The organism is Nitratireductor luteus (assembly GCF_026162365.1).
Classification (GTDB): domain Bacteria; phylum Pseudomonadota; class Alphaproteobacteria; order Rhizobiales; family Rhizobiaceae; genus Chelativorans; species Chelativorans luteus.
In genome coordinates this window covers 1-46146 of sequence record NZ_JAOANW010000020.1, presented here as the reverse complement: position 1 = coordinate 46146, position 46146 = coordinate 1, and the positions used below count along the sequence as shown (strand labels likewise).

Here is a 46146-nt window from a genome sequence, read left to right as displayed (position 1 = left end):
CATGCTGCGCTTCCTTTCCTGATGCTTGTGGCTGTCGCGACAGACCACGTTCTATCATCAGCTCGAAGCGCAGCACCTTCCCGCATCACCGTCCGAGGATGGGGCGCAAGCCGAATATCCTATCTTTTGAGAAAGGCCGGTGTCGAGGTCATCACCGTCCCCGGCGCCGAGCTCGGACGCGGCCGCGGTGGCGGACATTGCATGACCTGCCCGCTCATCCGCGATCCCACCTGATCCCAACCCCAAAGGCCAAGACCATGCCCGTCAATCTCCACGGACGCAGCTTCCTGACGCTGCTCGACTTCACGCCGGATGATCTCCGGTTTCTCCTGAGGCTCTCCGCCTCTCTGAAGCAGGCCAAATATGGCGGCTACGAACAGCAGCGCCTGAAGGGCAAGAACATCGCCCTTATCTTCGAGAAGGATTCAACCCGCACCCGGACGGGTTTCGAGGTCGCTGCGTACGATCAGGGCGCAAATGTCACCTATCTCGGGCCCACGGGAACCCAGATCGGCCATAAGGAGTCCATGAAGGATACGGCGCGTGTGCTCGGCCGTCTTTACGACGCGATAGAGTATCGCGGCTTCGGGCAGGATCTCGCCGAAGAGCTTGCCCGCCATGCCGGCGTGCCGGTCTACAACGGCCTGACCGACGCGTTCCATCCGACGCAGATCCTGGCCGATTTCCTGACCATGCGTGAATACACGCGCAAGCACCTGTCGGCCGTGTCCTTCGCCTTCCTGGGCGATGCCGGCAACAATATGGGCAACTCGCTCATGGTCGGCGCGGCGCTCATCGGCATGGATATGCGGCTTTGCGGACCGGAACAATATTGGCCCGATCAGCGGCTGGTCGACCAATGCCGTGAGATCGCGGCCCGCACTGGCGCCAGGATCACGCTCACCGAGGACATCGAGCAAGCCGCGAAGGGGTGCGATTATGTATACACGGATGTCTGGGTCTCCATGGGCGAGCCGCAATCGGTCTGGGCCGAGCGCATCGAACGGCTGACGAAATACCGCGTCACCTCCGAAGTCATGGAGGCGACGGGCAACCCGCACGCGAAGTTCATGCACTGCCTGCCCGCCTTCCATAACCGCGAGACCAAGATGGGCGAGAAGATCTTCGAGGAATTCGGCATCGACTGCATGGAGGTGACGGAGGAGGTATTCGAATCCCCCGCCTCGGTCGTCTTCGAGCAGGCGGAAAACCGCATGCACACGATCAAGGCCGTCCTCGTGGCGACGATCGGGGGGTGAAAGATGCTGGTCGTCATCGCCCTTGGCGGCAACGCGCTGCTTAAGCGCGGAGAGCCGCCGACGGCCGGGAACCAGCGCGCCAATGTGAAGCGCGCGGCGGCGGCCATAGCGGAGGTCGTGCGGGCCGGCCATCGCGTCGTGGTCTGCCACGGCAACGGGCCGCAGGTGGGTCTCCTCGCGTTGCAATCGGCCGCCTACAAGCCCGACGAAGCCTATCCGCTCGACGTGCTGGGCGCCGAGACGGAAGGCATGATCGGTTATCTCGTCGAACAGGAGCTTGAAAACGCGCTTCCCCAGGGCCCCCGAGTCGCGACCCTTCTGACGCAGGTCGAGGTCGATCCGGCTGATCCCGCCTTTCGGCACCCGACCAAACCGGTCGGCCCCGTCTATGAAAGGGAGGAAGCAGAGCGCTTGTCGAAATCACGCGGCTGGGCGGTTGCGCCGGACGGGGACAAGTATCGCCGTGTCGTGGCCTCGCCTCTGCCGAAGCACATACCCGACGTGTCGGTGATTAAATTGCTGCTTGAGCAGAATGTGATTGTCATTTGCGCCGGCGGCGGAGGCATTCCGATCGTCCGCCGTTCCGACGGCGGCCTGATGGGCGTGGAAGCGGTGATCGACAAGGACCGGTCGGCGGAACTCCTGGCGCAAGACCTGGGTGCCGACGCGCTGCTGATGCTGACCGATGTGGATGCTGTCTATCGGAACTGGGGCCAACCAGACCAAACAGCAATCCGCAAAGCCGTGTCAGGCGAGCTCGATCCGGGAGACTTCCCGGCCGGCTCGATGCGGCCGAAGGTCGAGGCAGCGAGCGCCTTTGTCAGGGCGACCGGTGGCATCGCCGGCATTGGTGCGCTTGAGGATGCGCTCGCCATTCTGGAACGCCGCGCAGGAACCGTATTCAGTGATCCCGATGATGAATGAGTGGTTTCGAGGATGCGGCGATTTTCGACGGTGCGGATAGGGCTGCCGGGCGCAATGGTGAAAAGGAAAAAGCGGCGGGCGGGTTCGGGTAGCCCCTGGACCATGGACGGGTGGAATTCCGGAGGCGATGCATCGGCCTGCGCCGCCAGACTGCGCCAGACCCGCGCGGCATGCCGGTTTGTCCAGCCAGCGCCGAATCTGCAGGCCGGCAATGGTGAACAGCTCCAGGGCAAGGCTGATCGCGAGGATTTCCATCCCTTGTTCTCCGGGTCGGTAATCGCTGAACCGCTAGGTGTTCAGTCCCGGCATTTGATGGATTGGATCGAGAATGAATCGATCCGGCTCTGAAGTCCATCGTTTGCAGATGAACTCGTAAGGTGTGAGGCCTTTGAGCGTCTTCAGCCTTCGCCCGAAGTTGTATGCATCGATGAAGTCCTGAAGATGCCGGCGCAGTTGGTCATGATTGTCGTAATGGAAGCGCTTGACGGTCGCCTCCTTGATGGTCCGGTTCATCCGTTCCACCTGTCCGTTCGTCCACGGATGGTTGATTTTGGTGAGCCTGTGTTCGATGCCGTTCTCGTCGCAGACCCGGTCGAAGATGTGGTGGAACGCATATTTGTGACGGGCGTAGCTGGTGAACTGGATGCCGTTGTCGGTCAGTACGGTGTGGATGGTGCAGGGCACCGCCGCGACGAGATCGCGCAGGAACTGCGCCGCAATCATCTTGCCGGCTTTGAGATGGAGTTGGGCGAAAGCGAACTTTGATGTCCGGTCGATGGCCACGAACAGATAGAGCTTGCCCTCAGCCGTCTGCACCTCTGCGATGTCGATGTGGAAGTAGCCGATCGGATAGCTCTTGAACTTCTTCCGGACTGGCTTGTCGCCCCCGACATCGGGCAGTCGCGAGATGCCATGGCGCTCCAGGCAGCGATGCAATGATGATCGGGACAGATGCGGGATCGTCGCCTGAAGGGCATAGAGGCAGTCATCGAGCGGCAGCAGCGTATGCTTGCGGAAGGCGACGATGACGGCCTCATCCTCCAGCGATAGCACCGTGGAATGCGGTTCCTTCGGCCCGGTCGGCAAATCGGCAACCGATGTGCGCTTTTTCCATTTCGCCACGGTCTTCTGGTTGATCCCGTAGCGCCTGGCCAGTGTCCTCAGGCTCTCTTGACTATGTTGTATCGCTCGACGGACTGCCGCTGTCGTCGTGGCGCTCCCGTGGTGAACTTGTCCCATAGTGCCTCCTTCCATTCATGGGAAAAGATTGCACCATCAAAATGCGGGATTAAACACCTAGCGCCCCGCTAACGTTCGCGAACTGCCGGGCCGTGTTGATGCCGCACTCCCCTAATGCGCCATGAAAAGTGGCACGGGAACGTCGTCCAGCAGCGAACGCGTAACGCCGCCGAGGATCGCCTGTCGGAAGCGTGAATGGACGAATGCGCCCATGACGAGCATATCGATGGACTCGTCCTTTACGAATTTGCGCAACCTTGCCGACGCATCGTCGTCGATCGCCGAAAGCGTCTCCAAGTGCGGCTCGTAAACGCCGTGCTGAAGGAGGTGAGTGGCAAGATCGGCACCCGGCGCCATACGCGAGAGATCCTTTTCGCCCGTGACGGTGACGACGAAAACGGCGCCTGCCTGCTTGAGGAAAGGCAGGGCGTCGGCCACCGCACGTGCCGAACGGGCGCTGCCGTCCCAGGCAACGGCGATGCGCCGGGGTGCTGCGTTTCCTCCTGTCTGCGGTATGACCAGCACGGGTCGGCCGCTGTCGAAGAGGACATCTTCGATCGCGGCGCGTTGGGCGTTATCCTCGGGCTCGGCGGCATCGAGGATGGTGACGTCGTTCACGCGCGCCAGGCGCACCAGACGACCGGTTCTGGGTTCAAGCGGCGAGAGCGTGTGCTCGGCGATGCACGAGACCCCGGCCTTGCTGACGAGCTCCGACGCACTGCGTGCGGATCGATGGGTGATCTCCTCGAGACGTCCGATCTCGCTCTTGAGGATGGCGGACGCGGATCCGCCGGTGCGTGTGACAGGCACATAGAAGGCGGGGGGCAGGGCGCAGACGGTGAGACAGGCGCCGTGCTTTTTTGCGAGAGCAATGGCGAATTCGAGCGCCGGCGTCGCCGAGAAATCGTCCTTCGCGGCTACGCCCACGAGAATGCATTTTACTTGTTCAGTCATGGTTCTGGTTCCTTGGTTGCCGCCGTCAGTCCTGAATCGACTCGATGTAGGCGATGATGGCGGCGATCTGGTCAGGGTCGGCCACGAACTCCGGCATGTCCGGATGGCCGACATAAATCCCTTCGGCGAAGGCTTCTTCGAGAGCATCGATCGGGTAGCGCTTCCAGAGCGTGTGGAATGCCGGCGCTTCTGGGTGCTTGCTGGCATCGGTCCGAGTTACCGCATGGCAACGCGAACAGTTCGCCTCAACGAGGGCCCTGCCGCGTGCAACTTGGGCGTCCTCGGCCATTGCAGGCCTTGCAACGCTCGCCAGGAGCAGAGCCGTGGTGGTCATGATTCGATACTTCTGTTGCATCGCCGAGCGTGTCTCTTTGTTCCCGCGTAAATTGGCAGATGAGCGCGACCGCGCCTTGACCCGTGTCAAACGGAAACAAATTCGCGACCGCCGCGTGTTCCGTTTCCGTGGCGGCGGTCCCAGCGGCTCGCTCTCCTCGCGCGTCTCGAATCTGAAGTGCAAGTTGACACCGATCAATGTCTCCTCCGGGCGGAGGTGGCATGTCTTTTCGCGAAAGCCTTTTCGTTCCGTGCTGCTGCCCCAGATTTCTGCCGTAAGGAGACTTCAAATGGATGTTGCCAAGACCGACGGCGAAACAGGTCCGGGTTTATCGGAGTTTGAAGCGATCGACCGCTATTGGAGAGCGGCAAACTATATCTCGGTTGGCCAGATCTATCTCATGGACAACCCGCTGCTGCGCGAGCCGCTCAAGCCCGAGCACGTCAAGCCTCGGCTTCTGGGCCATTGGGGAACGACGCCGGGTCTGAACTTCGTCTACGTCCACCTGAACCGGGTCATCCGTGCGCGCGACCTGAACGTGATCTATGTCTGCGGTCCGGGGCACGGCGGCCCTGCGATGGTGGCCAACACCTATCTCGAAGGGACATACAACGAAATCTATCCGGATGTGCCACAGGATGCCGAAGGCCTGAGAAAATTGTTCCGCCAGTTCTCCTTTCCTGGCGGGGTGCCCAGCCACGCGGCCCCGGAAACGCCGGGCTCGATTCATGAAGGCGGGGAACTCGGCTACGCGCTCGCGCACGCCTACGGGGCCGCTTTCGACAACCCCGACCTGCTGGTTGCGTGCGTGGTCGGCGACGGCGAGGCGGAAACCGGTCCCACCGCCGCCGCGTGGCATTCCAACAAGTTCCTCAACCCGGCGCGAGATGGTGCCGTTCTGCCTGTTCTTCACCTGAATGGCTACAAGATCGCCAATCCCACGATCTTCGGCCGGATGGACGATGAGGAGCTGCGCGCTCTCTTCACCGGCTATGGATATGAGCCCTTCTTCGTGGAAGGCAGCGAGCCCGCCGAAATGCACCCGCTGATGGCGCGGACGCTCGACACGGCGCTCGACCGCATCTCCGCCATTCAGCGGCAGGCACGCGATCCGGCGTGGTCGGGAGAGCGCCCTCGCTGGCCCATGATCGTGCTGCGCAGCCCGAAGGGCTGGACCGGGCCGAAAGAGGTGGACGGCAAGAAGGTCGAGGACTTCTGGCGTTCGCACCAGGTGCCGGTTGCCAACGCACGGGGCAATGACGAGCACCGGCGCGTGCTGCAGGTCTGGATGCAGAGCTACAAGGCGCAGGAACTGTTCGACGAGAACGGGCGCCTTCGGCCGGAACTTGCGGCGCTCGCACCTTCGGGGAACAAGCGCATGGGCGCCAATCCCCATGCCAATGGCGGGCTTCTGAAGCGCGACCTCGTCCTGCCGGATTGGAAGGCATACGCCCTCGACGTGCGGCAGCCGGGAGGATTGACGGGCGAGGCCACGCGCGTGATGGGCACCTATCTGCGCGACGTGATGAAGCTCAACGTGGATAATTTCAGGCTGATGGGGCCGGACGAGACATCGTCCAACCGGCTCGATGCCGTCTTCGAGGTGACCGATCGTGTCTGGATGGAGAGGATCGAGCCCTACGACGTGCACCTGACGCGCGACGGCCGCGTCATGGAGGTGTTGAGCGAACATCTCTGCCAGGGCTGGCTGGAGGGATACCTGCTCACAGGCCGCCACGGGCTCTTCTCCTGCTATGAAGCCTTCATCCACATCGTGGATTCCATGGTCAACCAGCATGCCAAATGGGTGAAGGTCTCGCGCGAACTCCCCTGGCGCAAGCCGATCGCATCGCTCAACTACCTGCTCACCTCCCATGTCTGGAGGCAGGACCACAACGGCTTCAGCCATCAGGATCCCGGGTTCGCCGATTTCGTCGCCAACAAGAAGGCGGATACGATCCGCCTCTACTTCCCGCCCGACGCGAACACCCTGCTGTGGGTGACCGATCATTGCCTCAAGACCTACAACCGCATCAACGTCATCACGGCTGGCAAGCAGCCGGCGCCGCAATGGTTGAGCGCCGAGGCGGCCGAGCGTCATTGCAGGGCAGGGGCCGGCATCTGGGAATGGGCGGGCACGGCGGCCGGAGACGAGGAACCGGATGTGGTCATGGCCTGCGCCGGCGACGTGCCGACGCTGGAGACGCTGGCTGCCGTGGACATCCTGCGCTCCGCCTTCTCCGACCTGAAGATCCGCGTCGTCAATGTGGTCGACCTGATGACGATGCAATCGGCGACAGAGCATCCGCATGGCCTTGACGATCAGGTCTTCGATACCCTGTTCACGACGGACAAACCGGTGATCTTCGCCTATCACGGCTATCCCTATCTCATCCACCGCTTGACCTACAAACGCGCCAACCACGACAACATGCATGTGCACGGCTTCCGCGAGGAAGGCACGACCACCACGCCCTTCGATATGGTCGTCATGAATTCGCTCGACCGGTTCCATCTCGCCATTGCCGCCGCCACCCGCGTGACGCGGTTGGGCGGCGAGTCGGACGAACTGGTCGCACGGCTCAACGACAAGCTCGCCGAGCACGCCGCCTATATCCGCGAGCACGGCGAGGACATGCCCGAGATCCGCGATTGGGGGTGGCCCTACAAGACGGCCGCCGAAGCTGGTGACTGATGCCGAATGCCATCCTCGCCCTCAATGGCGGCTCCTCGAGCCTCAAATTCGGTCTCTACGAGGCTGACCTCTCGGGAGAGCCGCGCTCCATTGCCCGTGGAGCAATCGGCCTTGGCGACGTGCGAAGCCTTACGGCCAAGGGACCGGATGGGAGATCGCTTCTGGAGAAGGAGTTTCCGGGTAGTGGCCTTGAAGATCTCATCGGCGAATTGCTCCGCTGGGCTGACAGCTGGACCGGTCAGGGACTTGTTGCGGCCGGCCACCGCATCGTCCATGGCGGCAGCCGGTTCAGCGAGCCGGTACTGCTGACGCCGCAGGTGATCGATGAAGTGGAGAAGCTGAGGCCCCTTGCGCCGCTCCATCAGCCGCGCAGCATCGCCCCTATCCGTGCCCTTACTGCCTTGCGACCGAATTTGCCGCAGGTCGGCTGCTTTGACACGGCTTTTCACGGAACGATCGAGGCCACGGTCAGGCGCTATGCCCTGCCACGGCGCTATGAGGCCATGGCGATCCAGCGCTACGGATTTCACGGGCTTTCCTACGAATACATAGCGTCTCGCCTGCGACAGGTGTCTCCGAAACTCGCGGCAGGGCGGATCGTCGTCGCGCATCTCGGAAATGGGGCGAGCCTGTGTGCCCTGCGCGACGGCAAAAGCATCGACACCACCATGGGCTTTTCCGCGCTCGACGGACTGGTGATGGGCACGCGCTGCGGCGCGATCGATCCGGGCGTGCTCCTTTACCTGCTTCAGGAGGAAGGATTTTCTCCCGCGGAGCTTCAGGACCTGCTTTATGAGGAGTCCGGTCTTCTCGGCGTTTCCGGCATCTCAAGCGACGTGCGGGCGCTTTCCGAAAGCCGCGATCCGCACGCCCGCGAAGCGCTCGAGCTCTTCGCCTTCCGCGCGGCGCGGGAGACGGCGGCACTGGCCAGTACGATGGGCGGTCTCGACGGCCTGGTATTCACCGCAGGAATAGGCGAGCACTCGGCCTCGATCCGCTCGGCCATCTGCTCACGTCTGAAATGGCTCGGCGCAAGGATCGACCACCACGCCAACGAACCCCATGCGGAGCGGATCAGCGCTGTGGACAGCCCGATAGACATACACGTGATCCCGACCGACGAGGAAGTGGTGATCGCACGCCATGTCCTGTCAGCTGTCGAAAGGGCTTAGGCTCGCGGCGGCGCATGCCGGCGACGACCGGTCCCATGAAGGAACAGAAGGCCATGGACACTCTCCAACAGTTTCTGAGGCACACCAGCATTGCCTACTTTTCCATGGAGATTGCCTTCCGGCCGGAAATGCGGACCTATAGCGGGGGCCTCGGCATACTTGCCGGCGACTGCGCCCGGTCATCCGCCGATCTCGACTTGCCGCTCGTGTTCGTCACGCTTGTGTCGCACGAGGGCTATCTGCGGCAGGAGATAGGAAGCGCAGGGGAGCAGGTCGACCATCCGGATCCATGGCGCGTGGAAGACTGGGCCGCGCAGCTGGATTTTATGGTGGCGGTCGATATCGAGGGACGTTCCGTCTGGGTCAGACCATGGCTCTACGTCGTCTCCTGCCCGCTCGGCGGGCGGATCCCTGTCCTTCTCCTCGATACGAGACTCGAGCAGAACTGTCCGGAAGACCGAAGCATAACCGACCGTCTCTATGGCGGTGATGCCGCCTACCGTCTCAAGCAGGAAATCGTGCTGGGGGTCGGCGGCGCGCGGATTCTCGAAGGACTCGGCTTCGAGATCAGGAAGTTTCACCTCAATGAAGGCCATGCCTCGCTGCTTACGCTCCACCTTCTCGCCAAGCAGACTGGAACGGATGTGCCGTTGCAGGGGCGACTGGACAAGGTCCGCGAGGCCTGCGTGTTCACAACCCACACGCCGGTCGAAGCCGGCCATGACAGGTTCTCCTATGGCGAGGTAGCGCGGATCCTGGGGCATGGCCGGCTGGTAGACCCCGACTTGCTCAAGCAGCTGGGTGGCAAGGACGAGCTCAACATGACGCTCCTCGCGCTCAACCTCAGCCGGCATGTCAATGGTGTGGCGGAAGTCCATGCCGAGACGACGCGCCTTATGTTCCCAGGCTACCAGGTGGGCGCGGTCACCAACGGGGTTCATGTCCCGACATGGGCGCATCCATCGTTCGCGGAACTGTTCCAGGGCATTCTTTCAAGCTGGGCCCACCAGCCGGAGCGGCTGACACGCTGCGAGCAGCTGCCCGACGAGGCGATCTGGAACGCGCATCAAAGGGCGAAGCGGGATCTCGTCGCCACGGTGGCGAAGGCGACCGGCCAAATGCTCGATGAGGAGCGGCCGATCATCGCGTTCGCTCGCCGAATGACCGGCTATAAGCGGCCCCATCTCATCTTCACTGACCTCGATCGGCTTCGCGAAATCAATCGGCGCTATCCCTTCCAGATCGTCATGGGCGGCAAGGCGCACCCGCGGGATCAGGAAGGCAAGGCGCTGATCGCCGAGATCCATCGCCATATCCGTGAACTGGCGCCGGAGCTCCCGGTTGCCTTCGTTCCGAATTACGACATGGAGCTGGCCCGGCTCTTTGTGTCGGGTGCGGATGTGTGGCTGAACACTCCCGTGCCGCCACTGGAAGCGTCCGGCACCAGCGGAATGAAGGCAGCGCTCAACGGCATCCTCAATTTCAGTGTTCTCGACGGTTGGTGGAGTGAAGGATGGGTCGAAGGCGTTACTGGTTGGGCCATCGGCGAAGGGGACCGGCTCGCCACGGAACATGCATCCGACTGCCTGGACAAGCTCGAAGGAACCGTTCTGCCGCTCTTCTACGAAAACCGCCCGCGCTGGATCTGGATGATGAAGCAATCCATCTCGAAGATCGGGTCCTATTTCAATAGCCAGCGAATGATGCGACGTTATGGAAGCGAAGTCTATCTGAGCTGATGATCCTGCCCGTCGCGATTCAATGATCTCCGCGTCTCAGTGCTCGCGGAGGTCATTACCGCGTAGGGTTGGCGCGATCACGACATCAAGTACGAGCCCGGCCACACCGCGCACGCCGTCGGCTAACGCCACCACGGCTTGGCGCTCGGCTTCAGACCTGACCGAGCCCCGGAGGTTTACGGCTCCGGCTTTGACTTCGACTTTGACCTGCTCATCGCCAAGCCCGAGATCCTGATGCAGTCGCGCACGGATACTGCGCGCCATCGCCGCGTCGCCAGGCGCAGTGGCATCTGCAGGCGCCGAACAGATCAATTGGAGGAGGTCACGGCGGGAGACGATTCCTACGACTCGATCTCCACGGAGCACCGGAACCCGTTTGATCCTGTGCCTGAGCATGAGCTCCGCTATTCGATTGACGGGTGCATCTTCCTGTACAGCCACAACGCTTCGCGACATGACGTGCCCGACCTTCCACCCATGGCTGTGGAGATAGGCCTGTGCTCTGATCTCCGGCGGTGACTTTTCACCATTCCTTTCGAAGCTGCCGAGCTCGCAGCGGCGAAGCAGGTCCCCTTCCGTGATGATTCCGACCAGCTGGCCATCGTCTGCAAGTACCGGCAGGCCGCTGAGATCTTGATCCACCATGATCTGCGCAGCGCGCTTGATGCTATTTTCGGTAGATACGGCTACGCATGGGGTGGACATCAGGTCCTTGGCTCTCATTTTCTTCTCCACGTATTGCTATTGCCACGAGCAGGTCGCCAGCCGGTGCGAGGAGGCGGGTTGGCTCCGCAGCGCGCGAAGGCGCTCAGCCGCTTGGGCTTCGCTCATTCCGGTTGGCCGCCGCGCCGGCGTGACGACGATCATTTCGATGCCCGTACCTTGCTAGCGTGCCATGAAGACGGGCAGATCCGCTTCCTCGATCATGGAGCGCGTGACACCGCCGAAAATCCTCTGGCGCAGGCGCGAGTGACCGTAGGCGCCCATCACGACCATGTCTGCCGCCATATCTACCGCATGTCTGCGCAGAGTCTCCGCGATGGGCTGACCGCCGCTCGGGAGCCGATCGATGGTGATTTTTGCGCCGTGGTGGGCGAGATAGGCGGCAAGGTCCGTCCCGGGCTCAATATTCAGCCCGTCTTCGGTTGCCTGAGGGTCAATCATCGTGAGATGGACATCCTCCGCACCAATCAACAGTGGAAGGGCTTCACGTGCGGCACGGGTGGCCTCGGGTCCGCTATCCCACGCGAGCAAAACCTTCTTCGGCAGCAAGGTCGCGCCGGCGGCATCGGGGATGAGCAGAACGGGGATCTGGGACTCGTACAGGGAACCCTTCAGAACCATGGTCTTGAGATCTTCGTCGGCGCCGAGTTCCGGGCCGATCAGGGTGACATCGGCATATCGGCTCCGACGGCCGACCATGTCGTCGGTCCGCGACCGTTCGACATATTCGCCGTCCACATCGGCTGAAAGTTCACTCTCGGCGAGAATCGCCGTTATCTCCTCCACGCGCGCATGGAGATGATCGATCTCAGCCTGACGGTCTTGCAGCCAAGCTTCTGACATCACCGCGGCGTATTCGCTGGTTGGCGGCGGGACGGCAATCGAAAGCACCAGGACTGCAAGATGGGCGTCGATCTGTCGGCACAGATCAATCGCCAATCGCAAATCGCCATCGGAATGCTCGACACTGATCACGCTCAATACAGTCTTGAAGATCATCACACGCTCCTTGGATGCGGAATTTCCGCCTTGTCGCTTTCCTTACCGCGAATGAGCGGAGCGCCCTTTGCGCTGGATCAAGCAGCGCACTCACCGGTGCTGCGGAGGCGATTGACCCTGATCAAGGAGGAAGGTCTCGGAACGCGGAAGGATGCGCCAACACATTACCGTTTGGAGAGACGCTATGACTGTCACAACCGCTCACCTGGGTGAAAAATTCCGCCATGTGAGGCTCGAGCTTGGGCGCGAAAAAGGCCACCCGCAGGGTGATCGTGCTTATGGATACGATCTTGTCGTTCCGCTCGAAGACGCCGGCAACCTCGATGCGAAGGAGTGCGTGAAGCACCAGGCGAACTGCCGTGTGCGCCGTTTCCGCCCCGGCGAGGAGGATCTCGTGGGGCGCCTGCGCCGCAAGCCGGGCGGCCAGTGGTATCTCGATTACGGCGAGGGCGAGGACGACGATGAACTCGGTTTTCGCTTCAGCGACGAACGGTTCGTGGCCGGCGAATATGTCTCGATCCTCAGCGACGGCGTGATGCACACCTACCAGGTGAAGCTGGTGGAAAAACTCTAAGTCTCGAATCTGATCTGCGGCAATGCACGACAGGCGATCGTCCTCCCCGGAGACGGCCGGCACTGGCAATTCCGTCGGGTCCTCGGGTGAGAGCGATATGCGCCAGCAAAATACCAAAGCGGAAAAGAACGGAACGCCAAAGTCTGTGACCGTAATCGAGCGGATGGATTCGAGCGCGGCCAGGATGCTGGTCCTCGTGGCCGCCGCCGCCCTGGGCGTCTACCTCTCCTATCGGCTGGCACTGCCATTCCTCCCGGCACTTGTCTGGGCGGTCGTGCTCGGCGTCCTCATCGCGCCGGTCCAGCCGAAACTCGAAATGCACCTAGGCGCAAACATCGCCGCATTCGTCTCGGCGTCGGTTGCGGCCTTGGTCGTGATGCTGCTTCTGTTCTTCATCCTGCAGCAGCTTGTCAGGGAGGCTGCCGATGGCGCCATGAACATCGAAAACGCGCTGCGGTCGTCCGACTGGCAGAGCATTATCAATGGCGTACCGATACTCTCCACGATTGCTGTATGGCTCGGGGAGCGTCTCGATCTCGCCGGGATGATGAGTCGAATCGCCCAGTGGCTCACCGCACAAAGTGCAACGCTGTTGCGCGGATCCATCAATCAGGCAATCGTGCTTCTGCTCGTCTTCTACATGCTCTTCTATTTCCTGCGCGATCGGCAGCTTGCGGTACGCGCCCTAGGGGATTTCTCGCCGCTGAACAGCGACGAGACGGCACATATCATCGCCCGTTTGGTGGATACCGTGCATGCCACGATTTTCGGGACCCTTATGGTAGCCGCGGTTCAGGGCGCTCTGGGCGGACTGATGTTCTGGTTGCTTGGTCTGCCGGCTCCCGCGTTCTGGGGGCTGGTCATGGGTCTCCTCGCGATCGTGCCCGTGCTGGGTGCATTCGTGGTCTGGGTCCCCGCGGCCATATTTCTTGCCGCAGAAGGCGAGTGGGTGCGTGCTCTTGTTCTGGCCGTTTGGGGCGGCGTGATCATCGCCACGATCGACAATCTCCTTTACCCGATGTTCGTCGGTAATCGGCTGAAGCTGCACACCGTTCTGGCTTTCATCGGCGCTGTGGGCGGCATCATCCTGTTCGGCGCCTCCGGGCTTATTCTCGGGCCAGCGACGATTTCTATTACGTTGGCTCTGATCGCAGTCCTGAAGGGCCGCTTCCAGGGCGAGCCCTTGTCGATGATAGACCAGTCGACCGACACTCAAGACGTAGGTCAACGTCCTGAGTCATAGGAGTAGGCACAGATGCCAGGCCGCACACTGAAGGCGGCTACCGTAAATTGAGGGTGGCGATCGTGACGCCGGGCTCTGAAGGGTGGGGTGCCTGCTTGAAGCCGAACTCCCTACCCATCGCGAGCATTTTCGTGTTCTCACTGAGGATGAAGCCTTCGATGACACCCAGTCCGTCTGCCCGTGCATAGTCGATGAGATGCCTGAGGAGAGCCCAGCCCAGGCCTCGGCCCTGCAGGTCGGTGCGGACGAGAAGGCCGTACTCGGCTGTTTCCTTGTCCGGATCCGACGACAAGCGCACGATGCCGGCAAGTTCGCCGGTCTCCTTTCGCAGAGCGACGAAGGCGATTTCCCGCTCGTAGTCGAGTTGCGTGAGCCGCAGAAGCATCTCATCGGGAAAATGCCGGCGCGGGGCGAGGAAGCGGAACCTGATGTCCTCCGGCGATACCTTGGCGAGGAAGGCGGGATAAAGCGACACATCCGCCGGCTTGATGGGGCGCAGGCAATATTCCTCCCCCTTCAAGACGACGTCCTTTTCCCAAGCGGCAGGGTAGGGCCGGATGGCGAGGGCCGGGTTGGGGCCGGCGTGTTCCACATCGTTCGGTTCGATCTCGATGCGCGCATCGAGCGCGATGATGCCTTCGCTGTCGGCAAGCAGCGGGTTGATGTCCATCGAGACGATGCAGGGGAAATCGACGATCAGTTGCGACAGAGCGTTCAGCGCCCGGACGATGGCTTTGCGATCGGCGGGAGGCCGGTCGCGATAGCCGGCGAGCAGCCGGCCGATGCGCGTGCGGTCGATCAGGTCGCCGGAAAGCACATTGTCGAGAGGGGGGAGGGCGATCGCGGTATCGTCGAGGATCTCCACGGCCGTGCCGCCCGCGCCGAACAGCACCGTCGGGCCGAAAATGGGGTCGCGGCCGACGCCCAGGATGAGCTCCTGCCCTCCCTTCCTTTTGACCATTGGCTGCACGACGAAGCCATCGATCTTTCCGGCGTCTCCGGTCTGCCGCAAGCGCTCTTCGATTTCACGGACCGCCGCGACTGCGGCTTCGGGCGTGGCGATGTCGAGCACCACCCCGCCAACGTCCGATTTGTGGCTGATCTCCTTGGAGAGGAGCTTGACGACGACCTTCGCCGAGTTCCTGAGCAGGCGTTCGGTCGCCTTTCCCGCTTCCTCGCCCGTGCGAACGATAACCGTCTCAGGAACCGGGATCCCGTATGCCCCGATCACTGCCTTGGCTTCAGGCTCGGTGAGCATGCGCCGATCTTCCGAGGCGGCATGCCGGAGAATATCGAGGACAGCTTCGCTATCGCCACGCAGGTCTTCGCCGCGGCTCGAGGGCACGCGCATCAGGACCTTCTGCGCTCGCGACCAGTCGCTGAGGTATGAGACTGCGGCCGCCGCCGCCGCGGGAGTCTCAAAGCTTGCGATGCCCGCCTCCTGCAGGACGTGGCGGCCTTCCCGCGCGGTTTTCTCGCCCAACCAGCAGGTAAGCACCGGCTTGCCGTTGATCATTCCCTCTCGTGCAAGCCGCGCAACGGCCTGCGCCGCCTCGGCCGGGGAGGCAAGTCCCGTGGGACAGTTCATCACCAGCAGCGCGTCGGTTCCTGAATCCTCGGCGACCACCGATACGGCGGCGCCGTAGCGTTGCGCGGGCGCATCGCCGATGATGTCGACGGGGTTGGCGCGCGACCAGTTCGCGGGTAGGGCCTTGTCCAGCTTGTCGACGGTCTCCTGCGAAAGCACGGCAAGCTCCGCACCCAGATCCGCCAACCTGTCGACGGCGAGCACGCCGGCGCCGCCGCCATTGGTGATGATGCCCACTCGCGACCGCTCGAGCTTGGGGAAGCGGGCGACCGTTTCCGCTGCATCGAAGAGTTCGCGGAGGCCGTGCACGCGAAGGATGCCGGCGCGGCTGAGCGCTGCTTCAACAACCTTGTCAGAGCCGGAAAGGGCGCCGGTGTGGGTGGTTGCTGCCTTTGCCCCGGCGGCATGCCTACCTGATTTGACTGCAATGACGGGCTTGAGGCGCGCCGCCGCGCGGGCCGCCGACATGAACTTGCGCGGGTTGGGAATGCTCTCGAGGTAGAGCAGGATGGCGCGTGTCCTGGCGTCGCCTGCAAGCAGGTCGAGATAGTCGGCGACATCCACATCGGCCATATCACCCAGCGAGACGACGTGCGAGAAACCGATCCCTTCATCCGCCGCCCAGTCGATGAGCGTTGTCGCGATCGCTCCCGATTGCGACAGGAGCGCCAGGCCGCCCGGCTTCGGGTTCATATGGGCGAAGCTTGCGTTGAGCTTCGCGGGCGGAACGATCAGGCCCACCGTATTGGGTCCGATAACGCGGAAGAGGTATGGCATCGCCGCGTCCAGCATGGCCTGGCGCAGCCCGTTCTCGCGCGTCAGGCCGGCGCTGATCACCACAGCCGTGCGCGTCCCCTTCTTTCCCAGCGCGCGGATGATGCCCGGGACCGCCTTGGGCGGGGTGGCGATAACCGCCACGTCGGGTGCTGCCGGCAACTCATCTGCATTTGCATGGCAGCGGCGGCCGTTGATCTCCCGGTATTTCGGATTGACCGGCCAGATATCGCCCTCGAATCCACCCGCGATGATATTCTCAAAAACGATCCGGCCAACGGAGCCTTGCCGGATGGAGGCGCCGAAGACAGCCACTGACTTCGGATCGACCGCATGTTCGAGATTGCGAATGGTCATGGAAAGCCCGCCTCTTGTTAACCAGCCTAGTTCTAGCGGCACCGCAGCACGGTAGTCTCGCGCATGATCAAGGGAAAAGTAACTCCGTCCGATTGTTCCCGACTGCTGGCGTTTGACGCCGGTCAAGGCGATGCCTGGGTCGGGGCGTATTGTTTCGGTAGATTCCAAACCAGGAAGCATCATGACCAGACGCATCGTCATCGTCCAGGGCCACCCCGACTCGGACCCCCGCCGCTACTGCCGCGCCTTGGCTGATGCCTATGCGGAGGGCGCGGAGGCGGCAGGCCATGAAGTGACCAGGATCGACCTTGCAAGGCTCGATTTCCCGCTGCTGCGCACGCAGGAGGATTTCCTGCACGGCTCGGTGCCGCAGGAACTTGAGCCTGCCAAGGAAGCGATCCTGCGGGCCGAGCACCTGGTCTTTGTCTTTCCCCTGTGGCTTGGAACGATGCCCGCCCTGCTCAAGGGCTTCCTCGAACAGATAATGCGGCCGGGAGTGGCCTTCGCTTATGGCAAGCGCGGTTTTCCCGAAACCCTCCTCAAGGGCCGCTCGGCGCGGATCGTCGTCACCATGGGCATGCCGGCCTTCTTCTATCGCTGGTGGTTCTTCGGTCACGGGCTGCGCGGCATGCGGCGCAACATCCTCAAATTCGTGGGGCTCGGCCCGGTGAAGGAAACCCTGTTCGGTATGATCGAGACCGCCGGCGACCGGAAGCGGCGCAAATGGCTCGATCAGATGCGGCGGCTCGGGGAACGGGCAGCCTGAACCTCATACCTGTGGCGTTCTTCGTGGCTCGAAGCGCCAGTGCACCGTATAAGCCATCTGAAGATGGGAGGGGCGTTCGTGCAGCCTGACGTCGGAGCGATTCCGCTGATTGCGCTCGACGCGGTGGCTTTCGACACGGAGACCACCGGCCTCGACACGCGCACGGCGCGCGTCGTTCAGATCGGGGGTGTGGCGATCGCGCGTGGCGCGGTATGTCCGGACCAGTTCTTCGAAAGCTTGGTCGATCCGGGGATGCCTGTCCCACCTGAATCAACGCGCATCCACGGCATTACCGACGCAATGGTGCGCGAGGCGCCTGCTTTTGCTTCCACCTGGCGCAGTTTCGAGAGGTTTCGCGGCGGGCGCCCGCTGATCGGCTATGCCATCGGCTTCGATCTCGCCATCATAGAGAGGGAAGTGGCGCGTGCCGGAATCCAGTGGAAGCGGCCGCGGACGTTGTGCGTGCGAACGCTGAGCCGCATCGTCAATCGCGATCTGCGCGACTACTCGCTCGAGGCGCTCGCTACCTGGCTCGGGTTCGAAATCCCAGGCCGCCATCAGGCGCTGGGCGACGCCGTGGCCGCGGCGAAAGTGTTCACCGGCCTCCTGCCGAGGCTGCAGGCCATGGGCATTCGTACATTTGCCGAGGCGGAGCGAGCCTCCCTCCAGCTTGCAAGGGAGCAGGACGAGCAGGCACGGGCCGGATGGGCGGATTCTGTCGCACGGCCGGGCCGGCAACCCTTTGCCGCGATCGACCCCTTCGCCTACCAGCATCGCGTCGGCGATCTCATGGCCACGCCTCCTATCGTAGTCTGCCATGAAACACCGCTCCGCTCGGCGATCGGGCTGATGGCGGAAAGGCGGGTGGGCTCCGTCCTGGTCTCCGACGCGGGGGAGGTGGGACGCCCCGCGGGTGAATACGGCATCCTCACTGAGCGTGACGTGCTTCGCTTGCTGGCGGCCGACGGCGGGAAGACTTTCGAGCGCCGCGCGGGCGAGTTTGCCAGCCGACCGCTCATCAGCATCCGCGCGCAGGCCTTCGCCTACCGCGCGATCGGTCGCATGGACAGGCTTGGGATTCGCCATCTCGGCGTGCATGACGAGAAGGACGCGCTCATAGGGGTCATATCTGCGCGTGATCTCCTGCGCCTGCGCGCAAGTGCGGCAATCCAGCTCGACGATACGATCGACGCCGCAAGCTCTGATGCCGAAATGGCCGCCGCCTGGGCGTCCCTTCCCTCTGTTGCGTCGGCGCTGCTGGCAGAGAAGATCGAAGCGCGGACCGTCGCGGAGATCGTCAGCGAGGAACTGCGTGCCATGACGCGCCGAGCAGCGATTCTTGCGGAGGAGGAAATGAGGATTGCCGGCCTGGGTGATCCGCCATCGCCCTATGCCGTACTGGTACTCGGTTCGGCCGGGCGCGGCGAGAGCCTGCTTGCCGCCGACCAGGACAATGCCATCGTTTTCGAGCGGGGCACGCCGGGCGGGCCGGAGGATCGGTGGTTCGGCGCGCTTGGCGGGCGGATCGCCGCCATTCTCGATACGGCCGGGATCGCCTATTGCAAGGGCGGGGTGATGGCAAAAAACGAGGAATGGCGTGGCTCGCTGGATCTCTGGAGGGAACGCATCAGCCAGTGGATGCGCCGTTCGCGCCCGCAGGACCTGCTCAACATCGATATCTTCTTCGATCTCGCCCCCGTGCATGGCGAAAGAAGGCTCGGCGAGATCCTCCTCGAGGACGCCTACTCATCTGGGTATAGGGACGCTGCGTTTCCGCTGGTGCTCGGAGAACGGCTTGCCAATCCGCCCACGCCCTTCACGCTGTTCGGCGGATTGCGGACGGAGGAAGGCCGGATCGATCTCAAGCGCTACGCTCTTTTCCCTCTTGTGTCTGCCGCGCGGGCGCTGTCGATCCGCCACGATATCCGCGCGCGCTCCACGAAGGCGCGCCTGGAAGGTCTCCTGGAGCGGCAGATCGGCAGCGAGGCGGCAATGCGTCGTGTGCTCGCCGCACACGAGCTCGTACTCTCGCTGATGCTTGCGCAGCAGGGCCGCGACCGGCACCAAGGGGTGCCGCCGTCCAACGCGGTCGAGATCGCCACCCTTCCGCGCGATCGCAGGGGGGCACTGCGGACAGCGCTGCGGGATCTTCAGATCGTTCCTGAGCTCATGCGCGACCTGATGTGAGCCGGCCTACCGCGTGGTATAGCCGCCATCGACGAGATGATAGCTGCCGGTGATGAAGCTCGCGCGATCGGAAAGCAAGAAACAGGTGAGCGCCGAGACCTCCTCCGGCGTGCCGAGCCGGCCGATGGGATGAAGGCCCGCGAGCTGGCCGAGGACTTCGTCGTCAAGGTTTTTCGACAGAAGCGGCGTGTCGATGAACGCTGGCCCGACCGCATTGATGCGCACGCCTTGTGCCGCATACTCCATCGCCGCCGTTTTTGTCAGGCCCAGCAGCGCGTGTTTCGCCGAGACATAGGCGCAGGCATTCGCAAATCCCACCGAACCGAGGATGGATGCCATGTTCACGATGGCGCCGCCGCCGGATTTCAGCATCGCTGCGATCTCGTATTTCATGCCATAGAAGACGCCATTCAGATTGACATCGATCACCTTGCGCCAGCCGTCGAGTGGATAGTCGGCGGTCGGTTCGCTTGGGCCGCCGATCCCGGCATTATTGACCGCCAGATGAAGGTCACCGCACGTGCGAACGGCAAAATCCACCATGCGCTCGACCGCCTCGGGATCGGCCACATCCACTGCAAAGGCGTGCGCGTGCCCCCCGTTCGCTCGGATTTCTTCCACGATCCTGCTTGCAGAATCCTGCTCCAGGTCGGCAACGACTACCTCGGCGCCTCCTGTGGCCAGCTCGCGAGCGATTGCGGCCCCTATCCCCGAGCCGGCTCCTGTGACGAGCGCGACCTTGTGCTTGAATTCACCATTCATCCCGAGCTCCTGTGTTAGAGAGCCAACTTGGGTGAAAAGGCGGGGTGGGGTCTTTGACCTTCATCAAAGTGGGCAGGCTATTTGCGATCGTCGAGTTTGCAGGGCACATCTTGCCGCATTGCGGAATGGTGGCGAATTCCCCGAAGCCGTCCTATTGTAACGTCCGATAATCAGAACGCTTTCATCGGGGCGGCAAGTGATCTTCCAGGGAATGGATCAGACGTGGTTCTTGCTGCTCGTGCCGGTGGCGGTTCTGGGCGCCGCTATCTGGGGAGGAAGGCGCGCGGGCCTCCTGGTCTTGGTCGTCGGTGCCGCCTTTCTCGCGGCAGGCGCGGCTCGGGCGATGGCGGGCTTCAACGCCATGCCGGCGCTTTTGTCGTTTTTGTTCTCCGCCGCGTTGGTCTTCGTCGGCTCCGGCTACCGTGACGCCAGGAAATTCGCCCGTGGCGCCCAGGAACAGCTCGATGCGCGTGAAGCCCATCTTCGCTCCATTTTGGATACGGTACCGGACGCGACGGTGGTCATTGATGTGCGGGGCACGATGATCTCTTTCAACCGGGCCGCCATTCGCCAGTTTGGATATACGGAAGCCGAAGCGGTAGGGCAGAACGTCAAGGTCCTGATGCCGGAGCCATATCAGGGCGAACATGACGGCTACATCCACCGCTACCTTACGACCGGCGAGCGACGGATCATCGGGATTGACCGCGTCGTCGTCGGACGGCGGAAGGATGGCTCGACCTTCCCTATGAAGCTTGCGGTGGGGGAGATGAAGAGCGGCGGCCAGGTGTTCTTCACCGGCTTCATCCGCGACCTGACGGAAAGGGCAGAGTCGGAGGCCAGGCTGGAGGAAATCCAGGCGGAGCTTGCGCGCCTGGCGCGTCTGAACGAACTGGGAGAAATGGCCTCGACCCTTGCGCACGAGCTGAACCAGCCGCTTTCGGCCATTGCAAACTATGTGCAAGGGTGCAGCCGGCTTCTGAAGGATATGGACGATGCGCTGTCCTCACGCATGCGCGAGGCGCTGGACGAGACCGCGCGCCAGACGTTGCGCGCCGGCCAGATCATCCGCCACCTGCGCGAGTTCGTCACCAGGGGTGAGACCGAAAAACAGCCGGAAGACCTCCACAAGCTCGTCGAGGAGGCCGGCGCGCTCGCTCTGGTCGGCTCGCGCGAATTGGGCGTGCGAACGGTGTTTGATTTCAAATCGGGCCCGAAGGTGGTTCTGGTCGACCGCGTGCAGATACAGCAGGTATTGATCAACCTTATGCGCAACGCCATGGAAGCCATGAAGGAAAGCGAAGCCCGCGAGTTGGTGGTACGAACCATGCAGGGCGAAGGCGACGAAGCGATGGTGGAGGTTTCCGACACGGGCTCAGGCGTGCCGGACGACGTGGTGGCACAGCTTTTCCAGCCATTCGTCACCACCAAGCCCGGCGGAATGGGAATAGGGCTCTCCATATCGAAGCGGATCATTGAGGCCCACGGGGGCGAACTGATCATGCAGCGGAACGAGAAGGGTGGGGCGACCTTCCACTTTACCCTGCCGGCCGGAAAAGAGCAGGAGCCGGAAAATGAGTGGTGATGTCGTAATCCATATCGTTGACGACGAGGAGCCTGTCAGGAAATCGCTGGCATTCCTCTTGACTATATCGGGACACGCGGTGCGCGTGCACGACTCGGCAACCTCCTTCCTCTCCGTTGCCGGGGAACTGAAGAACGCCTGCCTCGTCACCGATCTGCGCATGCCGGACATGAGCGGCGTCGACCTGCTCAGACGGTTGCACGAGGAGCACGCAATGCTGCCCGCCATCGTGATTACGGGACATGGGGACGTTCCGATGGCTGTTGAGGCAATGAAGGCCGGCGCGCTCGATTTTATCGAGAAGCCGTTTGAGGACGAGGTTCTGCTCGACGCAGTGGCGCGCGCCATCGCCGAGCTCAAAAGGAAGCCGCGGGAGCAGGATGACATTTCGGCCATACGCCAACGGCTCGGCCAGCTCAGCGAACGGGAGAGACAGGTCATGGCCGGGATCGTCGCCGGGCTCCCCAACAAAACCATCGCCTACGACCTAACCATCAGCCCGCGAACGGTCGAGGTCCACCGCTCGAACGTCATGGCGAAGATGAACGCCAAGAACCTGCCAGAACTTGTGCGCATGGTTTTGGCTGCGGGCAACGAAAGCCCCTGAGGCGCCCTTGGTAGGCTTGATCCAGCGCAAGGCGGTTTAGGCTCCTGTCGGTGCATTATTGCCGACAGCCTGAGAAGGCCCGTTGTCCCAAGAAGCAGATCGAATTGCCCACAAATGCCAAAATCCTCGTTGTCGCGCCGGATCCGGATTTCCGGCGTTCACTGGCTTTCGTGCTGGAGGCCGAGGGCTGCCGCGTGAACATCGTGGAGCGGTTGCCCGACCTCGACACATTGTCGGACCGTTATGATTGTCTGGTGATCGACCACCGATCGATACCGGCGGCGGCGCAGAGCGGAACATTCTTGGCTAGCATGCGCACACCTATGGTGGTTCTGGTCAGCCACGCGCAGGACATGGTCGCCAGAGGCTTCGAACGGGTGGTGGTGAAACCCTTCCTTGGTCACAAGCTGGTCGAAGCCGTGCGCGATGCCCTGAAGCAGGAGCCGCAGCGCGCCATGCCTACGTAGTTTCCCTTAGGATATAACCGAATTTCTTCGATCGGCGTTCCAAGGCACTGATGATCCGACAAGATCGGAGATCATCGAGATGCTCGCTTCCAACGCCGTGCAAGTCCCTTCAAGAACAACCAACCGGGGCGCTCCCGCCGCTCAACCGAGAATAGCTGCGTGCATTGCGCCGCCGGCCTTTGCCGCCTCGCAGCCGCATCAGGTGGTCCTCTATTCGCCCAATGCGGAAATCTATGGCCAGGGCGAGCGGGCCGCCGCGCTCTACCAGGTGGTGTTCGGCGCGGTCCGCGTCTATCGCCTTCTTTCCGATGGCCGGCGGCAGATCAGCGCTTTCCATGTGGCAGGCGATGTCTTCGGCTTCGAGGCGGATGGCCACCACCATTTCTTCGCAGAGGCGATCTGCAATTCCGCGATCCGCATCTATCGCCAGCCGATCGGTGCGGATGTCGCGCGCGAAATCCTTCCCGTCGCGCTCACGGCGCTGATCCGAGCGCAGGAGCATCTGCTGGTGATCGGGCGCCAGAACGCCGCCGAGCGCGTCGCCGCCTTCCTGCTCGATCTGTTCGAGCGTCAAGACGGCTTGCCGCAGGTCGAGCTCGTCATGTCACGGACCGATATCGGCGACTATCTCGGCCTGACGATCGAGACTGTCTCGCGCGTTTTCTCGAAGTTCCGCGAGAAGGGCTACATTCGCCTCCAGGGCGTGCGCACCGTGAATCTCGTCAAGCTGGAAGCGCTGCGCGCTCTCTGCGTCTGAATAGCTGGAGTCCTTTCAGGACGCTGCCGGCGGACTGTCTAGGTAGCTGTATGGCGGCCGGGAAGAGGACGGCGAGGGGACATTCCCAAAACGACACTGAAGTCCGCCAGACGACCTGAACCGCGCCCGTAACACCTCATCTCTGCACCATCAAAGCAAGGAGAACCGTTGTGAATCGTTTGCAAGGAAAACCCGCCATCGTGACCGGTGGAGCCGTCGGAATCGGTCGCGCCTGCGTGGAGCGCATGGCCGGGGAAGGCGCGAAGGTGGCGATCTTCGACCTACTTGAGGCGGAAGGCACGGCGCTCGCCGCCACGCTGACGGCGCAAGGCCATGAGGTTGCCTTCTGGAAAGTCGATGTGGCCGACGAGGCGGCGATGAAGGACACGATCGATGCAGCCGCCGCACGCTTTGGGGGCTTGCAAGTCATGGTCAACAATGCGGGCATCTCAGGCACACCCAAACAAACCGATCAGGTAACCGAGGCCGAATGGGACCGGGTGCAGGCGGTGAACGTGAAAGGCGTGTTCTTCGGCACCAAGCACGCGATCCCGCATATGCGTAAGGCAGGAGGCGGGGCGATCATCAATCTGTCGTCCATCGCCGGGCTGATCGGCGTGGGCGGCATTGCGCCCTATCATGCCTCCAAGGGCGCGGTGCGGCTGATGACCAAGAACGATGCGATCACCTATGCGCCCGAGGGGATCCGTGTGAATTCGATCCACCCCGGCTACATCTGGACGCCCATGGTGGGGAACCACCTGCGCGCCACCTCGGACGACCTCGAGACCGCCAAGGCGGCCGCCGGGTCGGCTCATCCGCTGGGTCATATGGGGGAACCCGACGACATCGCCTGGGCGGTGGTCTATCTCGCCTCGGACGAGGCGAAGTTCGTCACCGGCGCCGAGCTGGTGGTGGACGGCGGCTATACCGCACGGTGAGTCGCCCGTGATGCGCCTGACCGGCCCGCACAGCCAGCCCGTCGAGGTATGCCTCGCAGCCCTTGACTCCCGAACCGACGGGCTGACCAGGGCCGAGGCCGCGCGGCGGCTGGCGCAGCACGGCCCGAACCGGCTGCCCGAGGCGCGGGGCCGCGGCCCCTTGCGTCGGCTTCTGGCTCAGTTCCATAACGTTCTGATCTACGTGCTTCTGGCTGCCGCTGTGGTGACGGGGGTACTTCAGCAGTGGGTCGATACCGGGGTGATTTTGGCCGTGGTGCTGGCCAATGCGGTCATCGGATTCTTGCAGGAGGGCAAGGCCGAGGCGGCGATGGCGGCAATCCGCGGCATGCTCGCGCCCCGTGCCGCCGTCCTGCGCGACGATGCGCGGGTGACGGTGGACGGCGCCGATCTGGTTCCGGGCGACATCGTGCTCCTGGAGGCGGGCGACAGGGTGCCCGCCGACCTGCGCATCCTCGAGGCGCGCGGGCTAGCGGCGCAGGAGGCGATCCTGACCGGCGAATCGGTGCCGGTCGAAAAGGCGTCGGCACCGGTTGCCCCCGAGGCACTTCTGGGCGACCGGCGGTCCATGCTGTGGTCGGGCACGCTCGTCACACAGGGTACGGCGCGCGGGCTGGTGGTGGCCACCGGCCCCGCCACCGAGATAGGCCGCATCGGCGGCTTGTTGGCGGGAGTGGAGCAGGTGACGACACCGCTGGTCGCGCAGATGGACCACTTTGCGCGGTGGTTGTCATTCCTGATCCTCTTGGCCGCGGCTCTCCTGCTCGCCTATGGCTATTATGTCGGGCACCACAACTTTTCCGAGATGTTCATGGTCGTGGTCGGAGTCGCGGTAGCCGCTATTCCCGAAGGCCTGCCTGCGGTAATGACCATTACACTCGCCATCGGCGTGCAGGCCATGGCGCGGCGCAATGCCATTGTTCGCCGTCTGCCTGCGATCGAGGCCATCGGCTCGGTCTCGGTCATCTGCACCGACAAGACCGGTACGCTGACCCGCAACGAGATGGTCGTCGCTGCCGCCGAGACGCCTGAGGGCACCTTCGAGATCACGGGCGAAGGCTATGGGCCGGAAGGCCAAGTCGCGCCCGAGGGCGACCTATCGCGCCTTGCGCGGGCGGCGGAGCTCTGCAACGACGCGGCAATCGTCTATCGTGACGGGCAGTGGAAGGTCGAAGGCGACCCGATGGAGGGAGCTCTCCTGGCTTTCGCGCGCAAGGCAACGAGCGATTCCCGGGCCGGTGCGGGCAGGCTGGACGCGATTCCATTCGATTCCCGCCACCGTTTCATGGCCGTGCTGACCGAGAGCGGGGATGGCCGCGTGATCCATGTAAAGGGCGCGCCGGAGCGGGTGCTGCACATGTGCGGCGACATTGATCCTGCAAAGTGGCTCGGTCGCGCAGATGCCATGGCCAGCCACGGGCTTCGGGTGCTGGCGTTGGCCGAACAGCGGCAGACGGGTGACCGGATAGACCCTGTCGCTCTGGAAGCCGGGCTCAACTTTCTTGGCCTTGTCGGCCTGATCGATCCGCCGCGGCTCGAGGCGATTGCCGCCGTGGCGGAATGCCGTGCGGCGGGAATCCGCGTCAAGATGATCACCGGCGACCACGCCGGCACCGCCGCCGCCATCGCTACTCAGATCGGCCTGGAGAACCCCGGTCGCGTGCTCACCGGCGCCGATCTTGACAAGCTCGACGACGCACAACTGGCGCTGAATGTCACCGGGGTGGATGTTTTTGCCCGCACAAGCCCCGAACACAAGCTGCGCCTTGTCACGGCGCTTCAATTGAACGGGCTGTTGGTCGCCATGACCGGCGACGGGGTGAACGATGCGCCGGCGCTCAAGCGCGCTGATGCGGGCATCGCCATGGGGCTCAAGGGGTCCGAGGCTGCCAAGGAAGCCGCCGATCTGGTGCTGGCCGACGACAACTTCGCCACCATCGCCGCAGCGGTGCGCGAAGGGCGCACCGTCTACGACAACCTCAAGAAGGTGATCAGCTGGACGCTGCCCACCAATGCGGGCGAGTCCCTGACCGTGGTTCTGGCGCTGCTGGCGGGGCTCGCTTTGCCGGTGACGGCGGTGCAGATCCTCTGGATCAATCTGATCACCAGCACCACGCTGGGTATCGCGCTCGCCTTTGAGCCGACCGAGGCCGGCACCATGGCCCGCCCGCCGCGGCCCCGGAACGCGCCGATCCTGTCGGGGGGACTCGTCTGGCACGTGGTGTTGGTCGCGCTTCTGTTCCTGGCAGCGACTTTCGGCATCTTCACCTATGCCATAGACCGGGGCCATTCTCTTGAATTGGCGCAGACCATGGCGATGAACATGCTTGTGGTGCTGGAAATTTTCCACCTCTTCTTCATCCGGAATATCCACAGCACCTCGCTGACCTGGGCGGCGGCGCGTGGGACGAAGGTCGTTTGGATCGTGGTCATCGCCATCACCGCCGCGCAGTTTTCCGTCACCTACCTGCCGCCATTGCAGGCGATCCTTGGCACGCGGCCTGTGCCGGTGTTGGACGGACTGTTGATTGTCGGCGTCGGCGCGGCCTTCTTTGCGTTAGTTGAGATCGAAAAGCAGATACGACTGGCCCTCACTCGATAGAGGGGCGCGAGTTCTGTCAGCCTGCGCGTTCAACCGTATTCATTCTTTGCGCCAAGCCACAACGAGTTCAGTATCAAACCTGCCGCCGGTCTGAACAGACAGCGGGACAGCTACGTCTCACGCATACATCGCAAACGATAGTGCACTCTCGGTGAGAGAGGAACGGCCGTAGCGCCACTGTGACTTTAATCCTTGCACGGATAACGCGAGGCAGGGAGGTGAAACTAAAGCTCGCTCCGCTCGTGGCCATCAGCGTGCCCCCGGTTTTGCAAGCTGATTTTTCGACGTTTCGGCAGGGCTTCAATCGGTCGTGTGTCAGGCCTCGCTAGTGGCATGTCTGACGCCACGGGCCGGTATGCTGTTCGGAAGGCAAGGCCCACATCGGTTCAGAGAGCTATAACGCTCGAGCCCCGGGACTGGGTGTCCTCGCCTTGAACTTTGAAGTCCGTGTCGCTTACTCCGTCGGTCGATCACCTTGCCCTGGCCTTGCGGCCATGCCGTTTCCCCTGTCGTCGCAGACCGGGGTCACGCCATTCTGTAATTCTCTCCTTTTGTGGTCATGGCCCAAATCATGCGCGCCATTTTGTTGGCCAATGCGACTGCCGCCACCATCCTCGGCTTGCGCGCAACGAGATTTGCCAGCCAGCGATTTGTGCTGCCGCCTTTGCGCACGACCCATCGGATCACGCTCATGGCTCCAACGATCAACAGTTTGCGAATGTCGCACTGACCCATCTTGCTTACGGCCCCAAGTCGGGCTTTGCCTCCAGTCGATCTCTGTCGAGGGACCAGGCCCAGCCAGGCGGCAAAGTTTCGCCCGCTCTCGAATGTCTCAAGCTCCGGAGCGAAGGCAGCAATCGCGCCGGCGGTCACCGGACCGATCCCGGGCACGGTGCACAGGCGCCGCAGTTCCTCATCTGTCTTGGATGCGCTTTCGAGATCATCGGCCAGTTGTTCAACGACTTCGGTCAGCTCACGGATCTGTCTCAGGTAGAGAGCGCCCATCTCGCGCACAGGGCCAGGCAGATCGTTTTTGAGGTCGGCCAGAGCCTGTTCCAAAAGCTTCAGGCTTGCCGGACCTTTGGGAGCTATCACGCCAAATTCAGCCAAGTGACCCCTGAGCGCATTGATCAACTGCGTTCGCTGCCGAACAAAGCACTGATGCGTCCTGAAGGCCACTGCGCGCGCCTGTTTCTCAGCGCTCTTCACCGCAACAAAACGCATGCTGGGACGGGATGCGGCTTCGGCGATCGCCTCGGCGTCTGCCCGGTCATTCTTCTGTCGCTTTACGAACGGCTTCACATAGGCTGCCGGGATCAAACGCACCTCATGTCCATGTGACTGGGCAACGCGCCCCCAGTGATGGGACGTCGCACACGCTTCCATCACCACGATGCAGCGGTTCTGTTCCGAGAGCAGCTGGTAAAGCCGTCGCCGCGACACTGACTTGTTGAAAACAACAGCGCCGTCAGCCCTGACACCGCAGACCTGAAAACTGCCTTTGGCAAGATCAATCGCCAATATGGTAATCTCTGACATGGATGCCTCCATCGCTTTGGTTCCTACGAAACCACTTTGGCACATTCGATGCCGTCGGGTGGGGGCATCCACCGCATCAGTTCATTCGCATCGGCATCGAGGTTGCGGAATGCCGCCGACAGGCTGTCGCTACGATGGAAAAGCGGCGCGCCCCCAAGAAACCAGAGTGCGTTCTGTAGTCCTTCAGCCAAAGCCACGAAGCTTTCGCCGCCAAGGACGACGTGGGCATGTTCGAAGCCGAAATAGGCAAGCCGGAAGTGGTAAAGCAGATGATCGAGCGGCTGACCGGCGATGGTGATTCCAAGTTCGTTCATGTTGGTGAAGTCGGACAAGCCCAGGCGACCTGGCTCATGGGTCTGACGGAAGATCACTTCCTGTTCTTCTCCGTTGACAGCCCGCCATGAACGGATACGCCGCTCCATCGTGCGGCGAACGCCTTCGCTCAGTTCTGGGTGGCGGCGCAGCATCTCCTCAAAAATGGCGACGGCACGGATCCCCGGCGCGGCCTTCAAAAGCGGAACAACCTCGGCATCGAAGATGTGTTCGAGTGGATCGGGGCGCCGGCGACCACGCGGCGTCTTCATCACCTGTGTTGGACGCTGCCGGTTCTTCTCGATGCGATATCCGGTAGCTCTGCTGAGCGACGCCTTTGCAGCGGCAACCTCAGTCGTGTGCTCCTGTCGTAACTTCATGAAAAGCCTCATCTGATGATCGGTTACGTGACGACCTGGCACAAAGGGGGTTCTCCGTTCCTCGAAGATCCCAAAGTACCAGCCAACCGTGATCACCAGACCAAAACTCGGCGCGGCGGCGGTGGTGGAACTCCGTTCGGGCTACGCCCTCATTTCGTTCCACAACCGCCGCCGCCGAGTCTCATCTTGATTGACGCTCCGTCTCACCTTGATTGCCGCGCCGCAAGGGAGGTGCGCCATGCGTCATGACCCCGCCAGCGGCGCCATCGTCATCATGCTCAGAAGCCTGAAGATGCATGGCATGGCGCAGGCCGTCGCCGAACTCACCGAACAGGCTGCCCCTGCCTTTGAGGCCGCCATCCCGATCCTGTCGCAACTGCTGAAGGCCGAGACGGCAGAACGGGAGGTCAGATCCACCGCTTATCGGCTCAAGGCAGCCCGCTTCCCCGTCTACCGTGACCTGGCCGGCTTCGACTTCGCCAGCAGCGAGGTCAACGAAGCCCTCGTGCGCCAGCTCCATCGCTGCGAGTTCATGGAGGATGCCAACAACGTCGTGCTTGTCGGAGGTCCAGGCACCGGAAAGACCCACATCGCTACAGCTCTCGGCGTGCAGGCGGTCGAGCATCATCGCAAACGAGTCCGCTTCTTCTCCACCGTCGAGCTCGTCAACGTGCTCGAGCAGGAGAAGGCCCAGGGCAAAGCCGGCCAGATCGCCAATCGGCTTGCCCATTCCGATCTCGTCATCCTCGACGAGCTTGGATACCTGCCCTTCAGCGCATCAGGCGGGGCGCTGCTGTTCCATCTGCTAAGCACGCTCTATGAGCGCACCAGCGTCGTCATCACCACCAATCTCAGCTTCAGCGAGTGGGCTACCGTCTTTGGCGACGCCAAGATGACAACCGCGCTGCTCGATCGGCTGACCCATCACTGCCACATCCTGGAGACTGGAAACGACAGCTTCCGCTTCAAAAACAGTTCCGCCCAGGCCACAACCAAAAGGAAGGAGAAAGCCGCCCCCTTGACCAAAACCTGAGACCCAAACCATACATCAAAGCGGGTCACTTCTCGGCGAAAATCCCGGGTCAGCTCTCAGCGAAAATCAACACTGTGTCGGCAGTCAGATTGCGCACCCGAGGCTCGAAGTCGCGCGCCGTCACCTTGCCGAGGTGATAGCCGAAGTTGCGGATGAGGCCGCGGATTTCGTTCTCGACGTCCTGGAGCTTGTTCCGCAGAAGTTGGCGTGCGGTGAGGATCGTGCGCAGGCGCTGACTGTTCGGCGTCTTGACGTGAACTGGCTTGAACAGACCGACGCCCATCATCTGGGCAATTCCGCGCGCATCGTGCCGGTCGATCTTGTTGAGCTGCGCAGCGAGCGCCGCCTTCATATGCCGGGTCTCGACACAGACAACAGGAATATTGGCTTCCGCCAACCGCCCATAGATATGCTGCGACAACATTCCGGCCTCGAGACCGACACGAACAATCGGGAACCGAAGTGATAAGATATGCTGCGCGATCTCCTCCGGATCGGAAGAGAGCTTTCGTTCGTGCACCACGTGGCCATCGTGATCGACGACGCAAAGATTGACGGTGCGGGCCGAGACATCCAGCCCGATATAGTGGCTTTGAGACATGCCGATTCCCCTTTCGAATCAAGAACCGGCACTTCTCATAACCAATCGTCGGACGGTTTTGTAAACTACGACTATTTCAGTCGCTCAGTGCCGCTCCGGCCGGTCACTCCCGCCATCGATCAGCTCCCGCAATAGAGGATTCGGGAATCGCCGCGACAGCGTGACCGCGTAGAAGGTTTCGCTGAGCTGAGGAAACCGGTCGACCTCGACGAGCCGTCCGCTCGCGAGTTCGTCCTTCACCACGATCGGGGGCACGACGGCGAGTCCAACGCCCTCGCGGGCGAGAAGGCGGATCATTGCCATGTCGTCTATCTCCGCGGCGATGCGAGGGCGGATGTTGAGGCGGTCGAACAACGCGTCGATACCGGACCGGATGCTGCTTTCGACAGTCGGCAGGATGAGCGGTTCACGGGCAAGGAGGTCCCTGAACGTCGCACCCTCGCCGATCCGTTCGGGGATCCCGATGAGGCTCACCGGCTGCTCGGCGATTGCGTGGGATATCCACGGGGTCGCAGCGTCGCGCGGCGGCGATATGTTGGCGAGGACCACGTCGAGCCTCTGCGTCTCGAGATTCTGGAGCAGATCGCCGAGCGCACCCGAGCGGATGACGATCTCGACATCGTCGCGACCGAGCAGCGGACGCAGGAAGCCGATCTGGAAGTTTCTGGAGAGTGTCGCGAGTGACCCGACCCGAAGGACCTGCCGTCGGCCCGATGGTCGTTCGCCTAGCGTGTTCAGGAGCTCGTCGCCGGCGGCGAAGATGGCGTCCGCGTGATCGAGCGCTATGCGGCCCGCTTCAGTGAGGACCAGGGTTCGACCGCGTCGCTCAAACAACGATTGACCCAGTCGTTCCTCAAGCTGCCGGATTTGGGACGAGACCGCGGACTGCGACACGTTCAACCGCTGCGCCGCGCGGGTCAGGTTCCCCTCATGCGCCACCGTGTGGAAATAGCGCAGATGGTGGAAGTTCAACTCGGCCATGTCGTTCACTTAAACAGAATGATAAGCCCAGAACAATGTATTTTTCTTGAGTTTGGGCGCTGCTTACAAGTGGTGTCGTTCTCAACCGCATCGGAAACGACCCGCTCATGCCGTATGTTTTCATCCCCTTGATCGCGCCCGCGGTCTTGCTTTTGGCCGCGGTCGCCGCATTCCTGAACGCCGGCCGGCGTCCGCCGCTCGTCCCGAAGCTCACCGAAGGCGCGGCGCTCGCCGCGCTGACCGCCGCGATCGGATCGGCGGCGCTTGTGATGTGGGAGGGGGCTCACACCGGGCCGCTTCTCGGGTTGGCAGGCATCGGTCTCTCGACCCGGATCGACGTGGTCAGCGCGACCATGCTGGTCCTCGTCGCGTTCGTCGGCTGGATCGTCCTGCGGTATTCGGCGTCCTATCTCGACGGCGAGGCGCGTCAGGGCGCGTTTCTCGGCTGGATGGCGACGACGCTGGCGGCGGTGCTGCTGCTCGTGCAGGCGGGCAACCTGACCCATTTCGTTGCCGCCTGGATCGCGACCGGCCTGTGTCTGCATCGGCTTCTGCTGTTCTATGGCCACCGCGTCCAGGCCATCCGGGCGGCCCGCAAGCAGTTCATAATCGCGCGAATCGGCGACGCGGCGCTCATTGGCGCGGCTGCGCTGCTTTTCGTCGGCTACGGCACGAGCGACATCGCGACCATTCTGGCCGCGGCGCATGACGGGGTCATGCCCGGCGGCGTGATCTGGGCGGCCGGACTGCTCGCGCTCGCCGCGATGCTCAAATCGGCCCAGTTTCCGATCCATGGCTGGCTGACCGAGGTGATGGAGACCCCGACGCCGGTCTCGGCGCTCCTGCATGCTGGCGTCATCAATGGCGGTGGCTTCCTGCTGATCCGCTTCGCCGACGTGATGCTGCTCGCACCAGGCGTGCTTGCGGTACTGGTCATGATCGGCGGCTTCACGGCGCTCCTGGGCGGCCTCGCGATGCTCTCCCAGTCCGCGGTGAAGAACTCGCTCGCCTGGTCGACCATCGCCCAAATGGGCTTCATGATTATGCAGTGTGGGCTGGCCCTGTTCCCGCTGGCGCTTCTGCATATCGTCGCGCATTCGCTCTACAAGGCGCACGCCTTCCTCTCTTCCGGCACGGCGGTCGATCTGGTCGCGGCCATCCGCCGGCCGGGTCCGATCGCGATTCCGAGCGGCCGGGCGGTGATGCGCGCCTTCGCTTTGGCGCTGACGATCTATGCGCTCATCGGTTTCGCCTTCGGGTTCGACGCCAAATCGCCCCAAGCCATCGCGCTCGGCGCCATCCTGATTTTCGGCGTCGCCTACCTGCTTGCGCAGGGCCTCGCGGATGCTGCGCCGCGCATGTTGACCCGGTACACCGCGCTCTACGCGGTCGCCGCCTCGGTCAGTTACTTCGCCTTGCAGACCGGCGCCGAATGGCTGACCGCCGGAACGCTGCCGGCGACGCCCTCGCCCGGACCGCTCGAATGGGCGCTCCTGACGCTCGCCGTGTTCAGCTTCGGCGTCGTCGCCGTGGCGCAGGCCATGTTCCCGCTCTGGGCGGGTCACCCGGCGGCGGCGGGCCTGCGCGTCCATCTGTCCAACGGCCTCTACGCCAACGCCGTTTTCGACCGACTGGTCGGCAACTGGTCCGTCCGCCGGCCGTCCTGACGCCAGAGAAAAGATGTACCCATGACAATCGACACCAAGAGCAAATCCATCGACCTCCCTACGCTCCAGGCCGCGGCAGACGCGGGCGCGCGGCAGATCCCGCCGCTCTGGCCGCTCGCGTCCTCAGTCGCGGTCAATCCCTATCTCGGCCAGACGACGGAGACACTGGCCGAAACCGGCGCTCGACTGGGGCGCGTCGGGGCTGGTCCCGTCACGATGCCGAGGCGTTGGTATCGTGAGCGCATCGCTGACGGCGAGATCATCTATGACGACCTCGCCGCGGCGCTCGAGGCCTCCCCCCATGCCGGCAGACCGGCCGATGTCGCGAAGCTGAAAGCGGCGGCGTCGAAGGATCGGCCGGCGCCGAAACCGCTGCCGACGGTCGCCGATCTTGTCGCCAGGATCGGGGGCACGGATTGGCCCGGGGCGATTGGCGACCGTATCGGCGCCTGGGCGGGCGGCTATTTCGATCGCGGGCAGGCGCTGTGGGCCGCGCCGCGCGGAAAGTCGGCCTGGGCCGCCTGGCGAGCCTATGCGACCCACGACCTGACGCCGGAGATCATGGGCCACGAAGGCTTCGCCGCCTTCGTCGCCGACGCGCCCGAGAACCCGACCGAGGCGATCGCACGCACTGTCGAACGGCTTGGCCTGGGCAGTGCCGCGCTCGACAGTTATTTCCATCAACTCCTGCTCTCGCTCGGCGGCTGGTCGCAATTCGCCCGCTACGAGCTGTGGCGCGCCGAACTGACCGGACGCGACGACAGCACGATCACCGATTTGCTGGCGATCAGGCTGCTTTGGGAAGAGGCGCTGTTCGCGCGGCACGAAGCGGCAATCGGCGACGATTGGGCCAATGTACGGCAGGCTCACGAAGTGCCTGTCGCGCCGGCTGCGGACGACATCGTCGACGAGATCCTGCAGGAAGCGGCCGAACGCGCCGCCCAGCGCCAGCTTGCCGAGACGTTGGCGGAAGAAGGCACGCCGGGCGCCTCTACCGACCGCCCGGCGCTTCAGGCGGCCTTCTGCATCGATGTCCGTTCGGAAGTATTTCGTCGCGCGCTCGAAGCCGTCAATCCGTCGATCCGCACGCTGGGGTTCGCGGGCTTCTTCGGCGTCTTCGCAAAGCACAGGCGCTTCGCGTCGGACATCGAGGAGTTGCGACTTCCCGTTCTGTTCAATCCGACCGTCACCTCGTCTGCCGGCGACGAGCAGGGCAAGGTCGACGATCTTGCCGCGCGCTACAAGGCGCGCGCCAAGCGGGCCTGGCGTCGCTTCAAGCTCGCCGCAGTGTCGTCCTTCGCCTTCGTCGAGGCGATGGGGCCGATCTATATCGGCAAGCTGGTGCGCGACGCGCTCGGTCTGAACTCGATGCCCGTGCCGAACGATCCCGCACCACGCTTCGATCCCGAACTCGATCTCAAAACGCGAACCGGTGCGGCGGAAACTGTCTTACGCGCCATGTCGCTCACCGGCGGTTTCGCACGCATCGTGCTGCTGGCCGGCCATGGCGCGAACGTGGTCAACAATCCGCATGCGAGCGGCCTGCATTGCGGGGCCTGCGGCGGCTATTCAGGTGAGGTCAACGCGCGACTACTGGCACGGCTTCTGAACGATGCGGATGTGCGCAAAGGCCTCGGCGCGCGCGGCATCGTTGTTCCGGGGGACACGCTCTTTGTCGGCGCGCTGCACGACACGACCACGGACACCGTGAGCCTCTATGATCTGGACATGCCCTCAGAAGACCACGCGGCCGATCTCAGGAAGGTCCGGCAGTGGCTGACAGCAGCCGGCAAGGTGGCTCGCGGGGAGCGGGCGCTGCGCCTGCCGCGCATGGCGGATGGGGGCGACATCGCTGGCCGGGCCCGCAACTGGGCCGAGGTGCGCCCCGAATGGGGGCTGGCCGGCTGCAAGGCCTTTATCGCGGCACCGCGCATCCGTACGGCCGGCCGCAGCCTGGAAGGCCGCGCGTTTCTGCACGACTATGATTGGAAGCGGGACAGCGCGAACGGCTTCGGCGTGTTGGAGTTGATCATGACCGCGCCGGTCGTCGTCGCGAGTTGGATCAGCCTGCAATATTACGGCTCGACCGTTGCGCCGAAGACGTTCGGATCGGGCAACAAGCTCTTGCACAATGTCGTCGGCGGCATCGGCGTCGTCGAGGGCAATGGAGGGCCGCTGCGCGCCGGCCTGCCCTGGCAATCAGCGCACGACGGCGAGCGCTATGTGCACGATCCGCTGCGCCTGTCGGTCTGCATAGAGGCGCCGTGCGAGGCGATGAACGACATTCTCGAGCGGCATGAAGGCGTGCGCGCCCTCTTCGACAATCGCTGGCTTCATCTTTTCGCCATGGATGAGGAAGGCCGGCTCGCCTACCGCTATGCGGGCGATCTGGAGTGGGACGCGATCGGCGCCTCGTCCGGGGTTCGCAAGCTGGAGGCGGTCGCGTGACGGCGCCGCAGGCATTGGCGCGGCTCTCGCATCTCGACATGCTCGAGGCCGAGGCCATCCATATCCTGCGCGAGGGGGTCGCCGAGGGACGCAATCCGGTCATGCTGTTCTTGGCCGGCAAGGATTCGACGGTTCTCGCCCACTTGGCGCTCCGCGCCTTCTACCCCGCGCCGCCACCGTTTCCGCTCCTCCATGTCGACTCGACATGGGAGTTCCGTTCGCTCCTTGCCTTCCGCGACGCCTTCGCTGAGCGGCACGGCTTCGAGCTCGTGGTCTACGCCAACGAGGAGGGCCGAGCGGCTGGCCTGAACCCCTTCGACCACGGCGATGCATACACCACCGTCATGCGCATCGACGCCCTGAAGCAGTCGCTCGATCGCGGGAGGCATGACATCGTCTTCGGCGGCGCCCGCCGCGACGAGGAGAAGTCGCGGGCCAAGGAGCGCATCTTCTCGGTGCGCACCGACCAGCAGGGCTGGGACCCGCGCCAGCAACGTCCCGAACTCTGGCGGATATTCAACACGCGTCTGAGCAATGGACAGTCGCTGCGCGTCTTCCCACTATCGAACTGGACCGAGATGGACATCTGGGCCTACGCGCTCTCCCGCGGGATCGAGCTCGCGCCGCTCTATTTCGCGGAGCCGCGGCCGGTGATCGAACGCGACGGCGCTCTGATCGTGGTGGACGAGCTATCGCGCATGCCGCTGCGGCCCGGCGAGCGTATGATGACACGGACGGTCCGCTTCCGCACGCTCGGCTGCTGGCCTGTCACCGCCGCGATCGCGTCCGACGCCGCCAACCTCGCTGCTGTCGTCCACGAGACCCTCAGCGCCGGGACCTCGGAACGCCAGGGCCGGCTGTCCGACCGGGACGGCGCGGGATCGCTCGAACGCCAGAAACGGGAGGGCTACTTCTGATGCCGGTCCCATCAGCGTTCTCCGTCGCAAACAAGCGCGCGGTCCTGGCGACCATGCATGGCAAGGAGCAGGTCATTCGCCCGCTGCTCGAAGGCGGGCTCGGGCTCCGGGTCGTCTTGCCGGACGGGTTCGACACCGACCGGTTCGGCACGTTCAGCCGCGAGATCGAACGGACCGGCACCCAGCTCGATGCGGCGCACGCCAAGATCGAGGCCGCCTTCGAGCACGATCCGGAGGCGCATGTCGCCACCGCCAGCGAGGGCAGCTTTGGACCTCACCCTTTCATTCCTTTCGTGCCGCTCGGCCGCGAGATCGTCGTTCTTCTCGACCGAGATTCCGGTCTTGAGCTGATCGGTCACCACGCTGACCTGTCGACGACCTTTGCTCACCAGACGGTCGAAACCGTTGATGCGGCGGCGGCTTTCGCCCAGCGGATCGGCTTTCCCGGGCAAGGCCTGATCGTCGTCGGTGTCGCCGACGGCAATCCGGTTCCGGGCCGGTACCTCCACAAGGAGGCTCGGACGCTCGGGCAGCTCTCGGCGGCGGTTGGCGAGGCGATCGCGCTGTGTGGCGCGGCGCACGTCGAAACCGACATGCGCGCGCACCGCAACCCCACGCGCATGCGTGCCATCAGGCGCGCGACGATCGATCTCGTGCGCCGCTATCGCAGCCCCTGTCCGCAATGCGCGCAGCCGGGATTCGCTGTTACGGAAAGGCTCGCCGGGTTGCCATGCGCCTGGTGCGGCGAGCCCACGATCGCGCTGCGGACGGAAGTATCTGTATGTGCGGGGTGCGGCCATCGCATCGAAAGGCCCGTCGAAGCGGCGACGGCCGATCCGGGTCAGTGCAACGGCTGCAATCCCTGATGTGAGTTCTTGTTGAGGAGGCCAGCATGGCGACCGATCGGACGCTTGAAGGATATTTGAAAGAGGCGGAGCAGCGCATCGACTGGGTGCTTTCGCATCCGGGCATGAGCGAGTGGCTGAAGCACGCTCTGCAGGGTGCGCGCGACCGCGAGCCTGTGGATGTGCTCAACGACCTCGAAATGCTCGACCATCTGTTGAGGCGGCGGGCCGAGGCACAGATTAATGAAGGTTTGTCCCGGTACTCGGCGCAGACGCCGATCCAAGACTGAAGAGTCCGTCGCAGATTTGCCGCAGGAGCACGCCTTACAATTCAGGCGGTGCGCAAGATAGCGGCCCGTAACTGGATCGCCTAACCTGCGAAATTACGAATACCCCATCTAAAATAGCCGTTCTTAATGAGCGATGCAGCGATTTATGGCTTTTGCGCTTGCGGAATCGGGAAACGGGCGCAACTGATTCGGTCGCCCGACGAAATCGGCCCCGCCCGGACTTTCCGGGCGGGGCGTCGCGGGTTACTCGCCATTGCGGCGGCTGGGGCGGGACCAGATGAGGGAGTAGCCGTCGCCGTCTTCGTCGTCGAAGAGGTTGGCGTAGATCGGGGCGGTGAAGCTCGGATCGTCGAGCTTGAGGCCCAGATAATCGCGGCCCTCGTTCGAGCGCTTGGACCAGGCGGCGCCGATCTCGGCCTTATGCGGAGCACTGCATAACGCCGCATTATGCTGAGAGCGGGATTATGCGGAGTGTTGGCTTGTAAGGGCTGGTTTTCCCCCGGTTTCGGCGGGGTCTGCTCCGCACAATGCCGAGGGTGGAAGCCGGGCGCCCCGTTGTGAGCGGAGCGCCGTTGGTGGGTTCATCGCGACCAGATGAGCTTGTGCTCGCCCTTTTCGCCCTGGACGAGGAAGGCGTAGACGGGGGCTGTGAAGGACGGATCGTCGAGCTTGAGGGAGAGATACTCGGCGCCTGTCTCGCGGGCGGTCTTGCTCCAGCCGGCCCCGAACTCGACGCCATTGGCGGTGACGCGGTGGTCGGGCGCCTTGTCGTTGTCGCGGTCGCAGGGCTTGATGGTGGCCTTGACGTTGAGGGTGAGGGTCTTGATCGTCCCGGCGTAGGCGCCGTTCTCGTCGCGGGTGAAGATGCCGATCTGAGCCATTGTCGTATCTCCTGAAGGTTGCCCGAAGCCGCCCGATGCGGCCTCGATGGCGGTCGAGAGGCGACGGGGCGGACGGCTGCATCCGAAGGGCCGCAGCGTGAGCGGAGGACGGCGGAGCCGTTGCAGGCCAAGGCCGGGCCGACGCCAGACCAGCCCAGAAGAGAGGCCGTAGGGGGGCAGCAGTATCGGTAGAGAACGCTCGGGCGCAACCGCCTCGTGCGGCATCATCCCCATTGGGCGGCGCTGTGCGCGATTTGCAATCGCGACGGGCCCAGTGACCCGACACGGCTTTCTCGATCGAAAGCGGAAACGGTCGTGGCAGGAAGCGGGGTGGGCTGACGATGCACGTGTGCTCCAGCGCCTGCTGCAATCACAGCACACGGCTGTCATATGCCCAGTGCAGCAGCGCCTGGCGCTGGCGCGGGCGACACCATCGGTCACCAGGATCGCAGGCCCGGTGCAGCTGCGCGATATGGCGGCGAATGGCCTTCCAGCGGCCGATCTGCCGCTCATCCTCGCCGGGCATCCTGCGCCCGTGATAATAGCGGCAGTACCATTGGAACCAGCCACGCGGATCGTCTGGATGGATCCAGCCCTTGGCACGCCAGACGCTGAGCGGTTGGCTCGCGTCCACGCCGAACCAGTTGAGCGAGGGGTCGCGCCACTTCGGCGACAGCTTGGCCTCGGCGAACCACCCTTCGGGGAATTCGCCGCGGCAGTCGGTCATGTACTTGCCGCCGAACACGCCGAGCGCCAGCATTTCCGCCGGGGAGAGGTCGGGTCGGAATTCGGGATGGAAGTCGCGGCCCATCGGCGCCACCAGGGCATAGCGGTACCGCTGCTGCATCCGGTCGTCCACCACAATCCAGCGCGGCGTCATAGGGTGCCTTTCGCCACATGTGGCGCGGGGTTGCGCCGCCAGATGGAGAAGTTGAGGGCGGAGGCGAAGCTCACCCACGCCAGGTACGGGACGAGCAGCCACGCCGCGACCGGGCTGATGGGGTGGAACAGCACGATCATAGCGAAGATCGAGGCCCAGACCATCGCGATCTCGATCATCGCCAGGTCAGGTCGGCGCAACCCGAAGAAGATCGGGGTCCACGCTGCGTTGAGGATGAGCTGGATCGCATAGACGCTGAGCGGCAGCACGGCCGCCGCGAACCCCGCCTCGCGCCAGACGAGCCAGCCCGACAGCGCGATCATCGCATAGAGTGTCGTCCACACGGGCGCAAACAGCCAATCCGGCGGCCGCCAGCGAGGCTTGTCGAGCTGCCTGTACCACTTACCGGGGCGGAAGATGATGCCGGTCGCCGCGGCGCCGAAGCTCACACCCGCGAAGGCGATCAGCATGAGGAGGGAAAATGCGTCCATGGAACACCAAAGTGGAGGGCGCCGCCTGCAGATCAAGCGGCCCCCTCCGATAGGCTACCGGTTTCGCTGCGTGGCGAGTTCGCCGGACCCCAGTGCGGAGAACAGCGGAATGAACTGCCAGGCCGCGGACAACCCCACCAGGATGTAGACGATCTTGGAGAGCGCCGAGCCCGCGCCGAAGATCGCGGCGACAAGGTCGAAGCTTAACAGGCCGACCAGCCCCCAATTTAACCCACCCACAATAACGAGGATGAGCGTCAGAATATTGATAAACTTCATGATTCTTCTCCGAGGTTCGCGCTGGGCGTCAGTCTTCCTGCAGCAGGATCACCTTGTCGATGACATGGATGACGCCGTTCGAGGCCGCGATATCGGCGTTGATGACTTCGGCATCGTTCACCTTGACCGACTGGCCATTGACCTCGACGTCGATCATCTTGCCGTTCACGGTTTTGGCCTCATCGATTCCCGCCACGTCCGCCGCCCTCACCATGCCGGGGACGACATGGTAGGTCAGGATGGCGGTGAGCTGCTCCTTGTTCTCCGGCTTCAGCAGGTCCTCCACCGTGCTGGCCGGCAGCTTGGCGAACGCCTCGTCCGTGGGAGCAAAGACCGTAAATGGCCCAGCGCCCTTCAGGGTGGACACGAGGCCGGCTGCTTCGAGAGCGACGGCGAGCGTCTTGAACTGACCCGCTTCTAGGGCAGTGTCGATGATGTCTTTCTCCGCGGCGAAAGCGCCGAGGCCGCCGGCAAGGCCGATCGCGGCTGCGAGAATGGTTGTCTTCAGTTTCATGGGATGGCTCCACTTGTTGACCCGTAAGCCCGATGCAACAGGTACGGATTATCATGTGGTGAAAATAGGCTTTCCTACCAGTCATATTTTCGTGAAAGTTATTTTGTTTTTCATTAAGAGAAAATATGGCTAGAGTGGCTTTCACAGGACGAAAAGGAAGTTTGCCGACATGCTTTCCGATACGCTCACCAACGAACTCCAGCGCTATGCGATCGGTCCCCGCATCAAGACGCTGCGCCTCAAGAAAAAGCTCGGCCTGGTGCAGCTCGGCGCCCATACCGGGCTTTCGTCGGCCATGCTGTCCAAGATCGAGCGGGGCCAGCTCTTCCCCACTCTACCGACCCTGCTCAGGATCGCGATGGTTTTCGGCGTCGGACTCGACCATTTCTTCATGCCGGACAAGGACAAGCCGCTCGTCGCGGTGGTGCGGAAGGACGAGCGGATCAGGCTTCCCGCGCCACCGGGCGGGGAGCCGCCCGCTTGGCTGTTTGAAAGCCTGGACTATCCGGTAACCGACCGCCAGATGGAGGCGTTCTATGCCGAATTCCCGACCGACGCGCCGCCATCGGAGCCGCACCGGCATGGCTGCGCGGAGTTCATCTACGTGCTGAGCGGACGCCTCGTCGTCGACGTGGACGGGGAGGTAAGGGTGCTCGATGCCGGTGACGCGATGTATTTCGATTCAAGCGTGCCCCACAGCTACCGCCGCGAGGGTACCGTCGTGTGCACGTCGCTGGTGGTGACCATGCCCTAGTGGTCCGACTCTAACGCTTGCATCCCAAAACCGTATCTTGCACCGCTACACATTGGTCAGCGAAGCTCGTCCGGAACCGGCTTGTCGTCCGCAGCCTGATCCCATGCGTGTGCGGCGATCGACCAGCGTCCGTCCGATTTGACCAGCAGGTAACCGCTGATGTCGTGGTTCACGTCCTCGCCGTTCTCTAGCAATTCTGACATGGCAAGCACCACTGCCACGTTGCCGAACCGAAGGATCTTCATGCCGCGGGTATGTTCCTCAAACGAGTGGAGGTTCTTTCGTGCTACAGTCTCCATACGCTCAATGAACGCCTCCAGCGACCTCGCTGTGACGGGCCGCGCGGCGCCCAACAGGATGGCGTCGTCCAGGAAGTCCGCCCGAAAGCGGTCCCAGTCGGGCGCCGATTCGCTTCCCCATCTCATGGCCTCGAAATGCGCCCCGATGAGCGCACGAATCTCCGCTTCATCATCCATGTCATTTTCCCCCTGTTAAGATTTGCGCCGGAGCTCTCGGACTCGCTTCGCCGTTATTTGGCAGTTTCCAGTGCCTGAAAACCTCGGTTTCTTGCCGCAATGATTTCATCCGGATCGGCCCTCCATACGATAGGCCTTGCCGCGGTTGCGTTGTGCTCCTCGATGAAGCGGTTGATGGCGGCCTGGAGATCGACCAGCGAGTGAAAGATCCCGCGCTTCAAGCGCCGTCGGGTCAGCTTGGCGAAGAACCCCTCTACAGCGTTCAGCCAGGAACTCGATGTGGGTGTGAAATGGAAGGTCCAGCGCGGGTGGCGGGCGAGCCAGCGCCGAACCGCCGGGGTCTTGTGCGAGGCGACGTTGTCGAGAACGACATGCACCGCTTTGTCCGCTGGCATCTCGCGGTTGAGCGCATTCAGGAACCGGAGAAATTCCTGCTGCCGGTGACGGGCCATGTTTCGGCCGAACACTTCGCCGGTCAACACGTTCAGCGCCGCGAACAGCGTCGTCGTCCCGTTACGCTTATAGTCGTGAGTCATGGTGCCGAGGCGCCCCTGCTTCATAGGCAGGCCGGGTTGGGTGCGATCGAGCGCCTGTATCTGGGACTTTTCATCGACCGAAAGAACCACCGCGTGCGCCGGCGGGTTCACATAAAGTCCGACGACATCGTACAGTTTCTTCGCGAACTCGGGGTCTTTGGATAGTTTGAACGTCCGCCAGCGATGCGGCGCCAGCCCATGGACCTTCCAGATATTCTGCACCGTCGAGACCGCCAGCCCGACCGCCACTAGGCCGTTCCCGTCGCGACAAATTTCTCTTTGAACTCGTTTGCCGGCAGAGGTTTGCCGAAAAGGTATCCCTGCGCCTCCGCGCAATTGTGCTGCTTCAGGAAATCCAGTTGCGCCTCGGTTTCGACGCCCTCCGCGATCACATCCATACCAAAGCTTCTGGCGAGATAGAGAACCGCGTTGACGACGGCCGCATCCTTGAGGTTCGTATTCACATCCCCCACGAACGATCGATCGATCTTCAAGCGGGTGACGGGATAGCGCTTGAGCAGACTAAGTGAGGCAAAGCCGGTCCCATAATCGTCGAAGGCAAGACCAACGCCCAGGGCGCGCAAGTCCTGCAGAAGCTGCGAGGTCGTGGAATCGTTTTGCAGCAGTATGTTTTCCACGATCTCCAGCTCGAGAGCCGCCGGTGGAAGTCCGGATTCCTCCAGCACCTCTCGAACGCTGGTCAACAAGCGCCCGGAGCGGAACTGCGCCTCGAACAGGTTCACGCTCATCCGAAAATCCGGAACGACGGCCCGCCATTCCGCCGCTTGCCGGCACGACGTGCGCAACACCCACTCTCCGACGGCGGCAGCGGATGGCTTCTGGCTGAGCACGCCCATGAAAGAGACAGGAGACAGCAGTCCGCGTTGCGGATGGTTCCAGCGCATCAGAGCTTCAGCGCCCATCAACCGCCGGTCCACGGTGGAAACCTGGGGCTGGTAGAACAGCTCGAACTCCCCGTTCTCGAAGGCCAGCCGCAGTTCGCGCTCAAACTCGCGACGCGCAACGGCCACCTGGCGAAGCTCAGGTTCAAAGAGTTCGTGGCGCCCCCTGCCTGCGGCCTTTGCCCGGTAAAGCGCCAGATCGGCGGCGCCGAGCAGCTCTTCAGGCCGCGCGCCATGCTGCGGGCCGAGCGCCAAGCCGATGCTCGCGCCGACCTCGCACCGTTGGCCGGCGAAATCGTAGGGTTCGGAGATTGCCGACACCAACAGGCCGGCGACAGCCTTGGCTTGACGCTCGTCATTGCCGGGCAACAGCGCCGCGAACTCGTCACCGCCCAGGCGGGCGATCGTGATCGCCATGCCGCAGACCGCGGTGAGCCGGGCGGCCACATCCCTGAGTATCGAGTCGCCCGCCGAATGGCCGAGTGTGTCGTTCACGGTCTTGAAGCCATCAAGGTTCAAGAGAAGAACGGTGACCGGCTTCTCGGCAGCCATCGTCTTGTCCAGGCATTCCCGCCACGCCGGTCGGTTGGGTAAATCGGTCAGAGCGTCAATTGAAGCCAGGCGGAACAGGCGCTCCTCGCTTTGCCGCCGTTCGGTAATGTCGCGGACGATGGCGCCGAAGCTGGTGGTGTTGCCCTCCTGCCAGGTCGACAACGAGAATTCGGCTGGGAACTCGCTGCCATCCTTGCGCCGGCCCGAGAGCTCTATCGTGCGATCGGCAAGTTCCATCTGCTCGCCCTTGCGCAGGTGGTCGAGTTTGGAGTTATAAATCGCGCGGCAGCTGTCCGGCACGATAATCTCCGAACTCTGATCGATCGCTTCGTCCGCCGTATACCCGAAAAGCCTCTCGGCGGACCGGTTCCAGAAGGTGATTTTCGCCCCCGCGTTGGAGCAGACGATCGCATCAGGAGACGTGGCGGCGATGTTCTCGAAACGAGCCTGGCTTATCGTTCGAACATACTCAAGCCGCCGGACCTCCATACGGTCCATGACAAGTACCGAAAGGTCGGTCAGGTTCTTGCGATCCTCGGCGGTAAAGACTTTCCTCGGCTTGGTGCCGATCAGGCAAATCGTGCCGATCTTCTCGCCAGTGCGTGTCGCCAGAGGTCTGCCGGCGTAGAAGCGGATGAAGGGCGGCCCCAGCACCAGGGGATTCGATGAAAACCGTGAATCCTTGATAGCGTCGGGAATGAAAAGGATATCGTCGCAGACGATGGCATGGGCGCAGAACGAGACCTCCCTGCTGGTCCCGCAAACGTCGAAACCGACATTGGCCTTGAAGAACTGCCGATCGCGATCCAGCAATGAGACCAGGACGATCGGCACATTGAACAATCGTGATGTCAAGCCCACCAGCCGATCAAAATCCTCCTCTGGCGGGGTATCCATGAGATGGTACTCCGCCAGCGCTTTGAGGCGGTCCTCCTCGTCGGTTGGTATCGGGTAAGGAGCAGCCAAGACTTGTCGTTCCATTCTCAGTGCGCAGCGAACGGGTCCATTTTCCCAGACTGGTGTTAATTTCTTGCTACAAAGAAGGCCTCGCCTGTGAGCAACTCGGCAAGGATTGGCTGCAGAGTATCCGCGCAAATCAGCCCACGCTGATTGTCTGATCGCGATCATTTCGAACCCGTAGTCAAACTGGCCTGCAAAACAGGAACACTCGTTGCGCAGGATCTCGTTGGCTTTCTCAGTTCGCAGTTCTCCAACGCCAGCCCTTCAGCTTTTGGTGGCCCGCAGGCGCACCTCCGACTCAAACCCGCGCGCATGGCGAGAGAAGCTAGCTCGTGATCTCGCGAGGTGATCGAGCACCGTCAGATGGCTACTTCGAGCGAATGTCGGTATCGGTGGTTGCGAGCCCCCGCAACCAGCGATAACAGGCTGAACAAGATCGGACTGACGTGCTCCCCGTTTTGTCCCCGCCTATAAGTTAGCCCTGTTCGGTAAGCATCCGTAAGCGGCAAGGAGACCTTTCACTTACCCATAAGTTGGGTTGGGCTTAGCTTTGGGGTTTGGAAACCTATGACAAGGTCGGCAAGGCGAGAGAAGCCGCGCCATATGACGGTTGTTCCTGGTGGATCATCCCCAGCACGGTTG

General features: G+C 63.0%; 39 protein-coding genes and 4 pseudogenes. 23 read left to right on the top strand and 20 right to left on the bottom strand.

The window, feature by feature from the left end; translation table 11 throughout:
• The 3 genes from N1058_RS22355 to arcC form a co-directional block, all read left to right on the top strand.
• A partial coding sequence (locus N1058_RS22355) for an arginine deiminase family protein (RefSeq protein ID WP_265519799.1) occupies positions 1–234 on the top strand: 234 nt, incomplete at its 5' end.
• A gap of 23 nt (positions 235–257) precedes the next feature.
• A complete protein-coding gene (argF, locus tag N1058_RS22350; protein WP_265519798.1) occupies positions 258–1259 on the top strand; it encodes an ornithine carbamoyltransferase in 1002 nt (333 codons plus the stop codon).
• 3 nt (positions 1260–1262) lie between these two features.
• A complete protein-coding gene (gene arcC, locus N1058_RS22345; protein WP_265519797.1) occupies positions 1263–2183 on the top strand; it encodes a carbamate kinase in 921 nt (306 codons plus the stop codon).
• A 288-nt stretch (positions 2184–2471) separates the two neighbouring features.
• On the opposite strand, the gene N1058_RS22340 is transcribed toward arcC, so the two are convergent.
• The 3 genes from N1058_RS22340 to N1058_RS22330 form a co-directional block, all read right to left on the bottom strand.
• A complete protein-coding gene (locus tag N1058_RS22340; RefSeq protein ID WP_265519796.1) occupies positions 2472–3422 on the bottom strand; it encodes an IS481 family transposase in 951 nt (316 codons plus the stop codon).
• Between the two features lie 111 nt (positions 3423–3533).
• Entirely contained in the window at positions 3534–4376 is an 843-nt protein-coding gene (locus tag N1058_RS22335; RefSeq protein WP_157016718.1) for a universal stress protein, read from the bottom strand.
• Positions 4377–4401: 25 nt separating this feature from the next.
• Positions 4402–4710 carry a c-type cytochrome gene (locus N1058_RS22330; RefSeq protein WP_265519795.1) on the bottom strand — a complete coding sequence of 103 codons (309 nt, stop codon included), beginning with the start codon at positions 4708–4710 and terminating at the stop codon, positions 4402–4404.
• A 289-nt stretch (positions 4711–4999) separates the two neighbouring features.
• Between N1058_RS22330 and N1058_RS22325 the strand changes: the two genes are divergently transcribed.
• Genes N1058_RS22325 through glgP form a run of 3 tightly spaced genes read left to right on the top strand, consistent with a single transcriptional unit; the run spans position 5000 to position 10316 of the window.
• On the top strand, positions 5000–7405 hold the full coding sequence (locus N1058_RS22325) for a phosphoketolase family protein (protein ID WP_265519794.1): 2406 nt from the start codon (positions 5000–5002) through the stop codon (positions 7403–7405).
• Positions 7405–8577 carry an acetate/propionate family kinase gene (locus tag N1058_RS22320; protein ID WP_265519793.1) on the top strand — a complete coding sequence of 391 codons (1173 nt, stop codon included), beginning with the start codon at positions 7405–7407 and terminating at the stop codon, positions 8575–8577. Before N1058_RS22325 ends, N1058_RS22320 begins: the two co-directional genes overlap by 1 nt.
• 53 nt (positions 8578–8630) lie before the next feature.
• The gene (gene glgP / locus N1058_RS22315; RefSeq protein ID WP_265519792.1) at positions 8631–10316 is read left to right on the top strand and encodes an alpha-glucan family phosphorylase; all 1686 of its coding nucleotides are present in this window, start codon (positions 8631–8633) and stop codon (positions 10314–10316) included.
• A gap of 36 nt (positions 10317–10352) precedes the next feature.
• Here the strand turns inward: glgP and N1058_RS22310 are convergent, their stop codons facing one another.
• Both N1058_RS22310 and N1058_RS22305 read right to left on the bottom strand, forming a co-directional pair.
• Complete coding sequence (locus N1058_RS22310; protein ID WP_265519791.1) at positions 10353–11039, bottom strand: CBS domain-containing protein; 687 nt, start codon at positions 11037–11039, stop codon at positions 10353–10355.
• A 162-nt stretch (positions 11040–11201) separates the two neighbouring features.
• Entirely contained in the window at positions 11202–12038 is an 837-nt protein-coding gene (locus tag N1058_RS22305; RefSeq protein WP_265519790.1) for a universal stress protein, read from the bottom strand.
• A gap of 184 nt (positions 12039–12222) precedes the next feature.
• On the opposite strand from N1058_RS22305, the gene N1058_RS22300 reads away from it, so the two are divergent.
• Positions 12223–12612, top strand: coding sequence for a hypothetical protein (locus N1058_RS22300; protein ID WP_265519789.1), 390 nt, complete (start codon positions 12223–12225; stop codon positions 12610–12612).
• Between the two features lie 97 nt (positions 12613–12709).
• Positions 12710–13855, top strand: a complete 1146-nt coding sequence (locus N1058_RS22295) for an AI-2E family transporter (protein ID WP_265519788.1) — start codon at positions 12710–12712, stop codon at positions 13853–13855.
• Positions 13856–13892: 37 nt separating this feature from the next.
• Here the strand turns inward: N1058_RS22295 and N1058_RS22290 are convergent, their stop codons facing one another.
• Complete coding sequence (locus tag N1058_RS22290) at positions 13893–16574, bottom strand: bifunctional acetate--CoA ligase family protein/GNAT family N-acetyltransferase (protein ID WP_265519787.1); 2682 nt, start codon at positions 16572–16574, stop codon at positions 13893–13895.
• A gap of 181 nt (positions 16575–16755) precedes the next feature.
• Between N1058_RS22290 and N1058_RS22285 the strand changes: the two genes are divergently transcribed.
• Both N1058_RS22285 and N1058_RS22280 read left to right on the top strand, forming a co-directional pair.
• A complete protein-coding gene (locus N1058_RS22285; RefSeq protein ID WP_265519786.1) occupies positions 16756–17340 on the top strand; it encodes an NAD(P)H-dependent oxidoreductase in 585 nt (194 codons plus the stop codon).
• A gap of 78 nt (positions 17341–17418) precedes the next feature.
• Positions 17419–19527 carry a DUF294 nucleotidyltransferase-like domain-containing protein gene (locus N1058_RS22280; protein ID WP_265519785.1) on the top strand — a complete coding sequence of 703 codons (2109 nt, stop codon included), beginning with the start codon at positions 17419–17421 and terminating at the stop codon, positions 19525–19527.
• 6 nt (positions 19528–19533) lie between these two features.
• Here N1058_RS22280 and N1058_RS22275 read toward each other — a convergent pair whose 3' ends face one another.
• On the bottom strand, positions 19534–20289 hold the full coding sequence (locus tag N1058_RS22275) for an SDR family NAD(P)-dependent oxidoreductase (protein WP_265519784.1): 756 nt from the start codon (positions 20287–20289) through the stop codon (positions 19534–19536).
• Between the two features lie 466 nt (positions 20290–20755).
• Here N1058_RS22275 and N1058_RS22270 point away from each other — a divergent pair.
• From N1058_RS22270 to N1058_RS22245, 6 genes and pseudogenes are all read left to right on the top strand, one after another.
• Positions 20756–21874, top strand: a pseudogene (locus N1058_RS22270) (PAS domain-containing sensor histidine kinase); the annotation flags it as partial.
• Entirely contained in the window at positions 21864–22481 is a 618-nt protein-coding gene (gene fixJ / locus N1058_RS22265) for a response regulator FixJ (RefSeq protein WP_265519783.1), read from the top strand. The pseudogene N1058_RS22270 and the gene fixJ, both read left to right, overlap by 11 nt.
• Before the next feature lie 104 nt (positions 22482–22585).
• Positions 22586–22948: a DNA-binding transcriptional response regulator gene (locus tag N1058_RS22260; protein WP_265519782.1), complete on the top strand. Its 363-nt coding sequence runs from the start codon at positions 22586–22588 to the stop codon at positions 22946–22948.
• 79 nt (positions 22949–23027) lie between these two features.
• Entirely contained in the window at positions 23028–23705 is a 678-nt protein-coding gene (locus N1058_RS22255) for a helix-turn-helix domain-containing protein (RefSeq protein ID WP_265519781.1), read from the top strand.
• Positions 23706–23875: 170 nt separating this feature from the next.
• Complete coding sequence (locus N1058_RS22250) at positions 23876–24646, top strand: SDR family NAD(P)-dependent oxidoreductase (protein ID WP_265519780.1); 771 nt, start codon at positions 23876–23878, stop codon at positions 24644–24646.
• Between the two features lie 10 nt (positions 24647–24656).
• Entirely contained in the window at positions 24657–27266 is a 2610-nt protein-coding gene (locus N1058_RS22245) for a cation-transporting P-type ATPase (protein ID WP_265519801.1), read from the top strand.
• A 525-nt stretch (positions 27267–27791) separates the two neighbouring features.
• Here the strand turns inward: N1058_RS22245 and N1058_RS22240 are convergent.
• Positions 27792–28805: an IS110 family RNA-guided transposase gene (locus tag N1058_RS22240; protein WP_265519779.1), complete on the bottom strand. Its 1014-nt coding sequence runs from the start codon at positions 28803–28805 to the stop codon at positions 27792–27794.
• Positions 28806–28879: 74 nt separating this feature from the next.
• A pseudogene (locus N1058_RS22235) lies at positions 28880–29539 on the bottom strand (IS21 family transposase); the annotation flags it as partial.
• Positions 29540–29735: 196 nt separating this feature from the next.
• Here N1058_RS22235 and istB point away from each other — a divergent pair.
• On the top strand, positions 29736–30530 hold the full coding sequence (gene istB, locus N1058_RS22230; RefSeq protein WP_265519778.1) for an IS21-like element helper ATPase IstB: 795 nt from the start codon (positions 29736–29738) through the stop codon (positions 30528–30530).
• A gap of 49 nt (positions 30531–30579) precedes the next feature.
• On the opposite strand, the gene N1058_RS22225 is transcribed toward istB, so the two are convergent.
• Both N1058_RS22225 and N1058_RS22220 read right to left on the bottom strand, forming a co-directional pair.
• The gene (locus N1058_RS22225; RefSeq protein WP_265519777.1) at positions 30580–31131 is read right to left on the bottom strand and encodes an IS110 family transposase; all 552 of its coding nucleotides are present in this window, start codon (positions 31129–31131) and stop codon (positions 30580–30582) included.
• A gap of 84 nt (positions 31132–31215) precedes the next feature.
• Positions 31216–32112, bottom strand: coding sequence for a LysR family transcriptional regulator (locus N1058_RS22220; RefSeq protein ID WP_265519776.1), 897 nt, complete (start codon positions 32110–32112; stop codon positions 31216–31218).
• Between the two features lie 107 nt (positions 32113–32219).
• Between N1058_RS22220 and N1058_RS22215 the strand changes: the two genes are divergently transcribed.
• From N1058_RS22215 to N1058_RS22195, 5 genes are read left to right on the top strand one after another with little or no spacing between them, the layout of a single operon-like run.
• A complete protein-coding gene (locus tag N1058_RS22215) occupies positions 32220–33779 on the top strand; it encodes a proton-conducting transporter transmembrane domain-containing protein (protein ID WP_265519775.1) in 1560 nt (519 codons plus the stop codon).
• A gap of 21 nt (positions 33780–33800) precedes the next feature.
• On the top strand, positions 33801–36227 hold the full coding sequence (locus tag N1058_RS22210; protein ID WP_265519774.1) for a YbcC family protein: 2427 nt from the start codon (positions 33801–33803) through the stop codon (positions 36225–36227).
• Complete coding sequence (cysD, locus tag N1058_RS22205; RefSeq protein ID WP_420848030.1) at positions 36224–37144, top strand: sulfate adenylyltransferase subunit CysD; 921 nt, start codon at positions 36224–36226, stop codon at positions 37142–37144. The genes N1058_RS22210 and cysD overlap by 4 nt, the downstream gene beginning before the upstream one ends.
• Complete coding sequence (locus N1058_RS22200; RefSeq protein ID WP_265519773.1) at positions 37144–38010, top strand: DUF6671 family protein; 867 nt, start codon at positions 37144–37146, stop codon at positions 38008–38010. Before cysD ends, N1058_RS22200 begins: the two co-directional genes overlap by 1 nt.
• A 26-nt stretch (positions 38011–38036) precedes the next feature.
• Positions 38037–38279 (top strand): hypothetical protein, encoded by a 243-nt coding sequence (locus N1058_RS22195; RefSeq protein WP_265519772.1) that lies wholly within the window; start codon positions 38037–38039, stop codon positions 38277–38279.
• Between the two features lie 243 nt (positions 38280–38522).
• Here the strand turns inward: N1058_RS22195 and N1058_RS22190 are convergent.
• The 6 genes and pseudogenes from N1058_RS22190 to N1058_RS22165 form a co-directional block, all read right to left on the bottom strand.
• Positions 38523–38699: pseudogene (locus tag N1058_RS22190) on the bottom strand (DUF736 domain-containing protein); the annotation flags it as partial.
• 161 nt (positions 38700–38860) lie between these two features.
• Positions 38861–39160 (bottom strand): DUF736 domain-containing protein, encoded by a 300-nt coding sequence (locus N1058_RS22185; protein WP_265519771.1) that lies wholly within the window; start codon positions 39158–39160, stop codon positions 38861–38863.
• A gap of 370 nt (positions 39161–39530) precedes the next feature.
• A complete protein-coding gene (locus N1058_RS22180; RefSeq protein ID WP_265519770.1) occupies positions 39531–40040 on the bottom strand; it encodes a hypothetical protein in 510 nt (169 codons plus the stop codon).
• The gene (locus N1058_RS22175; protein ID WP_265519769.1) at positions 40037–40531 is read right to left on the bottom strand and encodes a TspO/MBR family protein; all 495 of its coding nucleotides are present in this window, start codon (positions 40529–40531) and stop codon (positions 40037–40039) included. The genes N1058_RS22180 and N1058_RS22175 overlap by 4 nt, the downstream gene beginning before the upstream one ends.
• 54 nt (positions 40532–40585) lie before the next feature.
• A complete protein-coding gene (locus N1058_RS22170) occupies positions 40586–40810 on the bottom strand; it encodes a DUF378 domain-containing protein (RefSeq protein WP_265519768.1) in 225 nt (74 codons plus the stop codon).
• 28 nt (positions 40811–40838) lie between these two features.
• Positions 40839–41324, bottom strand: a complete 486-nt coding sequence (locus N1058_RS22165) for a fasciclin domain-containing protein (RefSeq protein ID WP_265519767.1) — start codon at positions 41322–41324, stop codon at positions 40839–40841.
• A gap of 169 nt (positions 41325–41493) precedes the next feature.
• Between N1058_RS22165 and N1058_RS22160 the strand changes: the two genes are divergently transcribed.
• Complete coding sequence (locus N1058_RS22160) at positions 41494–42078, top strand: helix-turn-helix domain-containing protein (RefSeq protein ID WP_265519766.1); 585 nt, start codon at positions 41494–41496, stop codon at positions 42076–42078.
• A gap of 56 nt (positions 42079–42134) precedes the next feature.
• Here the strand turns inward: N1058_RS22160 and N1058_RS22155 are convergent, their stop codons facing one another.
• From N1058_RS22155 to N1058_RS22145, 3 genes and pseudogenes are all read right to left on the bottom strand, one after another.
• On the bottom strand, positions 42135–42554 hold the full coding sequence (locus tag N1058_RS22155; RefSeq protein WP_265519765.1) for a nuclear transport factor 2 family protein: 420 nt from the start codon (positions 42552–42554) through the stop codon (positions 42135–42137).
• Positions 42555–42607: 53 nt separating this feature from the next.
• Positions 42608–43336: pseudogene (locus N1058_RS22150) on the bottom strand (IS630 family transposase); the annotation flags it as partial.
• Between the two features lie 2 nt (positions 43337–43338).
• Positions 43339–45441, bottom strand: a complete 2103-nt coding sequence (locus N1058_RS22145; RefSeq protein WP_265519764.1) for a putative bifunctional diguanylate cyclase/phosphodiesterase — start codon at positions 45439–45441, stop codon at positions 43339–43341.
• Positions 45442–46146 lie beyond the last annotated feature (705 nt).

What these genes read in the sequence shown, in the direction of transcription:
- N1058_RS22175 (WP_265519769.1), bottom strand. Translation starts at nt 40,531, where the DNA reads ATGGACGCATTTTCCCTCCTCATGCTGATCGCCTTCGCGGGTGTGAGC.
- N1058_RS22305 (WP_265519790.1), bottom strand. Translation starts at nt 12,038, where the DNA reads ATGATCTTCAAGACTGTATTGAGCGTGATCAGTGTCGAGCATTCCGAT.
- N1058_RS22285 (WP_265519786.1), top strand. Translation starts at nt 16,756, where the DNA reads ATGACCAGACGCATCGTCATCGTCCAGGGCCACCCCGACTCGGACCCC.
- arcC (WP_265519797.1), top strand. Translation starts at nt 1,263, where the DNA reads ATGCTGGTCGTCATCGCCCTTGGCGGCAACGCGCTGCTTAAGCGCGGA.
- N1058_RS22335 (WP_157016718.1), bottom strand. Translation starts at nt 4,376, where the DNA reads ATGACTGAACAAGTAAAATGCATTCTCGTGGGCGTAGCCGCGAAGGAC.
- fixJ (WP_265519783.1), top strand. Translation starts at nt 21,864, where the DNA reads ATGAGTGGTGATGTCGTAATCCATATCGTTGACGACGAGGAGCCTGTC.
- argF (WP_265519798.1), top strand. Translation starts at nt 258, where the DNA reads ATGCCCGTCAATCTCCACGGACGCAGCTTCCTGACGCTGCTCGACTTC.
- N1058_RS22240 (WP_265519779.1), bottom strand. Translation starts at nt 28,805, where the DNA reads ATGTCAGAGATTACCATATTGGCGATTGATCTTGCCAAAGGCAGTTTT.
- N1058_RS22325 (WP_265519794.1), top strand. Translation starts at nt 5,000, where the DNA reads ATGGATGTTGCCAAGACCGACGGCGAAACAGGTCCGGGTTTATCGGAG.
- N1058_RS22220 (WP_265519776.1), bottom strand. Translation starts at nt 32,112, where the DNA reads ATGGCCGAGTTGAACTTCCACCATCTGCGCTATTTCCACACGGTGGCG.
- N1058_RS22160 (WP_265519766.1), top strand. Translation starts at nt 41,494, where the DNA reads ATGCTTTCCGATACGCTCACCAACGAACTCCAGCGCTATGCGATCGGT.
- N1058_RS22310 (WP_265519791.1), bottom strand. Translation starts at nt 11,039, where the DNA reads ATGAGAGCCAAGGACCTGATGTCCACCCCATGCGTAGCCGTATCTACC.
- N1058_RS22275 (WP_265519784.1), bottom strand. Translation starts at nt 20,289, where the DNA reads ATGAATGGTGAATTCAAGCACAAGGTCGCGCTCGTCACAGGAGCCGGC.
- N1058_RS22330 (WP_265519795.1), bottom strand. Translation starts at nt 4,710, where the DNA reads ATGACCACCACGGCTCTGCTCCTGGCGAGCGTTGCAAGGCCTGCAATG.
- N1058_RS22320 (WP_265519793.1), top strand. Translation starts at nt 7,405, where the DNA reads ATGCCGAATGCCATCCTCGCCCTCAATGGCGGCTCCTCGAGCCTCAAA.
- N1058_RS22155 (WP_265519765.1), bottom strand. Translation starts at nt 42,554, where the DNA reads ATGGATGATGAAGCGGAGATTCGTGCGCTCATCGGGGCGCATTTCGAG.
- N1058_RS22300 (WP_265519789.1), top strand. Translation starts at nt 12,223, where the DNA reads ATGACTGTCACAACCGCTCACCTGGGTGAAAAATTCCGCCATGTGAGG.
- N1058_RS22195 (WP_265519772.1), top strand. Translation starts at nt 38,037, where the DNA reads ATGGCGACCGATCGGACGCTTGAAGGATATTTGAAAGAGGCGGAGCAG.
- N1058_RS22245 (WP_265519801.1), top strand. Translation starts at nt 24,657, where the DNA reads ATGCGCCTGACCGGCCCGCACAGCCAGCCCGTCGAGGTATGCCTCGCA.
- N1058_RS22165 (WP_265519767.1), bottom strand. Translation starts at nt 41,324, where the DNA reads ATGAAACTGAAGACAACCATTCTCGCAGCCGCGATCGGCCTTGCCGGC.
- istB (WP_265519778.1), top strand. Translation starts at nt 29,736, where the DNA reads ATGCGTCATGACCCCGCCAGCGGCGCCATCGTCATCATGCTCAGAAGC.
- N1058_RS22255 (WP_265519781.1), top strand. Translation starts at nt 23,028, where the DNA reads ATGCTCGCTTCCAACGCCGTGCAAGTCCCTTCAAGAACAACCAACCGG.
- N1058_RS22210 (WP_265519774.1), top strand. Translation starts at nt 33,801, where the DNA reads ATGACAATCGACACCAAGAGCAAATCCATCGACCTCCCTACGCTCCAG.
- glgP (WP_265519792.1), top strand. Translation starts at nt 8,631, where the DNA reads ATGGACACTCTCCAACAGTTTCTGAGGCACACCAGCATTGCCTACTTT.
- N1058_RS22170 (WP_265519768.1), bottom strand. Translation starts at nt 40,810, where the DNA reads ATGAAGTTTATCAATATTCTGACGCTCATCCTCGTTATTGTGGGTGGG.
- N1058_RS22225 (WP_265519777.1), bottom strand. Translation starts at nt 31,131, where the DNA reads ATGTCTCAAAGCCACTATATCGGGCTGGATGTCTCGGCCCGCACCGTC.
- N1058_RS22295 (WP_265519788.1), top strand. Translation starts at nt 12,710, where the DNA reads ATGCGCCAGCAAAATACCAAAGCGGAAAAGAACGGAACGCCAAAGTCT.
- N1058_RS22180 (WP_265519770.1), bottom strand. Translation starts at nt 40,040, where the DNA reads ATGACGCCGCGCTGGATTGTGGTGGACGACCGGATGCAGCAGCGGTAC.
- N1058_RS22185 (WP_265519771.1), bottom strand. Translation starts at nt 39,160, where the DNA reads ATGGCTCAGATCGGCATCTTCACCCGCGACGAGAACGGCGCCTACGCC.
- N1058_RS22290 (WP_265519787.1), bottom strand. Translation starts at nt 16,574, where the DNA reads ATGACCATTCGCAATCTCGAACATGCGGTCGATCCGAAGTCAGTGGCT.
- N1058_RS22200 (WP_265519773.1), top strand. Translation starts at nt 37,144, where the DNA reads ATGCCGGTCCCATCAGCGTTCTCCGTCGCAAACAAGCGCGCGGTCCTG.
- N1058_RS22340 (WP_265519796.1), bottom strand. Translation starts at nt 3,422, where the DNA reads ATGGGACAAGTTCACCACGGGAGCGCCACGACGACAGCGGCAGTCCGT.
- N1058_RS22215 (WP_265519775.1), top strand. Translation starts at nt 32,220, where the DNA reads ATGCCGTATGTTTTCATCCCCTTGATCGCGCCCGCGGTCTTGCTTTTG.
- N1058_RS22145 (WP_265519764.1), bottom strand. Translation starts at nt 45,441, where the DNA reads ATGGATACCCCGCCAGAGGAGGATTTTGATCGGCTGGTGGGCTTGACA.